The sequence below is a fragment of the Streptococcus peroris ATCC 700780 genome (assembly GCF_000187585.1).
GTDB classification, from domain to species: Bacteria; Bacillota; Bacilli; order Lactobacillales; family Streptococcaceae; genus Streptococcus; species Streptococcus peroris.
This window is the reverse complement of the sequence record NZ_GL732463.1, coordinates 383,159-440,829: the sequence shown is the minus strand read 5'-3', so window position 1 is coordinate 440,829 and position 57,671 is coordinate 383,159. Positions and strand designations below refer to the sequence as shown.

Sequence of the window (57,671 nt, the reverse complement as noted above, 5' to 3'; positions counted from 1 at the left end):
AGGTGATATTTCTTTCCTTGTTGGTGTAAAAGCCGTATTACTTCAACAACTCGATCAGAGCCTTTATTTTCTTCAATGCGACCAATTGTGCAGATACTTTGAGGTTCTATTTCAATATCAATCTTCTCTCTTGATTTTTTCAAAATACTTTCAAAATTATAGCCATTATAGACTGTTATCAATTTCTTTGAGTACTCTGGAAAAACTTCTTTGATAGAATAGCTAGTTTTCTTTGAAATTCCTACTATCCTATCAGCAGCATCTAACTGACGTTTATGAGATTCGCGTTTCGAACTATCTGTTAAAAATTCTTCAATACTTCCATGAATCCAAGAAATTTTCTTCACTTCTTTTCGTTTAGAAAATAAAAGAGGAGGATTCATAATGGTAAAAGACACCTCTACATCATATTGATCTTTTACAAGTAGGCGTCTTGTTAATCTCGGGAAATAAATTCTCAATCTCCACAATAGCGCTCTTAACCATCTTGGTTGGCGATAATCTTGAAGGGCTTTTAAAATTCTCACATTGTCAGGTACTGGTTCGTATCCTTTGTCAAAATGTTCTATTTCAAGGATATCTATATCATACTTCTTCGGATCCAAGTTTGAAACAATCGTTGAAAGGATTTTTTCTGCACCTCCACCTAGAGAGAAGGACCACATAAAAAATAGAATTTTTTTCTTATCCACCATATTCTCCCTTATATTCTACATAGCTTTTATCCATATCTGATATAACGGCATCATGATGTGGCACTTGCTTTTCTGCCGGCGGTGGTGTCATATAATCTCCAAAAGCTGTGCTAAGATAGGCATCATATCCAACTGGAATTGGCATTTCTGTTCCTTCGAATGGTAAGAGAATTTTATCTTCAAAGGCTTGGATTGGATATTTATTTTTCATATAGCCAGGTCCTGAGCATAATTCTGTAATGCCATCACTTTCAGCTAGTCCATACTTGGTCATTTCTTTCTCAGCCTTTTTCCAAATACGATAACGAAGGGCTTTAGGAGTTAATCCTAATAAAATGGTACTTCCCCATTTCATGAGAGCTCCATGCTTTTCTGGAATGGTTTGTGCACAAAAGAGGGAATAAATCAAAGCCCAACGGACCTGTTTCTTGCGATCTGCTGGATTTTTAGGGTAGTAGTCCAAAGGAAGAACGTCAAGAGCCAATCCGTGTGGAAGGTCCAAATCTTGTTGATATGGCTTGATGCATGTTGTTTCCTTATCTCTAATAGTGATAAAGAGATTACGGTCGACAAAGTCTATAGAACTTTTTGAGAGGAAGTAACGCTCGTCCGCATAACGAGGCCATAGCTCTGCTAATTTTTCATAATCCTTGCGTGGCATAAAGAAGTCTAAATCATCATCCCAAGGGATAAAACCCTTATGTCGTAAAGCCCCAATAGCTCCGCCACCACACAAATAACAGAGTAAATCATGTTCTTTACAAAAGGCGACAAAGTATTCAGCCATCTCTAGGCTACGAGCTTGAATTGCCTTTAAATCACTCATCTCAGTTTCTTCCTCTTCAATAGAATTACATCGTTTTATTATACCAAAAAATGGTCAAAAAATCCATCTGATAATGTTAAAAATCAAAGCTCGAGGCACCCATTTTTTGATGCTTCAAGCTTTGACTGATTTGCTACTTATTATCTAAATCCCATTTGAGCTAACTTGTTCTGGTAGGCTTTTTGATTCACTCGAAGAGCTTGGCCTCCATAGACATCGTAATCGTCTACCCAGTCTCCAAGCTCTGGTATTGTTAGTTTTTCAATACCATTCTGACCTCCTTCAAGGACGGATAATCCATTGGTCAATAAGAAGGTATATGGAAGGTTTGTAGAGGTCATACCAAATACTTTCCCTAGCGCTTCTGAACCTGTAAAAAGTTTTGTAGGATCCTTAATCTGCTGTAAAACAGCTGTCATGACTTGTTGCTGTCTACGTGTACGCCCATAATCTCCTTCGTCATCATCACGAAAACGAGCATAATTTAGAAGAGTTGAGCCGTTCATCTGCTGTGTACCACTACGAATGATTTGGGTAGGTGATTCACCATCTTTTTCATGCAAATCATCTCCAACTTCTGCAGCTGTCACTGGAGCTCCGTTTAACGTTGAAAATTGAGCATCAATCGTAACACCATCTGGGAAAAGCGTATCGATTGCAGTCGCAAAGGCTTGGAAATCTACAAGGGCATAATATTTGATATCTAAATCAAAATTATCTTTAAGGACTTTACGTACCATCTCAGCCCCTTTTTTTCCTTCTTGTTCACCCAATTCGTAGGCCAAGTTTAATTTATGGTCAGCTTGTTTTTGGCCGTTAATGACTTGGCTATAACCATCAATATAAACGAGGTTATCCCGCATAAAGCTAACTAGTTTAAGCTTTTTATCTTTACCACTAACATTAAGAACCATGATGGAATCTGTCCGAGTTTCGGCACTATTCTGTCCAATACGGCCATCCGTTCCCAAAATAAGAATATTCACTCCGTCTCGTGTATCCTGTCCATTGAAGACTTCAACCTGAGCGGCTTTAGCATCTTTTACCCCATTTGAGCTGTTCGGATTGGCTGATTGGAACCCTTTCAAGAACATGAAAAGCATTCCTAATGCTGCGACAAGCAAAAGCATTCCTATCCAAGCAAGGATCCGTTTAAAATGAAAGACTCTTTTTTTCTTAGGTTTCTTTGGTTTCTGCTGTTTGGGAATCTTAGCTTTAGGTTGAGAGAGACTACTACGACGACTAGCTCGACTTCGATTCGTATAACTTGGAAGGCCTGTGTTAGAGTTAGTATATTCTTGAATTTCTTCTTTTTCTTCAGCAGCTGAACTCTCTTCTCGTTTACCTTCTAACTTATCTTGTAAAAAAGCAAACTCTCTCTTTTCTTTATCATTTAGATAGTAGATATTTTTTAAGAGATAGTCATAACGTAGTTTTTCGTGATGGCTGAGAGGATTTTCTTTACTCATATGCTCTCCTTCCTTGGTCTTTTATCATATAGATGGGATAGGCCCCCAATGTTTTATAGTGAATTCCAATGGCTTCTAATTCTTTTTGTGCAAAATGCACCAATTCTTTTTCTGAATAATCCACATCAATAATAAAGAAATACTCACCTAAGGCTGTTTTAAGCGGACGACTCTCAATCTTAGTCAAATCAATGCCTCTCCAGGCAAAGGTGGAAAGCGCCTTATATAATGCTCCTGGAAGATTATCTGGCAAGGTCAAGGCTAAACTCATCTTTTCAGTATCTGCATCCAAAGGGATTTGGGGTAAGTTCGGTCCCAAAACCCAGAAACGAGTGAAATTAGCTTCCATTTCCTGAATATCTTGAGCGACCAATTCTAGTCCATATTCCTCAGCAGAACTTTTTGGGGCAATGGCCGCAAATGGTTGATCTGGATGTTCAGAAACATATCGCGCAGCGTAAGCTGTACTTGCAGTGACTTCTAATTGAGCATCTGGAAAATGTTCATCGATAAATTTCTTCCCTTGAGCCAAGGCCTGCGGATGAGAAAAGATTTTCTCTATTTTAGACTGTCCTGGTACTGCCATCAGCTGTTGATGGATTGGCTGCACAATCTCCGCTATAGCTTGAATACGTGCTTGATGAAATAGGTAGTCCAAAGTCTCATGAACACTACCTTCAATGGAATTTTCAACTGGCACTACTGAATAGTCTACCAAACCTTGTTCATAGGCCTTGATAACGTCTGTAATATTTGAAAAAGGCTCTAGCTCCTCATGAGGAAAAGCCGTTTGCACCACATGGTGCGAAAAAGATCCTTTGGGACCTAGATAGGCAATTTTCATGTCAATTCCTCTATAATTTCCTCTGGGCTTAATCTTGATACATCTACAATCTGACTTGCTACTTCCTCATACCAGGCCTGTCTTTGATTAAAAATCGCAGCCAAATCTTCCTTGCTATTGTTTAGAAATAGCGGGCGTTGATTGCCTTTATCAGCTGAAATTCGCTGGTACAGGGTCTCAAAATCCGCTTTTAGGTAGATGTTGTCTGGATTTTTCTTGAGCAAGACACGATTGCGTGGCGAAATAACTATTCCTCCGCCTGTAGAAATAACTTGATCTGTCTTCAGCAGTTCAGCTAGGACTTCTTCTTCTAGCTGGCGGAAGGCTGCCTCTCCATTTTCTTCAAAGAAACGAGCAATCGACATCCCCAGACGTTCTTTCAGCAAGGCATCCATATCTACGAAGTCAGAATCCAGCTTTCTAGCAATAGTAGTTTTTCCTGAACCCATAAAACCTAGTAAAACCTTAGCCATGAATCAAAGTCTCCAAATCATCAAAGAAGCTTGGGTAGCTTGTGTTAATAGCTTCTGCACGGTCCAATTCGACCTCTCCATCTGCAACTAAGAGAGCTGCAATGGCTGTCATCATACCGATACGGTGGTCTCCAAAGGTGTTGACTCTGGCTCCATGAAGGACAGATTTCCCTTTGATAATCATGCCGTCTGCTGTAGGAGTAATAGTTGCTCCCATGCTATTTAAAGCATCTGCGACAACTTGAATGCGGTCCGTTTCTTTTACCTTGAGTTCTTCTGCATCTTTGATAACTGTTTGACCTTGAGCTTGGGTAGCAAGGAGCGCGATAATCGGCAATTCATCAATTAAACGTGGAATCAGGGCTCCACCAATTTCTATCCTGTTTAGTTCTGAAGTCTCGACAGTCAAGGTTGCAGATTTAGCAATTGGATCCATATCAGTAATCTCTAATTTCCCGCCCATAGCTCGGATAACATCAATAATCCCTGTACGAGTTTCGTTAATACCGACATTCTTAAGTACAACTCGAGAATTTGGCACAATCAAACCTGCTACTAACCAAAAGGCTGCACTAGAAATATCTCCTGGTACGACAACCGTTTGTCCACTAAGTTTCTGTGGCCCTTGAACAGTGATTTTCTTACCATCGACACTTAAGTCTCCACCAAATTGACGCAGCATATCTTCTGTGTGGTTACGAGTGCACTCTTTCTCAATGATGATAGACTGACCATGAGCCTGCAAAGCCGCAAAAATCAAGGCTGACTTGACTTGAGCAGAGGCGATTGGCAATTCATAATGAATAGGTTTTAAGTTTTTTGTACCCTTTAAGTGCAACGGTGGCAAGTCTCGCTCTGTTTGACCTGAAATGCTGACTCCCATTTTTTTCAAAGGAAGAGTCACACGGTCCATAGGGCGTTTAGAAAGACTGTCATCTCCAAACATTTCTACTTCAAAGTCTGTACCAGCAAGGACGCCTGAAATTAAACGAATAGAGGTCCCAGAATTCCCCATATCCAGAGCTTTCTGAGGGGCTTTCAATCCATCCAGCCCAACACCTTGAATGGTAACGGCACCGTCTTTGTCCTCAATCTCTACGCCGAGGTCACGAAATACCTGCATGGTTGACAAGACATCTTCACCACGCAAGATATCATAAACTTTAGTCTCACCCTCAGCCAAACTCCCAAAAATGATAGAGCGATGACTGATGGACTTATCCCCTGGTACTCGAATACTACCATTCAAATGGTCAATGTTTGTTTTTAATTTCATACAGGACCTCATACTTGCAATACTTTTTCTTATTTTATCATAAAAAGTCAGAAATTTCTTAAAAATCCCTGACTTTATGAGGTAAATTCTTATTTTAAAAGTTCTGAAATTGGCTCAAATACAATCTTTTCGATATCAGATAGGTAAATAGAAAGTTGTTGTTGTTTGGCAAAGAATGCTGACAAAAGAGAGTTCCCTTGAATCTGCTTACCAAAGCTTTCCATTTTTTCTTGGAATGAAGCATCAGGCATTTGTCCTGTCTGTGCCAGCGTTTGAAGTTCTTGCTGAAAAGCAATATAATCCGCAAAAATTTTGCTAGCTTCTGCATCTGCTTGGATGGCATCTCTAGCTTCTTTAACAGCCTTGTATTCAGGCAACTCACGTAGCCCACGACTGAGTGCATTTGCACTATCATAAATATTTGACATAATTGTCCTCCTTATTTAATAACGACTGTGTAGTCAGTATTTTCTGTAATGACTTGCTCAGCACGTTTTAAATCCTGAGCATTCTTAAAGGAAATTTGCAGAATCCCGTGAACATCCTCACGATTTTCCTCATTGATATGGATATTGACCAAAGAAGTTCCACGTAGCAATTCCAAGATGCGTAAAATCACATCTTCCTCATCGGGAACGTCTATATAGAGATCATATGAGCTATCTACTCCTCCACGTTTATGGATTTCCATAGCTTGACGTTGCTCACGTGCTTGATTAAAAAAGTTCCAGATTTGGTTTTCATCACCTTTGCTAATGGCTTGCTCAATCTCGTCCAAACGCCCCTTGAAATCCTCGATGCGTTCCATAATGGTCTCTCGATTTGATAAGAGGATAGAAGTCCACATACCAGGCTCACTTTCAGCAATCCGAGTCATATCTCGAAATCCACCGGCCGCAAAGCGCCGCGCCATTTCATGCTCTTCAGCATAACTTGCAGTTTGCCCCATCAAACCTGATGCTAAAATATGTGGAAAATGACTAATCTGAGACGTCACTCGGTCATGCTCTTCAGCATCAATTTCAATGAAACGAGCATGAAGACCTGATAGCAAATCTCTCATTTCTTCGAGCGTATCCGAAGTTGTCAGACTAGATGGCGTGAAGATATAATAGGCATTTTCAAAAAGGTTGACATCGGCAGACGCCGCTCCTGTCTTGTGGCTCCCTGCCATGGGATGCGCTCCAACAAAGCGAACAGACTTATCTGCAAAATACTTCTCAGCTGTAGATACGATTGTTGACTTGGTCGATCCAGCATCGGAAATAATGACGCCTTCCTTTAAATCTATGCTTGCCAACTTCTCGATAAAATCAAGTGTTTGTTGGATAGGAAGTGACAAAATAATAATATCCGCAAGTGGAGCAAAACTGGCAAAATCATCCGTCGCACGATCAATCATCCCTCGCTCCAAGGCAATATCTCTGGACGCTTGACTACGATTGTATCCTAAAATTTCATAATCAGGATGATCCCGCTTGATTCCGAGTGCCATGGAAGCACCAATCAAACCCAATCCTGCGATATAGATGGTTTTTGCCATAAGAACTCCTTAATATTTCTTTGTATACTCCCGATGTTTAGCAACAGCTTCTTTTAATTCCTCCAGATTATCTGAGGAGAATTTCTCTAGAATTTCTTGGGCCAAGACCGTTGCTACGACTGCTTCCATAACGACACCAGCCGCTGGAAGAGCAGTTGGATCACTTCTCTCTACTGTTGCTTTATAAGGCTCATGGGTTTCAATATCAACGCTCATCAGTGGCTTGTAGAGGGTCGGGATAGGTTTCATAACTCCGCGAACAACAATTGGTTGTCCATTGGTCATACCACCTTCAAATCCTCCAAGGTTATTAGTTCGACGAGTATAGCCATCTTCTGGTGACCAGAGGATTTCATCCATGACTTGGCTACCCTTGAGATACCCTGCTTTAAAGCCAAGACCAAACTCCACACCCTTAAAGGCATTGATTGAAACAACTGCTTGAGCTAATCGTGCATCTAGTTTGCGATCCCATTGGACATATGAACCCAGACCAACCGGAACACCTCCAACAACAGTTTCAACAACTCCACCGATAGTATCTCCATCACGTTTGATTTGATCAATATAGTCCTTGATCTCCTGCTCACGTTCTTGGTTAACGATAGAAACTTCTGACTGGGCAGCTAGTTTCTTAATCTCTGCGACTGTCAAGTTTTCTGGAACATCGATTTCCTTACCACCAAAGACAACAACATGGTTAGCAATTTCAATATCAAGCTCAGCCAATAGTCGTTTAGCTACAGCCCCGACTGCTACTCGCATAGTCGTTTCACGGGCAGATGAACGTTCCAGGGAATTTCGCAGATCATCAAAGCGGTATTTGATACCTCCTACCAAGTCAGCGTGACCAGGGCGAGGATGAGTGATTTTTCGTTTGCTTTTAAGTTTGTCTTCAATATCCTCTGCAGACATGATATCCAACCATTTTTGGTGGTCTTTGTTAATGACATCCATGGTAATGGGAGCCCCTGTCGTCTTTCCATGACGAACACCAGAAGTAAAGACAACCTGATCACTCTCAATCTTCATGCGGCCACCACGACCGTAACCTCCTTGGCGACGTTTGAGATCCTCATTGATATCCTTGGCAGTTAAAGGAAGGCCTGCTGGAATTCCTTCAATAATTGCTGTCAGACGAGGACCGTGTGATTCTCCTGCTGTTAAATATCTCATACATTCTCCTTATTTTACCAAGTAATCTTTCATTTCTTCGAGTGAGACGGGGTGAATAGTGGCTGAACCAAGTTCTGGTACCAAAACTAATTTCATGGTGTTTCCACGCGCTTTTTTATCATGAGTCAAGGCCTGATAAAGCTTATCAACATCCCAGTTTTCATAATCAACTGGAAGGCCAAATTTCTGACACATTTCTCGGATAGACTGAGTGATTCCCATTGGCATGAGGCCTTTTTGTTCTGCGACCTTAGAAACCTGAACCATTCCCATGGCTACTGCCTCACCATGCATGACGCGTCCATAACCAGCAGTCGCTTCAATAGCATGGCCAATTGTATGACCAAAGTTGAGATAGAGACGAATGCCATTGTCCAATTCATCCTCGACTACCATCTTGCGCTTGACCTGGCAAGAATGTTCATTCAAACTTTCTGAATGCTCCAAAATACTCTCTACAGAACCATCCATATCAGATAATAGGTCCCAGAGTTCTGGATCTTCAATTAAGCCATATTTAATGACTTCACCCATTCCTTCAATCAACTCTCGTTTACCTAAGGTTTCAAGAACGGTTGGATCAATCAAAACGCCGTCTGGTTGGGCAAAAGTTCCCACCATATTCTTAGCAAAAGGAGTATTCACTCCTGTCTTACCACCGATTGAAGAATCGACTTGAGCAGTCAAACTGGTTGGAATTTGAACAAAGTGAATGCCTCGCATGTAAGTTGAGGCTACAAAGCCAGCCAAATCACCAACAACTCCACCACCTAGAGCTACGATACCATCGCTACGAGTCAAGTCTTGCTTAACTAGAAATTCATAAGCCTTTTGAACCGTTGTTAGATTTTTTCGCTCTTCACCCTCTAGGAAGTCAAAAACTGCCACTTGAAAACCAGCATCCTCTAGGCTCAATTTAACTTTTTCTGCATAGAGGGAAGCCACATGGTTATCGGTAATGATAACGACTTTTTGCGGTTGCCAAAGTTCCCGCAACCATTTTCCTGCTTGAGACAGGCATCCTTTTTCAATCTGAATATCATAGGGATGGTGGGGAAGGTCTATTTTGATATTCATAGCAGTTCTCCTTTTTCTTTATTGATACTTTTGTTTTAATAATTCCCAAATTTGATCAGTTGGCATTTCCTTTCCTGTCCATAGTTCAAATGCCTCTGCAGCTTGGTAGAGCAACATACCTAAGCCATTAAAAGCGTGATTACCCTGACTTCTTGCCCACTTTAGAAATGGTGTCTCAAAGGGTTGATAAATGACATCTGCTACCAAAAGCTGCTTTGGTAAAACAATACCTGTTGGGATTGGCTGAGATGTTCCATCCATACCCACACTGGTCGCATTTACCAAGAGATCAGCTTGAGTGATGCTATCTTGAAGCTTTTGACTATCTTCTAAAGCAAATAAATCTACTTTGAATCCTGTTTCAATTTGTAATTTTTTTAGATATGGTCTTGTTTTTTCAAGAGAGGCTGAGCGTACAAAGACGGAAATCTGACTGACTCCATCCAAGATTGCCTGTGTCAAAATTGCCTTGGCTGCGCCGCCTGCTCCTAACAAAACCATTCTTTTCCCTGATATTTTAAAAGAAGGCAAGCTCTTAAAGAATCCCTTGCCATCTGTGTTATATCCGATTAAAGTTCCTTCTCGATTCACCACTGTATTGACCGCACCAATCAAACGAGCTTCTTCGCTTAACTGATCCAGATAAGGAATCACTTGCTCCTTGTAGGGCATAGAAAGATTGATTCCAAACATCTGATAGCGACGAATATTGGCAACCGTTTCTGCCAAATCAGTAGCTTCTACTTCCCAAGCTAGATAAACACCGTTGGTATTGGTTGCTTCAAAAGCGCTATTGTGAATGAAGGGAGAAATGGAATGTTTGATGGGATTTGCGACTACAGCTGCTAAACGTGTGTAGCCATCAATCTTCATTTAAAAGCTCCCGAATTTTTTGCATGCTAGATAGAGAAATCTGTCCTGGAGCACTGGCTTCGTCCAGACTTGCAAAAGACCAACTAGAACCCGTTACATCCGAAGTAATACGTGAGACCTTGCCCACTTTTCCCATAGAAACTGTTACATATTCTTGTTCAGGATTCAATGTTTTAAAGCCTCGTGTAAAATTCATCAAATCCAATACATCTTGTTCTGTATGAGCCATAACAGCTATTTTCACAACCTTAGGATTTAAACTTGTCAACTCAGACAAGATTTCCATTAGATTTTCAGGTGTTTCTTGGAAATTATGGTAGCTCAAGACAAGGTTTGGAAAATCCAACATCTCCTCAAAAACATCTTTGTAGCTAAAATACTCAAAATCAATATAATCTGGTTGATAAAGCTGGGCTACTTCCTTGATAATTTGAACATATTCTTCTGAAGAGAGCTCAATTTGACCACCCTCAGCACGAGTACGCAAGGTAAAAACAAGCTCACGACCAGCGAATTTTTCAAAAATAGCTGGCGCTACCTGCAAAATAGCTTCCTTGGGTAAAAAGTCTGCTCGCCACTCAATGATATCGGCATCATGATACCGCATAACATCAATAGCCTGAGCCTCCTCTAAACTTCTTGGCATTACAGAAACAATTAATCTCATTTACTAACCTTCATGGTAATCACTTTGAGGTAATTACTACTTTCATCTTTTTCATTGTAGACAAAGTCTGCTGGAAGTCCATATTTATGAAGAACTTGATACTTTCTACCTGCAAATCCTTTGTCGATTTGTTCTGTGAATTTTTGACGGGAAACATTAGCCGCATTGGTACTAGCGATAATGATTCCATCTGGGTTTAAAATCTCTAGGCTTTGGGAAATCAACTTGTGATAATCCTTAGCTACAGAGAATGTTTGTTTTTTATTTCGGGCAAAGCTAGGCGGATCCAGAATAATCACATCATAGCTCAAACCTTTTCTTTTAGCATATTTAAAGTATTCAAAGACATCCATGACAAGTAATCGATGATTGTCTAGACTCAAACCGTTGGCATGAAAATGAGCTTCTGATAGTTCTCTTGAACGTTTGGCTAGGTCTACAGAGGTTGTTTCACTAGCTCCCCCCATAGCTGCAGCGACTGAGAAGGCCGCTGTATAGGAAAACATATTGAGCAAGGATTTCCCCATTGCTAAACCATCAACTAAGCTCCCACGAACTTCATGCTGATCCAAGAAGATCCCTGTCATTAGGCCGTCATTCATAAAGACTCGGTACAAGACTCCATTTTCAAGAACAGTGAAATATTCAGCTGCTTCTTGACCATAGATATGGGCAGACTCATAATCCAAACCTTTAAAGCGAATCTTTTCATAGGCACCTAAGACTTCCGGGAATACCTGAGAGAAGGCTGCTATAATCTCTTGGCGAATTCCATAGATATAGGAGTTATACCAAGAGAAAACAACATAATCCCCATAGAGGTCCAGCGCCATTCCACCAAAACCATCGCCTTCTTGATTAAACAAACGAAAGGCAGTTGTCAACTCATCTTGATAGTAGGTAGAACGTTTTTGTTTAGCTTTTTCAAACAAGCTTTCAAAGAAGGTTTGATTAAAAGAAACTTTCTGGTTGGTTACAAACCAACCAATCCCCTTATTTTGTCGGGATAAATAAGCCTTCCCTAAAAACTCTTTGTTTTGGCTGAAAAGTTCAACTTCCTGATCAGTTTCAGATAAGTCTTGAAAATCAACTTCTTCCAAAAGAACCTGACCTTTGCGGAGCTTTTTTTCGACACGCCGACTGACGAATACTTTATTCATAGATACAATTATATCAAATTTGTTGAAAATTCACAAAATAGAAAGTGATTCTCCATTGATTCCATAGGAATTGAAACTATTTATCACTCTTTTCCATCAGATAGTATCTCTCTTCCGAATTTTAAAAAGGTTTTTTTAAAAAATGGACATAAAATGACTAGAGTATATTTTCTAGCGCAAACGTTTGCGTATTGTACAGCTTTGTGGTAAAATGATTGTCAAATTGTTAAGTATGAGGACTTTCTATGAAAAATCAAACCCTAATGCAATATTTTGAGTGGTATCTCCCCCATGACGGAAAACACTGGGAACGACTAACTAACGATGCTGAACACCTAGCTAACTTAGGAATTAGTCATATCTGGATGCCACCTGCTTTTAAGGCTACAAACGAAAAAGATGTTGGTTATGGAGTCTATGATCTATTCGACCTTGGTGAATTTGACCAAAAAGGAACTGTTCGTACCAAGTATGGCTTCAAAGAAGATTATCTCCAAGCCATTCAAACACTGAAATCTCACGGAATCCAACCGATGGCTGATGTCGTCTTAAACCACAAGGCAGCTGCAGATCATTTAGAATCCTTTCAAGTTATCGAAGTGGATCCAGAAGACCGCACAATCGAACTAGGAGAACCTTTCACCATCAATGGTTGGACCGGTTTTACTTTTGATGGTAGACAAAACACCTACAACGATTTTCACTGGCACTGGTACCACTTCACAGGAACTGACTACGATGCTAAACGTCGTAAGTCTGGCATCTATCTCATTCAGGGAGAGAATAAAGGTTGGGCTCATGAAGAATTAGTCGACAATGAGAACGGAAATTACGACTATCTCATGTACGCAGACCTGGATTTCAAACACCCCGAAGTCATCCAGAATATCTATGACTGGGCAAATTGGTTTATCGAAACGACTGGTGTATCAGGCTTTCGCTTAGATGCAGTTAAGCACATTGACTCTTTCTTTATGCGCAATTTCATACGCGATATCAAGGAAAAATATGGTCAAGACTTCTATGTTTTCGGAGAATTCTGGAATCCTGATAAGGAAGCTAATCTGGATTATCTTGAAAAGATTGAAGAACGCTTTGATCTTGTTGATGTTCGCCTCCATATGAATCTCTTTGAGGCAAGCCAGGCAGGAGCTGACTATGATTTAACAACTATTTTTGATGATAGTCTGGCTCAAATCAATCCGGATCGAGCTGTGACCTTTGTCGAAAACCATGATACACAACGCGGTCAAGCCCTCGAATCTACTGTTGAAGAATGGTTTAAGCCAGCAGCCTATGCTCTTATTCTTTTGCGTGAACAGGGTCTTCCCTGTGTCTTTTACGGAGACTACTACGGTATTTCTGGTCAATTTGCCCAGCAAGACTTTAAAGATGTCCTTAACCGTTTGCTAACTATCCGAAAAGAGTTAGCTTACGGTGAGCAAACGGACTACTTTGATGATCCTAATTGTATCGGTTGGGTCCGTTCTGGTACTGACGACCAATCACCTATCGCCGTTCTTATCTCAAACGCTCAAGAAAATTACAAAACCATGTATGTCGGTCAAGAGTGGGCAAATCGAACATTTGTTGATTTGCTTGGGAACCATCCAGAACAAGTAACTATTACTGCCGAAGGATACGGCGACTTCCCAGTTGCTGAGCGTTCAGTCAGTGTTTGGGGGATTACTTATTAAGAGCACAAAAAAACTTGCCTATGGCAAGTTTTTTTATTGCTAAATATTAGTCTTTCCAAAGGTCCATGGCATTTTTAAAATCAGATGAAACTTGAACATTTTGAGGGTTTGTTGCCTCTCTCTCCTGACGTTTCGCTTCTACCTGGGCTACACTCTTAATACCCTCATGTCGCCAGTTTCGTAGGATTGCTTGGATATATTTCCAGTTTGGTTTTCCATTCAAAACAGCTTCACGTAGAGCTTCTTTTATCAAATCCGCACTCGTCCCATCTTCTTTCAAACTCTTTTCCAAATCTTCGATTTCAAAGGGACTCAAGAGACGACCTAGCTCCTGTTGGAAAGTTTCCACCAAGCTCTTCAAGTCATTCTGAGCTGGTTTCACTTGATTTGGAGCTTGTTTTTCAAATAGTTGGTCTAGGCGCTCCAAGGCAAGGGTTGCGTCAAAAATAACTTCAATCTCTCCATTTAGCTCAATTGTACGATATTGGAGTAATCCTTTATCGGTTAATCGTGAAATGGCTTGATTGACTTCAGTGACCTCTTTGCCAATTTTTTCAGCGATTTGACTTGGCGACAACTCACCCAAAGCCGTTGTATTTTGTAGGTAAAAGAATTGCCAAATCAAGAAATCATCGCTTGACGAGAAGAGTTGATTGTAATTCAAAAGCAGATCACTCGGTAACACCAAGTTCCCTGATTTAAAAGCATCTAAATATGTCATAATTCCTCTTATAAATATCCAAAATGAGACACATCTTCTTCCGCACTTTTCCACTCAAAAGGCGTTTCTTGGTAAACTGCATAATTTACCCAGTTACTGAAAAAGAGGGCTGCAGATGAACTCCAGCGCATGCATGGAAGTTCGTGAATGTCATCATTTTTGAAATAATTTTCTGGTATATGTGGATCTAAACCAGCATCTAGATCTCTAAAATATTCTTTCGCGAGCGTATCACGATCATACTCCAAATGCCCAAAGCTATAGACTTCTCTCAAATCTCGACTTGCAAGGATAGAGATTCCGACCTCTTCACCTGATGCTAAAATCTCTAAATTAGTTTTATTCAAGATATCCTCTTTGAGAATTTCTGTATGACGAGAATGAGGCGATACATATAGATCATCAAATCCTCTCAGCAAAAAATGACCTTCTTTTAAAACATCCTGAGGATAAATTCCAGAAAGCTTTTGGGCCATCTGGTGTTTATCTACACCATATCGATAGTAAAGAGCTGCCTGAGCACCCCAACAAATATGGAGGGTCGAGTAGACATGAGTATTAGACCAATCAATCACTTGGGTAAATTCCTCCCAGTAGTCCACTTCTTCGAAGGGAAGATGTTCAACCGGAGCTCCTGTAATGATCAACCCGTCGAAATACTCGTCTTTGATTTCTGAGAAGGTCTTATAAAATGTCTCCATATGCTCTGAGCGAGTTGTTTTTGATTGGTGACTTTCCATATATAAAAAGTCAATATCCAACTGAAGTGGAGTATTAGCTAAATGTCGCAAAAGCTGAGCCTCTGTCACCATCTTTTGTGGCATTAAGTTTAAAATCAAAATTTTCAGTGGTCGAATATCCTGATGAGCCGCTCGCTGGTCATCCATGACGAAAATATTTTCCGTTCGTAAAATCTCAACTGCTGGTAATTTTTTATCAATCCGAATCGGCATGGAAATCTCCTTACTCTATCAATACTAGGCTCAAGTTAACATGCAGTCGTCAAATGAAAATCAGCTGACGATAGTCCTTCCTTTTATTATACTGTAAGAAGATATAGTTTTCAATTATAGTTTTTCTCTAACTAGGTATAGCCTTTTTTTATATCACTATGAAGAGAAAACAGCCCTAAGGACTGTTTTTTCTTTAATAATGCATGAGCACTTTGTAATCGTAATCTCCGATAGCTTCACGGCCTTTAAGTTCATCAAGCTCAATCAAGAAGGCACAACCAGCTACGATACCACCAAGTTTTTCAATCATTTCGATGGTTGCTTTCACAGTACCACCTGTTGCCAAGAGGTCATCTACGATCAGAACACGTTGACCTGGTTTGATAGCATCTGCGTGCATAGTCAAAGTATCAACACCATATTCTTTTTCGTAGTCAGCTGAAATCACTTCGCGTGGCAATTTTCCTGGTTTACGTACAGGAGCAAAACCAATTCCCAACTCAAAAGCGACTGGACATCCAACGATAAATCCACGCGCTTCTGGTCCTACGATCATATCAATCTTTTTGTCAGTAGCATATTGAACAATTTCACGAACAGCATAGCTGTAGGCATTTCCGTTAGCCATCAAAGGGCTGATATCACGGAACGTAATGCCTTCTTGTGGGTAATTTTCAATACTTGCAATGTAATCTTTTAAGTTCATAGCATTTCTTTCTTTTTAAGTTTTTACTCCCTATTATACCATATTTCCTAGAAAAGCAAAATAGAAAGAAGTCTTGAAAATTGGTCCAAGACTTCCCTTTGCTCTTCAATAGCAACCGGTTAATCAGGCAATGAAATCCTTACTTCTTTTTACTTTTAGAAGTTTGATTCCGTTGACGATTCTGTTCAATGCGCCACTCTCGCTCATAGTATGTCATCGTTTCAAATACTCTCTCTGGTAGTCCTACATCAAGCAAATAGATGGGAATTATCAAGTCTATAGAAGGTTTAACAGTTGTAAATTTATTTCGCAAGTGAGTCCATAAAGATTTTATTTTTACGAGGTCTTTGTCATAAAAAGACACCTCAATCCGATAAAAATCCCTCGATCTTCTTCCTCCTGAAATTCTCCGAAAAGCGAATTCTTCTACATCTTTCCAGTCGTAAAATTTACTTGCTTTATAAGGGTTTGGCTTATAGAAGAATCCCTTAACTGTGCATCTCAGATATTCTCTATCTGAACGCAAAATTTGAATGCGTTGGTAAACGATACATCCAACAGTTAAGATTAACAGAATCATTAAAAGTAGCAAGATAACCATTAAGATAGAGACTTGCACTAAATGCGTCACTATAAAAAGTAATATCCATAAGAGAAAAATGCCGTAAACGAGAACGAAAACGGTATTCCAGATGACTTTCTTACCACTCCATTTAATAATTGTTTCTTCCATTATACCAACTCACTTAAATATTCATAGCGTTCATATTTTTCAAGCAAGGTTTCATTCTTCTCATCTAGCTCTTTTTGAAGTGTAGCTAATTTACCAAAGTCAGAACCATTAGCCTGCATCTCTTCTTCAATGGCCGTGATACGATTTTCCAAGACTTCGATATCTCCTTCAATGCTTGCCCACTCCTGCTTTTCTTGGTAAGTCATCCGTTTCTTTTCTTCACGTACTTTGGCGACTTTTTCCTTGTCAGCCTTTTGGACTTGACTTGCAGCTTCTGCTTCAAAGGCCTTTTCATCTAAGTAGTCGGTATAATGGCCAAAGAAAGGACGAATAGTCTCATTCTCAAAGGCAAGAATCTTAGTCGCTACCTTATCAAGAAAATAACGGTCGTGACTAACTGTTAAAACAGGCCCAGCAAAACCTTGCAAGAAATTCTCCAAGACCGTCAAGGTCGCAATGTCTAGGTCATTGGTTGGCTCGTCCAAGAGAAGAACATTGGGCTTTTCTAGGAGTAGTTTGAGAAGGTAAAGACGTTTCTTCTCTCCACCAGACAGTTTCTCAATCAAGGTACCATGCATTGAACGTGGAAAGAGGAACTGTTCTAGTAATTCTGCAATAGATGTCGTAGTACCACCGCTAGTCTTGACTTCTTCTGCCACCTCTTGCAGGTAATTGATAACTCGCTTGCTCTCATCTAATCCCTCAATTTGCTGAGAGAAATAGGCGATGCGAACTGTTTCACCAATGATAATTTGGCCCTCAGTTGGTTTCAGTATCCCTGCAATGAGATTGAGAAGGGTTGACTTTCCAACACCATTATCCCCAACGATTCCAATACGGTCTTTAGCTTGCACCAAAAGGTTAAAATGATGCAGAATCGGTTTGTCGTCATAGGCAAAGGAAACATCCTTGAACTCAATAACTTTCTTACCGATTCGACTGGTCTCAAAGTTCATGGCCAAGTCTGTATCAGCAGTCGTGTCTGAAACTTCCTTTTTCAAATCATGGAATCGGTTGATTCGTGCCTGTTGCTTGGTTGCACGCGCTTGTGGTTGCCTACGCATCCAGTCCAACTCTTGCTTATAGAGTTGCTTTTTCTTATGAAGAAGTGCTGCATCGCGCTCATCTTGTTCTGCTTTGAGACGAACATAGTCTTGGTAATTTCCTTGATATTCTGTCAAGCCTGCCCGATCCAACTCAAAAATGCGCGTAGAAAGAGCATCTAGGAAGTAACGGTCATGGGTGATAAAGAGAACTGTTTTCTTGGAATTTTTCAAAAAGAGGGTTAGCCACTCAATAGTTGCTATATCTAAGTGGTTGGTTGGCTCATCCAATAATAAAAGATCATGGTTACCCAGAAGTACTTGTGCCAATTGAACCCGTCTACGGAGACCGCCAGACAAAGTTCCAACTGGAGCTGTTAAATCCTGAATGCCGAGCTTGCTGAGAACCGTTTTGACCTGACTCTCAATTTCCCAAGCTTGGAGGGAATCCATCTCCGCCATGACACGTTCCAAACGTGACTGCTTATCCTCATTATAGTTAAGCATAATCAGTTCGTATTCACGGATCAATTGGATTTCCTTCAAATCACTTGATAGAACAGTATCCAAAACAGTCTTGCTATCATCAAAATCTGGGTCCTGAGTCAGGTAGCCAATCTTATAATCGTTTTTTGCTGAAAAAGGGCTTACGTCACCATCAAAACCTGAAACACCAGAAAGAACATCTAAAAGGGTTGTTTTCCCGGTTCCGTTGACACCAATAAGACCGATTCTGTCTAAGTCATGGATGATAAAGGAAATATCCTTAAAGACAGTCTTATCACCAACGGATTTACTTAGTTTTTCAACAATAAAGTCACTCATTTTCTCCCCCTTAGGTAGTCATGGATGGCTTGACGGTCATTTTCCAATACTCCGTCTACAATAGCGTACTCAATTTCATCTAACACATCTCCTAATTCAGGACCTGGCTGATAGCCATATTCTTTGATGAGAATATCACCGTTGATTTGCATCTCTTTCTTATCATGAAAGGTCAAGCTCTCGTAGGTTTCTGTGATGGCTTGTGGATTGACTTCCTTTCCTTGAGCTTTGCGAAGATTTTCAGCCTGCAAGAGCGAGTCAAGATTGAATTGATAGCAATCACGTTTACTCAATGCTCCTCCCTCACGAAGAGACAAAATAGTTAGCAAATCCTGTACCTGCTTAGCAAATTGACGTGAAGTTTTCCAATGTTTCAAAAATTGTTGAGCATCTTCCACTTCTAAAGCCCACAAAAGTGCTGCCCAGGCTTGTTCAGAAGATTCAAAAGTGAAATTATCTTCTAAATCAAATAATGACTGGAGCTTGTCCTGACTACCAGCCATATCTGGAAGATAATCATAAGCTTGACTCTCAATCATAGAAGATAAACCTACTCGCCAATAAGGAGCTAGTAGAAGTTTATCAAATTCAACAAAAGTACGCTCGATCGATATTTTTTCTAAGAGCGGCGTTAAGACCTTCATCGCTTTAAAGGTTTCTGTCTCCAGTTCAAAACCAAGACTGGCCTGGAAACGAAATCCACGCATGATGCGTAGAGCGTCTTCGTTGAAACGTTCACTAGCGACACCCACTGCACGCAATATTTGATTTTCTAAATCTTTTAGACCATCAAATAAATCAACGATTTCACCTGTCTCATCTAAAGCAAAGGCATTAACTGTAAAATCGCGACGCTTGAGATCTTCTTCTAGCGAGCGAACAAAAGAAACTGCACTAGGCCTGCGATAATCTACATAAACATCTTCTGTCCGAAAGGTTGTCACTTCATACTCTTCTTCACCTTCTAAGACTAAAACTGTTCCGTGTTCGATACCAATATCAACCGTTCTTGAAAAAATCTGTTTGGTTTCTTCAGGATAGGAAGAGGTCGCAATGTCCACATCGTGGATAGGACGATTGAGGAGTGCATCTCTAACAGATCCACCAACAAAATAAGCCTCAAAACCCGCTTCTTTAATTTTTTCTAATACTGGTAAAGCCTTCTGAAATTCAGAAGGCATTTGTGTTAATCTCATAATAAGTGTTCTAATCCATAGACAAGCTCATGACGCTTGACAACTTCTTTGATTCCCAAATTCACTCCTGTCATGAAGGAGCTACGATCATAGGAGTCATGACGCAGAGTCAAACCTTCTCCTTGATTTCCAAAAATGACTTCCTGATGGGCTACCAAACCAGGTAAACGGACCGAATGGATTCGCATACCATCAAAATTAGCTCCACGTGCACCTGCAATGAGTTCTTCCTCATCGCTTGCACCTTGTTGAATAGGCTCACGAACTTCAGCCATTAACTCAGCAGTCTTGATGGCTGTTCCACTAGGAGCATCTTTTTTCTTGTCATGGTGCAGTTCAATAATTTCCACATTTGGGAAGTATTTAGCCGCCTGTGCCGCAAATTGCATGAGTAAGACAGCACCTAAAGCAAAGTTTGGGGCTATCAACCCTCCCAGATTTTTATCGCGAGAAAAGTTTGTCAACTCGGTTATTTGCTCACTAGTAAATCCTGTTGTCCCAACAACAGGAGCAAAACCTTGCTCTAAAGCAAAGTGGGTATTTTCATAGGCAACTGCAGGAGTTGTAAAATCTACCCAGACATCGGCATCAAAACCAATTAAATCTGTCTTATCTTTAAATACAGGAATCCCCTGCCATTCAGTTTCCTGAGCGAAAGGATCTAAAACAGCAACTAAATCAAGTGCTGGATCACCTAGGACCATCTGACAAGCAGCTTGTCCCATTCTTCCCTTAAAACCTGCAATAATGACTCTTATACTCATCTCTACTCCTATCTAAGATACAAAGCCTGTAAGAACAAGCTAGACGATTGGGGTATAACCCAAAGCAATACTTCCTTCTCCAAGGTGAGTCCCAATGACACTACCGAAGGTTGCAATCGAAATGTCTGTAGCTACTCCACTATCTAACAAAAGCTGACGCAAATCTGCTGCTTTTTGAGAGGCATTCCCATGAATCACTGTAATCCGGTAGTTTCCGTTACTTGTTGCTTCTTTGACAATTTCGACCAAGCGTTTGGTTGCTTTCTTTTCTGTACGAACTTTCTCATATACTTCAATCACACCTTGGTCATTGAAGTATAAGATTGGTTTAATACTAAGAAGATTCCCTAAAATAGCTGCCCCATTTGATAAGCGACCACCTTTAACAAGGTGATTGAGATCATCTACCATGATAAAGGCAGAAGTGTTCTCAATCTGTTCTGTTAATTTTGCTAAGATAGTTTCGAAGTCATTTCCCAACTCAACCCATTGAAAAACACTTTCCACCATAAACCCTAGAGGAGCACTTGTAATACGAGTATCAGGAAAAGCAATTGTTAGACCTTCAAACTCATCCGTCATATACTGGATATTCTGGTGGAATCCTGAGATTCCAGAAGAAAGGAAGAGTCCCAAAACATGGGTATATCCTTTTTCTTTTAATGACGATAAAATTTCATCCAACTTAGCAATGCTTGGTTGACTTGTTTTAGGTAGCTCAGATGAACGAGCCATTTTTTCATAAAATTCTTGAGCGGTTAGATTTACACCTTCAACATACTCCTGTCCGTCGATATTCACAGGAATGTCTAGCACAAATAAATCTTCTTTCAGCAAGGTTTCCGCTTGTAGAAAAGCAGATGAGTCTGTTATGACCGCTAATTTCATTTTTTAAAACTCCAAATTAATTCCTGGTAAATCCAGTGCAATTTCCGTCACTTCATAAGTCAAACGATTAAGCATATTCAAACATGGACGGCCAAGTTGTTCCACTTCTTCTTGTTTCAAGTCAGAAGGTTGTTCGACAATGCGCCCTTCTACATGATTCACTTGAGAAATCGTTCCACTGATAACAAATTTATCAAAAACAATCATAAAAGTTAAAACAACGACCATTGAAGTCACTTGCTTTTCTCGATCATGTTGGATTAATTGAAAATTAACGTCAATTTTCGTTTCAGGAACTCCGTTTTCATTTTCCCATTCAAAGTTACGTGCATCAAAGTGATACTGACTTACAAATTCTTGTTCACGTTTTAAATTCATCACATTCTCCATGGTTACAATTTACTTTGACATTGTAACATATTTTCCTATTTTCTGCTAACTTTCCTAGATCCCAATCTCTGCTTTCACAACTTCTGCAATGGTATCAACATAGTAGTCTACCTCTTCAGTTGTTGGAGCCTCAGCCATGACACGTAAGAGTGGTTCAGTTCCACTTGGACGAACTAAAATACGTCCGTTGCCAGCCATTTCTTCTTCCATCTTTTCAATGATTGCCTTGATAGCTGGTACTTCCATGGCTTTTTCTTTCATGTTGTTTTCCACACGGATATTGACCAATTTTTGTGGGTAAATAGTCACTTCTGAAGCCAACTGAGATAAGCTCTTACCCGTTTCTTGCATGATTTTAGTCAATTGAACTGCTGATAACTGACCATCCCCTGTTGTATTATAGTCCATCAAGATAACGTGACCTGACTGTTCTCCTCCAAGATTGTAGCCAAATTTTCTCATTTCTTCAACTACATAACGGTCTCCAACAGCAGTAACAACTTTATTAATTCCTTCACGATCCAAGGCTTTATGGAAACCAAGATTAGACATGACTGTGGTTACGATAGTGTTGTGTGCTAATTGACCTTTTTCTGATAGATATTTTCCGATGATATACATAATCTTATCACCGTCAACAATTTCGCCGTTTTCATCAACTGCAATCAGACGGTCACTGTCACCATCAAATGCCAAACCAACAGCAGACTGACTTTCTTTTACAAGTTCCTGCAGAGTTTCAGGATGAGTTGAACCAACATTCAAGTTGATGTTCAGTCCATCTGGTGTTTCTCCGATAACTGTCAATTGAGCACCTAAATCTGCAAAGATTTGGCGGGCACTTGTTGAAGCAGCACCATTTGCAGTATCCAAGATCACCTTCATTCCTTCAAGAGATGTTCCAGTCGAAACAAGGTATGCTTCGTACTTGCGTAATCCTTCTGGATAATCGACAACTGTACCTAGGCCTTCTGCGCTTGGGCGCGGAAGAGTATCCTCACTCGCATCAAGCAAAGCTTCTATTTCAGCTTCCTTATCATCGTCCAGTTTAAAACCATCTCCACCAAAGAATTTAATCCCATTATCAAGGGCTGGATTGTGGCTAGCTGAAATCATAACCCCAGCACTTGCTCCCTCAGTTTTTACCAAGTAAGCTACCGCTGGTGTGGCAAGAACACCAAGTTTATATACGTGAATCCCAACTGAAAGAAGACCAGCAATGAGAGCCGACTCTAACATTTCCCCTGAAATACGTGTGTCTCGTCCAACAAAAACCTTAGGTACTTCCGTCTCATGTTGACTAAGAACATAACCTCCGAAACGCCCTAGTTTAAAGGCCAATTCCGGCGTTAATTCTACGTTTGCTTCTCCACGGACTCCATCTGTTCCAAAATATTTACCCATTTTACTATTCCTTTTCTAGTTTAATGTTGCGTTGAAGTATCAGGCTTCGTTTCTGTCGTTGATGAGTTCTCAGTAGACGAAGCATTACTTGTTGTCGTTGTACTATTTGTTGATCTGGCTTGTTTCGTTACTACTTTCATAGTGGTTTCAAAAGGAGTAATGACTGTTGGCAAAACTGCCCCATTTTTATCCACAGCTTGTAGAGGTACTGTACCTGAATAATTTCCATTTATTTTTTCGCTGGTTGGTAAGACTGCAACAATGCGATCAATTTTAGATAGAGTATCTGTATCACTGGTTACTGAAACTCGTCCATCGGAAACAGTAATACGGTCGATTAAAATTCGCTCATCAATTTGACTAGAGTCAATTTGAGGAACAACTGGTACATTATCTTTAGTAACCTTCTTACCAATTTTTACTTTAATCTTTTGTGGTGATACTACAGCTGTCAAACCACTCGGCAGATTTTCAATCGTCAAAGGAACTTCAACCGTTCCTTCTGTAGCCTGCGTCAAATCTGCTTTGACTTTAAATTTACGAGTACTTTCCTGCATTTCACTGGCCAAGGCTACCCGATTTGAACCCGTTAAAAATACTGTTACTTCTGAACTAAAACCACTTATGAAATACTGGTTACTATCATACTGAATATCAATTGGTACATTAACTACTGTATTTGTATAGGTTTCTGTTTTAGTTTGTCTTGCGTTATTATTATTTTGATAATTGATTGATGTTGCATAGACAAATAGTAGGCATGCAAATAGGAAAGAGGAGATAATATAAAGACTATTTCTTTTCATTTTTCCATCCTCCTAATATACGTTCTCTTAACGTTGGCTCTGGTGAATCCACTGGTATCAGGATACGACGTAACTCACCCTCGAATTCTTCCAAACTCAAATCATGTTTGAAGACACCATTGTAGGTAATGGAAATGCCACCTGTCTCTTCTGATACAACGAAGGTAAAGGCATCCGAAACTTCGGATAGCCCAATGGCTGCACGGTGACGAGTCCCGAACTCTTTGGAAATACCCGTGTTTTCTGTCAGTGGCAGATAGGCGGAGGTTACGGCTATCCGATCCCCGCTGATAATGACTGCACCGTCATGAAGAGGAGTATTCGGGATGAAGATATTAATCAATAGCTCGGCAGAAATCTTGGCGTCCAAAGGAATTCCAGTTACGATGTACTCCTGCAGTGTTCTTACACGCTCGACAGACACTAACGCTCCGATTTTGCGAGGGCTCATATACTCAACCGATTTGACAAAAGCTTGTATCATTTGTTCTTCTGAACTCATTGGCGTAGTGGAGAAGAAATCAGTTGCTCGACCTAATCGTTCCAAACCTGTCCGAATTTCTGGAGAGAAAATAACAACCGCTGCAATCACTCCATATGTAATTAACTGATTGATCAGCCAGGAAATAGTTGTTAGCCCTAAAAAGTTAGCTGCTATCTGAGCTAAAATAAAAACTAAAACGCCCCGAACCAAAATCATAATCTTGGTTCCTGCAATAGATTTTGTAAATTGATATAAGATATAGGTAACGATTAGAATATCAATCAAATTTATCACAATACTCCAAGGACTGGAAAATAAACTAGACCAATATTGAAGATTCGATAATTGCTGAAAATTCATCCCGAGACTCCTCTCCATAAAACATGCTTCTTTTCATTATACCATTTTCTATGAAATTTTTCTTCCCCTACTTGATTTTAAATTGCTAGAAAATATGATAGAATAAAAAGGTAGAAATGAATTAAGGAGAAGCCATGTCTGAACTATATGATATCACCATTGTAGGTGGTGGACCTGTTGGTCTTTTCGCAGCCTTTTACGCTCACCTTCGTCAAGCAAAGGTACAAATCATTGATTCTCTCCCTCAACTAGGCGGTCAACCTGCTATCCTATATCCTGAAAAACAAATTCTCGATGTTCCAGGTTTCCCAAATCTAACAGGAGAAGAGTTGACAAACCGTTTAATCGAGCAACTCGATAGTTTTGATACCCCAATTCACCTCAACGAAACCGTTCTTGAGATTGAAAAAGAAGATGGTATCTTTAATATCACAACTACTAAAGGAAGTCATACTAGTAAAACTGTCATTATTGCTATGGGAGGTGGAGCTTTTAAACCGCGTCCACTTGAACTGGAAGGTGTTGAAGGTTATGAAAATATCCACTATCACGTTTCTAACATTCAACAATATGTAGGACAGAAAGTAACTATTCTTGGTGGTGGAGATTCTGCCGTGGACTGGGCCTTAGCTTTTGAAAAAATTGCCCCTACTACACTTGTTCACCGTAGAGATAACTTCCGTGCCCTTGAACATAGTGTACAAGCTTTACAAGAATCATCTGTAAGTATCAAAACACCATTTGTGCCAAGCCAACTTCTTGGAGATGGAAAAACTTTAAACAAGCTTGAAATTACAAAAGTCAAATCAGATGAGACCGAAACCATTGAACTGGATCATCTCTTTGTCAACTATGGTTTCAAATCTTCTGTCGGTAATCTAAAAAATTGGGGATTAGAACTGAATCGCCATAAAATTATCGTCAACAGCAAGCAAGAGTCAAGCCAGGCTGGAATTTACGCTATCGGTGACTGCTGCTACTATGAAGGTAAGATTGACTTGATTGCAACAGGTCTTGGTGAAGCACCAACTGCTGTCAACAATGCCATTAACTACATCGACCCTCAACAAAAAGTACAACCAAAACACTCAACAAGTTTATAAGAAAAAAACCACGAATCATACGATTCGTGGTTTTTACAGTTCATCTGCAATTTTGTTGATCTTTCGCAATCTATGATTGACACCACTTTTTGTGAGCGGGTTTGTCAAACTGTCTGCCAATTGCTGGATAGAATAGTCCGGATGTTGGATACGCAAATGTGCTACTTCTTGCAAATCGACTGGTAGGCTATCTAGACCTACGGTATCAATGATTTTACTGATATTGTTGATGGTTCTCATACTCGCAGAAACCGTACGAGCAATATTAGCCGTCTCTGCATTATTGGCACGATTGAGATCATTCCGAGTTTCTCGGAGAATCTTGACACCTTCAAAAGTATCCCGCGCCTGCATGGCTCCCACTAAAATCAGGAAATCCATAATATCTTCCGCTCGCTGAAGATAGGTCACCGCGCCCTTTTTTCGTTCGATAACCTTTGCATCTAGCAAGAACTGCTGCAAGAGCGAAGCAATCCCTTGGGCGTGGTCCACATAAACAGAACTAATTTCTAACTGATACTTTCCTGACTCAGGATCCCGAATACTCCCATTTGCCAAAAAGGCTCCACAAAGGTAAGCACGTCCAGCTTCCTCATCTCCTACAATATCTGGATCAATCCCTGTCTCCAGGCCAAAGAATGAATCAGCCAAACGCAAATCCGCTAAAAGTTCTTGGACTCGCTCATCCGTAAATACAGTATAGACACGATTTTTCCGAAGATTACTTCTCTGGTGATGGCGAATTTCTGACTTGATGCCATAGAAGTGCAGGAAAGATTCATAGAGGTGACGAGCTAACTTTGCATTTTCTGTAACGACGGACAAGGTCAAACCGGAACTTGATAAGCCCACACTACCAGACATCTTGATGATTGCTGATAACTCATAGCGACTCAGATGACGCTGCCTTAAAATTTCTTCTTTTACTGCAACTGTGAAACTCATTTTCTCACCTGTATAATACGCATCAACTCATCAACAATCAAATGACCATCATGGAATGCTCCCCCATTTTCCAAACGAAGGAAATTGGAGGAAATAACACGAGGTACTTGCTTGCACAATCCTTCAAAATCATGCTCTACCTGCACCAAATATTCATCAAAACGGTTGGTATCCATATAATCTCTCGGAACCTTTTCAATATTAACAAGCACGGTATCGATAAAGGGGCGACCCAAATGGCGATGCAAGACTTCTACGTGATCGCTGTCTGAAAAATGCTCTGTCTCACCACGCTGGGTCATGATATTGCAAACATAGGCAATTTCTGCCTTGGTCTCTAAAAGTGCCTGACCAATCTCTTCAATGACAATATTAGGTAAGATTGATGTAAAGAGCGAACCTGGGCCCAAGACAATCATATCGCTCTCGAGAATGGTATTGACAACTCGACGACTAGCCTGTGGCTTTGCATCATCCAGAGTATTGGTAACATAGACATGATCAATCATTCCTGGATGGTCTGCAATGTGACTTTCCCCAGCTACTTCTGATCCATCTTTGAAGACGGCATGGAGTGTCAAAGGATGGTCGCTTGATGGAAAAATCTTTCCGGTTGTATGGAAAAATTTACTCAGCAATTGCATAGCGTTATAAGTCGAACCTTGCATTTCAGATAATCCAGCTATGATAATGTTTCCTAATGGATGACCAGCAAAAGCACCTGCATCCTCTGAAAAACGGTATTGAAAGACCTTTTCATAAAATTTTGGCATATCTGACATGGCTACAAGAACATTGCGCAAATCTCCTGGTGGTGTCAACTGCTGAATGTTTTTACGAAGTTCACCTGAAGAACCGCCATCGTCAGCAACAGTTACAATGGCTGCAATTTCGACATCCTTTTCCCTTAAACTTTTTAAAATAACTGGGATCCCGGTTCCACCACCAATCACTGTAATCTTTGGTTTTCTCATGAACGGTTTACCGTTTCCTTTCTCCGGTCTTTATCACGATGACTTTCATTTACAGGCCAACTTTTAGATAGGTCAGTTTCTAAACGCTTGGCAAAAGCAACACTTCGGTGTTGGCCACCAGTACAACCAATCGCAATAGTTAAGACTGATTTGCCCTCTTTTTTATAGCCTGGTAGGATTGGTTCAACCAAGGCTAACAAATGACGGTAGAAATCTTCAGATTCCTCATGGTTCATGACATAGTCATAAACTGCCTGGTCTTCACCTGTCTGATTGCGAAGTTCTGGCAGATAGTAAGGGTTTGGCAAGAAACGGACATCAAATACCAAATCTGCATCAATCGGAATGCCGTATTTAAACCCAAAAGACATGACCTCGATACGGAAAGACTGAGTTTGTTCTTGGTCCGAAAATTGCTCTGCAATAGTCTTGCGAAGTTCACGAGGAGTTAACTCTGTTGTATCAACCACATTTTGACTCATATTTTTCAAAGGAGCCAAGAGTTCGCGTTCCAGCTTGATACCGTCCAAGATACGACCATCTGCTGCAAGAGGGTGACTTCTTCTAGTTTCCTTATAGCGTGCCACCAATTCCTTATCAGCTGCATCCAAAAAGAGAATCTTGAAGTCCAAATCATCTTGATTTTCCAATTCATCCAAGACAGCCTGAATCTCTGAGAAGAAAGAACGACTACGCATATCCACCACTAGGGCTAACTTGTGGTCGTCATCTTTGGTCTCTACCAACTGCAAAAACTTTGGCAAGAGAGCTGGTGGCATATTATCAATGGTAAAATATCCTAAATCTTCAAAGGATTGAATGGCTACAGTTTTCCCTGCACCACTCATCCCTGTTACAATCACAAGATGAAGTTGTTTCTTTGTCATCATAATCTCCTTATATCAAAAGAAGTTTGGAAAACCAAACTTCAACTCGCTTATCCAATCTCTGCGATGACTTCAATTTCGACTTTTACATCGCGAGGAAGACGAGCCACTTCCACAGCTGAACGAGCTGGAAATTCCTTGTTAAAGGCTGTTTGGTATACCTCGTTAAAAGGTACAAAGTCGTTTATATCACTCAAGAAACAAGTCGTTTTAACAACATGATCAAAATCTGTTCCTGCCTCTGCCAAGATAGCGCCAATGTTTTTTAAAACTTGCTCTGTCTGTTCTTGGATGGTCACTCCTACGATTTCTCCAGTTTCAGGAGATAGAGGTACTTGACCGCTAGCAAACAAAAGGTTCCCAACGATTTTTCCTTGAACATAAGGTCCGATTGCCTTTGGAGCTTTATCTGTATGAATTGTTTTTGCCATATGTATTCCTCACAATTTTTCTAAAATAGCATCCCAAGCTTGATCCATTCCTGCTTTTGTTACGGATGAAAAGAGGATAAAATCATCACTTGGATCAAAGTTTAATTTCTTTTTAATAGCTGATTCGTGCTTGTTCCATTTCCCACGTGGAATCTTGTCTGCTTTTGTTGCTACAATGATGACAGGAATCTCATAATACTTAAGAAATTCGTACATCTGCACATCATCTGCTGACGGATCATGACGAAAGTCAACGAGACTAACCACTGCCCGAAGATTTTCTCGAGTGGTTAAGTACTCCTCAATCATGCGTCCCCATTTTTCGCGTTCCTTTTTGGACACACGGGCATAACCGTAACCAGGTACATCTACAAAACGCATCTTATCATCAATGTTAAAAAAGTTCAGCAACTGAGTTTTACCAGGTTTTCCAGAAGTACGAGCCAGATTCTTACGATTAAGCATGGTATTGATAAAGCTCGATTTACCAACATTTGAGCGACCTGCAAGAGCAATCTCAGGAAGTTCATCCTCTGGATAGTGGGATTTGTTGGCTGCACTCAGCAAAATCTCAGCATTGTGTGTATTGATTTCCATAGTCACCTCTAGGCTGTCTCTAGGATTGGCTTAGCCGTTCCGTCAACCGCTTCTTTTGTGATACGGACAGTTTTCACATTCTCTTGACTTGGAACTTCAAACATAACGTCTAGCATAGTTTCTTCGATGATGGAGCGAAGACCACGAGCACCAGTCTTACGTTCGATAGCTTTGTTAGCAATTTCCTGTAGAGCTTCGTCGTCAAATTCAAGCTCAACATCGTCATATGAAAGCAAGGTCTGGTATTGTTTAACCAAGGCATTTCTTGGCTCTTTCAAAATGCGAACCAAATCATCTACTGTCAACTGCTCCAAGGCCGCAAAGACAGGCAAGCGTCCAATCAACTCAGGAATAATACCAAATTTCTGAATATCTTCTGCGATGATTTCTTGCATGTAAGAACTATTTTCGTCAATGGCCTTGTTGTTTTGTCCAAAACCAATCACTTTTTCACCCAAACGCTGTTTGACAATCTCTTCGATGCCATCGAAGGCTCCACCCACAATAAAGAGGATATTCTTAGTGTCCACTTGAATCATTTCTTGTTGAGGATGTTTGCGTCCGCCTTGTGGTGGTACACTAGCTACAGTTCCTTCGATAATTTTGAGGAGGGCTTGTTGCACCCCTTCACCAGATACATCACGCGTGATAGACACGTTCTCACTCTTCTTGGCAATCTTGTCGATTTCATCTACGTAGATAATACCACGTTCTGCACGTTCGATGTTAAAGTCAGCTGCTTGCAAAAGTTTGAGGAGGATATTTTCCACGTCCTCACCAACATAACCAGCTTCCGTCAATGCTGTTGCATCAGCAATGGCAAAAGGTACATTCAAACTTCTAGCAAGGGTTTGAGCAAGGAAAGTCTTCCCCGAACCAGTTGGGCCAATCATTAGAATGTTTGATTTTTGCAAATCCACATCTTCTGACTCTTCTCTCGTATCGTGAAAATTGATGCGTTTGTAGTGGTTATATACAGCCACTGCCAAGGCACGTTTTGCACGATCTTGACCAATTACATAATGGTTCAAGATGTTTAAGAGTTCAATTGGTTTTGGTACCTCAGACAAGTCTGCCAAAACTTCCTCTGCCAACTCCTCACGAATAATTTCTTGAGCCAACTCTACACATTCATTACAGATAAAGGCATTGTTCCCAGCAATTATTTTTTTGACTTCTTCTTGGCTTTTGCCACAAAATGAGCAATAAACCATCATATCATTTTTCCTATTTGTAGGCATGATTCCCTTCCGTTCTAACTATTCATTCTCTCTAAAATAAGGTCATATAAAAAGCATGAATGCTATTTACCAAGTTTGTAAAGGCATTGAGCCAAAGTAGAGTAGCAAGTCCAAAGCGCTTTTTACGAAAAGCGTGTGTCCCAGCTACAAGACAGACAGCACACAAAAGAGCTGTAAAAAATCCAAAAATACTACGCTCCATTAGGCTTCCTTTCTCTTTCTATATTCGATGGTAAAATCAAAAGCATTTTTCTCATCTTTGCTATACGATTTGCTTTCAACTGTCTCAAAGGAATTCAAATCAAAATCCTCTGGAAAATAAGTATCCCCCTCGACTTGAGCATGAATTTGCGTCACAATAATCTCATCTAAGTAAGGTTCAAAAAGCTGAAAAATTTGCTTGCCACCAATGATATAGAGATTTTTACCCTGATGATGGTACCATTCTAAAACATCTTCAACATTTTGGAAAACTAGAGCTCCTTCAATTGACTCTTCGGGATTGCGCGTCAAAATTAAAGTCTCACGTCCTGGAAGTAATCGTCGTCCCATTCCATCAAAGGTTACACGCCCCATCAAAATAGCATGATTCAAGGTTGTTTCTTTAAAATGTTTTAACTCTGCTGGCAAATGCCATGGCAAGCGATCCTCTTTTCCAATCACACCCTTTTCATCTTGAGCCCAAATGGCTACGATTTTTTTTGTCATGCTTTCATCCTTTTCATTGATAGTTCTATTTTATCAAAAATCTTCAAAAAAGACTGTTTTGGAATGCCCTCCTAAATAGAAAAAATCCGTAGAAAACTTCTACGGATTTTTAGAAAAATATTGTATCTTACAAACCAGGTGCTTGCCCTAATTCTGCCGCAAGCATCCAGACAGTTTTTTCAAGTTCTGCCTTAGCACCAACGAAGATATCATTGGTTACATCATCACCTTCTTCATCTGTTACATCCAATGCTTTTTGGAAAAGAGTGATAAGGTAACGATAAATTTCAAGGACACGTTCCAAACTTTCTTCTACGTTGCGGAATTCTCCAACTCCTTCTTCGATGTCGCTATGTTGAAGGAATTCTGTCAAAGTAGAGTATGGTTTGCCACCTAGTGTAATCAAGCGTTCACTAATTTCATCTAGATAACCATCAAGGCTATCCATGTATTCATCCATCTTAGGATGCCATACCATAAAACCACGTCCACGCATGTACCAGTGTACTTGATGAAGAGCGATATGTGCTACATACAAGTCTGCTACTGCTTGATTCAAAACTACTTTTGTATTTACTAGCGCTTCTGCCGCTGGCTTAGTCAATGTTGCCACGTCTTTTACTGCTTCTTTTTTCAATTCTACCATTTTTCTCACCTCATAATTATTTTCTGTAACCATCTTTATTGATTACTATTTCAGTATACTACTTCCAGCATACGATAGCAAGGAAAGTGTACTATCTTAGAAAAGTTGCAATAGACTGATAATTTAAGAAATTGAATTGATGTTTTTTAGTTGTTTTCAGTGCCTTTACCAGAAAACTGACTTTGATACAAGTCATAATAGAAACCTTTGGCAGCTAAGAGACTTTCATGATTTCCTTGTTCGATAATCTGTCCATCTTTCAGCACCAAAATCTTGTCTGCTTCCTGAATAGTCGAAAGTCGATGGGCAATGACAAAGCTGGTTCTCCCCTTCATCAAGCGTTTCATGGCCTTTTGAATCAAGAGCTCTAAACGCGTATCGACTGATGAAGTCGCTTCATCCAAAATTAAGATTTTTGGATCTGCCAAGAGAGCACGCGCGATAGTTAACAACTGTTTCTGACCAAGAGAAATATTACTTGACTCTTGGTTCATTTCCATGTTATAGCCACCAGGAAGGGTGCGGATAAAGTGGTCAACATTGGCCGCCTTAGCCGCTTCAACGATTTCTTCATCTGTTGCCTCAAGATTTCCAAAGCGAAGATTTTCCTTGATACTGCCTTCATAGAGCCAGGCATCCTGTAGGACCATCCCAAACTGGCAACGATAGTCCTGACGAGACAGGTCACGAATATCTTGCCCATCCACTAAAATAGCACCTGCTGTCACATCATAAAAACGCATGAGCAGGTTGATCAAGGTTGTTTTACCGGCTCCAGTAGGTCCAACGATAGCTACCATCTCTCCAGGTTCAACATCTAAGTTAAAATTGCGAATCAATGGTTTGTTTTCCACATATTGGAAATCGACATTCTTGAAACTAACTTGACCTGTCAATGGTGCCAGTTCTTTCACTTCAGCAGTTTGAACTTCTTCCTGTTCATCCAAAACTTCGAAGACACGGTCAAGCGAAGACTTGGCACTTTGCATCTGCCCAGCTAATTGAGTGATATTTTGGATTGGTTGACTGACTTGCCAAACATATTGTACAAAAGCTTGCATATTACCGATCGTTAAGCGTCCTGCAATAACCTGTAAACCACCTAAGACAGCAACAATTAAGTAAGTTAAATCCGATACGATATGAAGGGCAGGCATCATCAAACCTGAAATAAAGCTCGCCTTAAATCCGACTTGTTGCAATTCATCCGTAATCTTTTCAAATCTCTCTTGAGAGTTTTCTTCGCGTCCGAAAAGTTTTAAAACATTGAAACCTGTTAAGTTTTCCTGTACAAAGCCATTCATACGTCCCAAGATAGCTGCCTGCTGTTTAAAGTACGGCTGCGAACGATTTAGAATCGTTTTAGCTCCAAAATAAGTCACTGGAATCGACAAGATAACAATGATAGCCAACTGAAGATTTAGATAGAGAACCATTCCCATAACAAAAAGAATGGTAAAGACTGCATTAACAATCTGTAAGAAGGATTGTTGTAGAGCGTTCGAAACAGTTTCCACGTCACTGGTAAAACGCCCCAGCAAATCCCCAAACTGGTGCTTATCAAAGTAGGAAACTGGGATGCGATTGATTTTTTCGCTCATTTCATTTCTCAAATCCTGTATCATAGACTGCACAGCATTGGTCATAAAGTAATTTGAATAATATGATCCCAACTCATAGAGAAGCCCACGCAAAAGATAGATAACTAAAATCACTACGATATATGAGGTATTAATGCCCGCTCCTGCCACACCATTTGCCATGGCAAGGAGATTACTGGTTAATTCTGTGATAGCAAGCCCCAATATGAATGGTTCGATAACACTCATTATGACGCTGACTATTTTCAAGAAGATTGCAAAGAAAACAGAGAAACGGTAGGCTGTTAAATAGCTCCATAGACGAGCTAGACTAGATTGTTGTTTCATCCTTTACCTCCTATTCTTCTGTCAGAGACGCATTTTTCAACTGCGACTCAGCAATTTCTCGATAGATGTCATTAGTTTCCATCAATTCTTCATGACGTCCACGACCAACGATTTCACCCTTATCAAGGACGATAATCTGTTCCGCGTCCATAATGGTTCCAACACGTTGCGCAACAATCAATACCGTAGCATCTTGAGTCACTTCCTTGAGACGACGACGCAGGATTGCATCTGTACGGTAGTCCAAGGCTGAGAAAGAATCGTCAAAGATGTAGATATCTGGCCCCTTGATGACTGCGCGGGCAATCGATAAACGTTGTTTCTGACCACCTGATAGGTTGCTTCCCCCTTCAGCCAGATGAGTTGCAAAACCTTCTTCTCGACTTTCGATAAAGTCTTTGGCTTGGGCTACATCAGCTGCTTGGTGCAAGTCCTCATGACTAGCGTCCTCTTTTCCGTAACGGAGATTATCTGCGATAGTCCCTGTAAAGAGCAAGGCTTTTTGTGGAATAAATCCAATTATCTGACGGAGTGATTTGAGACGGTAATCTCGGACATCAACACCATCGACCTTGATTTTCCCTAGTGTAACATCATAGAAACGAGGAATCAATTGAACCAGAGTAGACTTACCTGATCCAGTTGAACCGATAAAAGCAATGGTTTCTCCCGGTTTAGCAGTAAAGGAAATATTATGCAAAACAGGGCTTTCTGTTTCCCCTGGATAGGCAAAGGTCACATTATCAAATTCTAGAAATCCATGAGTTTCTGTCTCTTGGACTCCATCCTCATTTGGATCAATGGAAATCGGCATATCCATGATTTCCTTCAAACGCTCACTAGATACAGCCGTACGTGGATACATGGTAAAGAGGTTTGACAAAAAGAGGAAGGACAAGAGAGCATGAAAACTATACTCGATAAAGGCCACCAAATCCCCAATCTGCAAACTTCCCTGTTTGAGAGGATCAAGAGCAAACCAAACGATAGCCACAATCATAGCGATAATAATTTGCACAAAAAGCGGCTCTGTTAAACCCGTCAATTTGAACAAACAATTTGAGTTATCCGCATAGATTGCATTTTTCTCTTCGAAACGTTTTTCTTGAAAGTCTTCACGAGCAAAAGCACGAATAACACGCAAGCCCATCAAATTTTCACGGACATATTGGTTTATCTTGTCCAGTGTTTTCTGTTGTTTTTCAGATAAGGGGCGCGTTTTCACTGCCACATAAAGGACTACTACAGCTAGAAAAGGAACGGAAAAAGCCACAATCCAAGCTAGTGAAGGACTAGTCAAGAAAATCATGAGAACACTAGAGAGCATCATCATGGGAGTGATAACACCCAACTTAAGCGTTTGTTCCGCAAACTGCATGAGGACAAAGGCATCACTGGTAATACGAGTGACTAGTGAAGATACACCAATCTGTTCATATTCGTGATGAGAATACTCTTGTAGCTTAGTATAGACATCATCCCGCATGTCCTTGACCATATTCGTGGTCAATTTACTAGCAGCATAAGCCAGAACAACCCGTCCAAATGTTCCCAAGACGATAATAACCAACATGATTACGGCCCAAAAATAGAGTTTATCCTGGTCACCTTGGTTGATTCCCTGGTCAATCATACGAGCCAAAATAGTTGGTAAACCTAGATTGACAATGACAAAGAAAATCGCCCCAAGGAAGTCTAACACTAACCACTTGGGATAGCGTTTGAGATAAGACCAAATATAAAGCATAATTCTCCTTTCTTTAATAAGTTTTTAAACTAGAAAAGAGCGCGTAAACACGCGCTTCTCTGCTAAAAATAAGACAGGCAATCCTATTCGATGAACGAAAGGACTGTCTGTCTCAGTTTATAATAATTTATTTTGTAAAGTCAAGCAATGCCAAGAAGCTTTCTGGATCAAGTGAAGCACCACCAACAAGGGCACCATCAACATCTGGACAAGCCATGTATGAAGCAACGTTTTCAGGTTTAACTGAACCACCGTATTGGACACGTACTTTGTCAGCTACTTCTTGACCGAAGTCAGCAGCTACGACATCACGAACAACTTTACACATTTTTTGTGCATCGTCTTGTGAAGCAGATTTACCAGTACCGATTGCCCAGATTGGTTCGTAGGCAATTACTGTTGAAGATACTTGTTCAGCAGTCAATCCAGCCAAAGCTGCAGATACTTGAGCACCTACGAACTCAGCTGCTTTACCAGCTTCGTAAGTTTCAAGGCTTTCACCACAACAGATGATTGGAAGCATACCATTTTCAAAGATTGCTTTTGCTTTCTTGTTGATATCTTCGTTTGTTTCATGGAAGTAGTCACGACGTTCTGAGTGACCGATAACAACATAGTCAGTACCGATTTGTTTCAAAACTTCTGGGCTAGTTTCACCAGTGAAAGCACCTGAATTTTTAAAGTAGCAGTTTTGTGCAGCAACTTTAAGGTTTGAACCTTTAGCAGCAGCAAGAACAGCGGTCAAATCAACTGCAGGAGCTGCGATACCTGCTTCAACAAGGTCAGATGAAGGAAGTTTTGATGCTACAGCCTCAACAAATGCTTTTGCTTCTTCTGGATTTTTGTTCATTTTCCAGTTACCAGCGATAAATGGTTTACGTGACATTTCACATACCTCTTTTTTCATTTTATTTTCTTTATTTTATCATAATTATAAGGAGCTTGCAAATCTTACTCTGTAACTAGAAGTCCTCTGTTCAAAAACTTTTCTAGCTGCCATTTCTATTTAGAAGCTGGCTTTCGTCTCGTCAATTTGACCACTGCTTCTGTTCTAGCCGTGTGTGGAAACATATCAACGGACTGGATATAGTGCAGGTCATAGACCTCTACCAAACGGACTAAATCACGCGCCAAGGTTGATACATTGCAAGATACATAGACCATCTTTTCAGGAGCATATTTGACAATAGTATCCAAGAGCTTGTCATCTAAACCTGTACGTGGCGGATCCACAATCAAAGCATCGGCGCGATAGCCTTCCTTGTACCAACGTGGGATAATTTCTTCAGCAGTCCCAACCTCATAGTGAGTATTAGTATATCCCATACGCTTGGCATTTTCTTTGGCATCCTCAATAGCTTCTGGAATAATATCCATCCCTCTCAAACTTTTGACTTTTTTAGCAAAGGCAAAACCAATGGTGCCAACACCACAATAAGCATCAATCAGATGGTCATTCTCATTTACGTCCAAGGCCTTCACAGCTTCACTATAGAGGATCTCAGTCTGTTCAGGATTGAGCTGGTAAAAAGCTCGAGGTGAAAGAGAAAACTCATAGTCTAATACACCCTCGCCTATACTATCCTGCCCCCAAATAATCTCTGTCTTGTCCCCATAAATCTCAGAAGTTTTGGCAGTATTGGTATTGACTGCGATAGTCACTACTTCAGGATAATCCTTGACTAGGTCTGTCACAAATTGAGTCAGATTCAATTGGCGATTAGTCACAATGATAATCTGAACTTGCCCAGTTTTCCGTGCGCGACGAACCATGATGGTCCGAACACCCAGAATTTTCCGTTCATCTGTAATCGGAATTTGATGATAGGTCAAGAGTTCAGCAATGCGATTAGCAATAGCTTGCGTCTCCTTGTCTTGAACCAGGCAGTCTTTTAATTCAACCAGATAATGTGAATTTTGAGCATATAATCCTGCCTTGACCTGACCTTTAAATTTCCGAGTTTGAAATTGCAGTTTAGCCCGATAATACTTTGGTTTTTGCATACCAATAGTTGGTCTGATCTCATAGTTTTCGTAGCCTGCAGGCGCAAATTTTTTCAGAGCTTGATGGAGAAGGTCCGTTTTGAACTCTAGTTGCTTATCATAATGCAGGTGCATGATTTGACAACCACCACATTCATTATAAATAGTACAGTCTGGTACCACTCGAAACTTAGATTTTTTATGGACCTCAAGCAGTTTGGCCTCAACGTAGTTACGTTTGACAGAAGTCACCTGACAATAGATATCTTCACCCTTGAGGGCACCTGGAACAAAAACAAGGGTTTTCTGGTAAAAACCGATTCCCTCTCCGTTAATCCCCATACGCTTGATTTTTAATGGAATTTTTTGTTTGACTTTAAGACTCATAAGTCTATTATACCACGTAGTTTCTCAATGTTTAAGAATATGTTACAATAAAACCATGAATACAAAGATATCTCATTTTTCCCCATTGGATTTTCCTGAGCAATTACGAACTTATATAGAGGGAGCAACTCTTTCTGACAGCTCTTCTCATTCAGGCGCAAGGGTTCTCTATCTTGATTCAGGTTACTATTTGAAAATAGATCAAAAGGGAAGATTAGAGCGAGAAGCTAGCATTGCAAGTTGGTTTGAACAAGAGGGAATAGGAACTCCAGTCATCCACTATCTATCTACAGATAAAGACTACCTCCTGACGAAAGAGGCTATTGGTCGTAATGCTCTCGCTTTTTTAGATCAGCCAGAAAAAATCTGCCGAACAATGGCAGAGGCTCTTAAAAAGCTTCACAGCTTAAACCCACAAAATTTTCCATCAGAAAATCATTTAAAATCCTATAAAGACAGAGCCTTTAAAAACTATGAAAAAGGGGAGTTCTATGCCAAGGCGCTCCTACCCCAATTCCAGATTAACAGTCGCGAAGAGGCCTTCCAACTCATCCAAGAACAAGGGCACCTTTTAGAAACAGATGCCTTTATTCACGGGGATGCCTGTCTACCAAACTTTATTCTCAAAGATGCTAGCCATTTCTCTTGCTTTATTGATCTTGGTTTGGCTGATTTCAGTGATCGGCATATCGATCTCTTTTGGGCAATTTGGTCCCTCAATTACAACTTAAAAGATCCCAAATACGCTGAACTATTTCTCGACTATTACGGGAGAGAGCTGGTTGATAGCAACAAACTTCGACTCGTTGCTGCCTTTGAAGCGTTTGGATAAAAGGAAAACCATGAAAATCACAAAACTAGAAAAGAAAAAAAGACTCTATCTGTTAGAACTTGATAGCGACCAAACCTGCTATATTACAGAGGATACCATTGTTCGCTTTATGTTGACCAAGGATAAGGAAATTAGTCCTCAAGAGTTTGCAGAAATTCAGACCTTTGCACAATTTTCCTACGGAAAAAATCTGGCACTCTATCACTTATCCTTTAAAGCTCGTACCGAAAAAGAGGTCAGAGACTATTTAGTTAAACATGAGATTGATGAGAAAATCATACCACAAGTCATCCAAGCCCTCAAGGATGACAACTGGATCAATGACCGTCAGTATGCTTATGCGATCATCAATTCCAATCAGCTATCTGGTGACAAGGGAAGCTACATGCTCATACAAAAGATTTCTCAAAAAGGAGTTGCTAAGGCCGTTATCCAAGAAGTTTTACAAGAATTTGATCTGACAGAAGTCGCAGAGCGTACAGCCGAAAAACTACTGAAAAAATATCAAGGTAAATTGCCTGCTCGCGCTCTACAAGACAAGATAATCCAAAATCTTACCAACAAAGGTTTTTCCTACTCGGAAGCTAAAACAGCCTTTGATCAACTAGATAACCAGGTCGATGAAGAAACTGTTCAGGAACTAATCTTTAAAGAGTTGGATAAGCAATATCGGAAATATTCACGTAAGTACGAAGGATACGAACTCAAGCAGCGTTTGACCCAAGTTTTAGCACGAAAAGGCTACGATTTTTCGGATATAGCCAGCGCTCTCAGAGAATATCTTTAATTTTTTCATGAAAAACTAAGAACTTTAAACAAAAATGTGATACAATAGTAAACGATAAACTTATAAATTGTAGAAAGTTGGTTAGTTATGAAACTTCCAAAAGAAGGCGACTTTATTACAATTCAAAGTTATAAGCATGATGGGAGTCTTCACCGTACTTGGCGAGACACCATGGTACTAAAAACAACAGAGAACGCTATTATCGGCGTCAACGACCACACACTTGTTACCGAAAGTGACGGTCGTCGTTGGGTGACTCGAGAGCCGGCTATTGTTTACTTTCACAAAAAATATTGGTTTAATATCATCGCCATGATTCGTGATAATGGGATTTCCTACTACTGCAATATGGCTAGCCCTTATTATCTAGACGAAGAAGCTTTAAAATACATTGACTATGATTTGGATGTTAAAGTTTTTACAGATGGTGAGAAACGCCTCTTGGACGTCGAAGAGTATGAACGTCATAAGCGTAAGATGAATTATCCTGATGATTTAGACTATATTTTGAAAGAGCATGTTAAGATTCTTGTTGACTGGATCAACAATGAACGAGGCCCCTTCTCAGAAGCCTATGTCAACATTTGGTACAAACGCTACGTAGAACTAAAGAATCGGTAAAGTTGTCAGAGGTCAGGAACGAAATCCTGACCTCGTTTTTTTATAATCAAAAAACCTGCCTTAAGGCAGGTTTTCCTTTAAATATCTAACTTTGTAACAGTAAATTTAATGTGGGAATAGTCTTTCTCAATATCCTTATCTACCATAAAAGCTGTTGCATCCTTCTTGACCTGCACCAAGTCGATATTCTGCGCTTGAGCTGCATAGACACAGCCACAGTAACATTGGCGATAAATATCGTACTCTTCACACATCTCTACAGAACGTTTGTAGCCTTGATTTTTCTTAAAGTCACTCGGAAGATAATGGGTGGTGTAGATTTTCTGCACATCAATTCCAATACTATTGATGGTTTGTGAATTTTTGTGAGGACTGATCGTCAGCGCTGAGCCAAAGTAGTCAAAGCCCAAGTCCATGGCTACCTGCGCTGTCTTATCCAAGCGATAGTCAAAACAAACCTTGCAGCGATCGCCACCTTCCGGTTCTTCTTCCAAACCTCGAACCAGTTTACGGTATTCATTGGGTTCGTATGGTGCTTCTAGGTATTGGACCTTATTGCCAGTTCGCTCATTGAAATCACTGACAAACTTTTGGGTCACATAAGCACGCTTATGATATTCTGCCTTGGGATGGATATTGGAATTAGCAAAATAGATAGTCACATCCGCATACTTGGTCAAATACTCTAGAGTGTAGGTGCTACAAGGAGCACAACAGACGTGCATGAGAATAGTTGGTCTCTCTTCATTTTTTTCCCAAACTTGGACCATCTTTTGCATGACACGGTCATAGTTGATCTTTTGATTGGGATTCATCTTACTTAGAATTTCTTCTACATCAATCATGCTCTTCTCCTTTTCCTCTTGTTATTTTATCATAAGAAGGCTCTTTGGGCAAATAGGGATTTCGTGCTTTATTCAGTTTTTAAGTCCTGATTTAATAGCTTGCCCATCCTTTTTAGACTGATTATTAATATAGGATAAATTAAAAGTAAGATAAGGCCTAAAACTAAAAAGACAGCTACAAGACCCCAACGATCAATCAACCAACCTGTCAGTGGGAAAATGACAATCATGGAAAGACTAAAGAGCATGGAATTGATACTAAGCATAGTTGCTCTTACACTGGAAGGTAAATAACCTTGTAAGTCATTGAAATAGATAGGCTGATAAACTGCATAAAGTGTATCAGTTAAAAGATATACAAGAAGAAAAGCAAAGGGAGTTCCAGAAAACACCAATAGCAAGGCTAAGCCCGTTAGTGCCACAAGAGTCGGAAAAACTCGATTGCTATTCCATTTTTTACCAATTTGACTAGCTACATAAACTGCTATAAGATTTAAGCCACTACCACTAAGCATAACCAGCGATACCTGCCATCCTGCTAAGTCACTTATTTTCTGCTGATAGTAAAAGTAAAACATACACATGAGTGTCCCTACTAGCTGATAAGTCAGCATCCAGTAAAAGAGTACTGGTTTTTCCTGCCATTCATTTCGGACTTGTAGGACAATCATTTTAAAGGTTAAGACTTCATTTTTCTCTCTCTTAGCCATTGGTTCTTTCATAAAATAAATCAAAATAATAGAAAGAAATGAAAATCCTATAGCAATCAGATAGGTCCAAGCCAATGCTCCGTGAATAAAGAGGCCTGCCACAACTGTGCCTAGGGTTCGGGTGACTTCTGCCACACCAGACAAAAAGCTAGAAATATGAAGATAACGGTCCTTTTGACCTGCTTCAACTGCTGAATCATATAAGAAAGCGGTACTGGTCCCCGAATCAAAATTGTAGGACAAAGCATTAACCATCATGGCAATCGCATAAATCCAAAAATTCCCCTGACCAAACAAAATCAAGATAGAGGATACAATACTGGCCAAGCGAGCCAAATAGAGATTAGTCTTGTAGCTAAATCGATCGGCCAACATACCAGATGGGATTTCACATAAGAGACTTGTCCCATGAAAGATACTCTCTAATAGACCGATTTGAAGCAAAGAAAGACCATTCTGAATGAAAAATAAAATCCAAAAACTGGTAATTCCAAAATAAGATGTAAATTCCAGACCTGCCAGGAGTGGAATATTGCGTTTGTAAGTTCTTTTAAACATTGTTTTCTCTCTTTCAATATGTAATATGATTGTTTCTAAAAGACTTACTGAGATTTGCCTACATTTTCTCCACCTCTTTCATTTAAAGTAATACTCAATGAAAATCAAAGAGCAAACTAGGAAGCTAGCCACAGGCTGTACTTGAGTACGGCAAGGTGAAGCTGACGTAGTTTGAAGAGATTTTCGAAGAGTATAAAAACGCCAGACGGCGTTTTTATGGCTATTAAGGTTTGATACGGTGCAACATACGTGGGAATGGAATTGCTTCACGGATGTGTTTTGTACCAGCTGCGAAGGTTACCATACGTTCGATACCGATACCAAATCCACCGTGTGGAACTGTACCGTATTTACGAAGGTCAAGGTAAAATTCATACTCTGTACGATCCATGCCAAGAGATTCCATCTTCGCAACAAGGGCATCGTAGTCTTCCTCACGCATAGAGCCACCGATGATTTCTCCGTAACCTTCTGGTGCGAGCAAGTCTGCACAAAGAACGCGGTCTGGATTACCGGGGACTGGCTTCATGTAGAAGGCCTTGATAGCTGCTGGGTAGTTCATGACAAAGGTTGGTACACCAAAGTGGTTTGAAATCCAAGTCTCGTGTGGTGAGCCGAAGTCATCTCCATGCTCGAGATGTTCATAGTCAGCGTCTTCATCATTTTCATGCTCTTGCAAGAGATCAATGGCTTCATCGTAAGTGATACGTTTGAATGGCTCTGCAATGTAGCGTTTCAAGAGCTCTGTATCACGTTCCAAGGTTTCCAAGGCTTGAGGGGCACGATCAAGAACACCTTGTAGAAGAGCTTTCACATAAGCTTCTTGCAAGTCAAGTGACTCATCATGTGTCAAGTATGAATACTCAGCATCCATCATCCAGAATTCTGTCAAGTGACGACGAGTTTTTGATTTTTCAGCACGGAATACAGGTCCAAAGTCAAAGACGCGACCAAGGGCCATAGCACCCGCTTCAAGATAAAGCTGACCTGATTGGCTCAAGTAGGCTGGTGTTCCAAAGTAGTCTGTTTCAAAAAGTTCTGTCGAATCTTCTGCCGCATTTCCTGAAAGAATTGGGCTATCAAACTTCATGAAGCCATTCTTATCAAAGAACTCATAAGTAGCATAAATGATAGCATTACGGATTTGCATAACGGCAACTTGTTTGCGTGAACGAAGCCACAAGTGACGGTTGTCCATCAAGAAGTCTGTTCCGTGCTCTTTTGGAGTGATTGGGTAATCTTGAGATTCACCAATGACTTCGATGTCTGTAATATCCAATTCGTACCCAAATTTAGAACGCTCATCTTCTTTAACAATCCCTGTCACGAAAACAGACGTTTCTTGACTCAAGTGTTTGATGGTATCAAATTTTTCGAGTCCAGTTTCTTCACCAAATTTTTCGACAAAATTGGGTTTGAAAGCCACACCTTGGAAGAAGGCAGTTCCGTCACGCAATTGCAAGAAGGCAATTTTCCCTTTTCCAGATTTGTTGGCAACCCAAGCACCGATAGTGACTTCTTGACCAACGTAATCTTTTACTTCGATAATTGTTACACGTTTTGTCATCATTTATCTTCCTTTTTTTCGTTTAACTTGTCTAAAGACATCATTACCCACTATTGTACCACAAATAGTGCCTGATAGCTAGTTGGTTTGTTAGAAATTCATAAGTTTTTAAGCACAAAAAAACCTCCGCCAAGAGGACGGAGATTAAGCTTCTTATTTTTCCATAAATTGATGCAAACGGCGAATAGCTTCTTTTAATGTATCTAGGTCTGTCGCATAGCTGAGACGAACATTTTCAGGAGCTCCAAATCCTGCTCCAGTAATTAAAGCCAGACCTACTTCCTCAAGAATAGCCGTTGTAAATGCTGTTACGTCAGTATAGCCTTTCATCTCCATAGCTTTTTTAACATTTGGGAAAAGATAGAAGGCTCCTTGAGGTTTGACAACCTCAAAGCCAGGAACTTGGCACAAGAGTGGATAGATGGTATTTAAACGTTCTTCAAATGCTTGACGCATAACCTCCACAGAATCTTGCGGTCCAGTCAAAGCTTCAATCGTCGCATATTGAGATACCGCAGTCAGGTTTGAAGTCGTTTGGCCAGTCAATTTACTCATGGCAGCAATAATTTCTGGATCACCTACTGCATAACCAACACGCCAACCTGTCATTGCATAGGCTTTTGAAACCCCATTGATAACAATGGTTTGCTTGCGAATGGCTTCTGATAGACTAGAGATTGGGACGAAATCATTTCCGTTATAGACCAAACGACCATAAATATCATCGGCTAAGATGAGAACATCATGTTCAACAGCCCAATTTCCGATGGTCAAGAGTTCCTCACGAGAATAGATCATACCGGTAGGATTAGATGGTGAGTTAAGAACCAAAACTTTGGTCTTATCTGTGCGAGCTGCTTCTAATTGTTCTACAGTTACTTTAAAGTGATTGTCTTCCTTAGCTTGGACAAAGACTGGAACACCACCAGCCATTTTAACCTGATCACCATAGCTGACCCAGTAAGGAGTAGGAATGATGACCTCATCTCCAGGATTAACCACAGCCATAAAGAAAGTGTACAATGAGAACTTGGCACCTGTAGCAAATGTGACTTCATTTGCCGCCACAGAATAACCATAATAACGTTCAAAATAAGTATTAACCGCTGCTTTCAATTCAGGCAAACCTGAAGCTACCGTATAGAAAGAAGCACGTCCATCTCGAATGGCCGCAACAGCAGCATCCTGAATATTTTCAGGAGTATGAAAATCAGGCTGACCCAAGGTTAAGAAAAGAACATCTTTTCCTTCCGCTTTTAACTTCTTTGCTCTGGCATCACTAGCTAGAGTGACACTTTCTTCCATTTCTAAGACACGTTTGGATAGTTTCATAGCTTCTCCTTTTCGATTAGGCTACCAGATTCAAAATCTACTAGATAATAGTCTCCTCCAGACTTGATTTCCCAGACGGGCTTGTCAGCGTAGCGTCCAAAAGTAATCTTGTCAATCTCAGTTGCTCCTTTTTCTCTGACAACCGCTTCAGCTTTTTCTTGAGAAGTCCCTTTTCCTAATTGATATACGTAAATATTATTGTTATTTTTCTCTATTAAAACAGCAACTGGTTTCTGATTCTTATCTTGACCAAGAACACTATAATAGCTCTCTAAGCCATTGAAGATATCAACCTGACTTACTGTTTCTAAATTGGCATACTGCTTGGCAAGTTTTTCCCCTTCGACTTTTGCAGTTTGATAAGGCTTCATACTAAGCCATACCAAATAGAGAAAGGAAGAAGTCACAACTAGAGCCAGCAGGGTCAAACCAATGCTGTACTGAAATAATAGGGAATTTTTTCTTTTTTTGTCTCTTTTTCACTCGTCTATTTTACCATCTATCCTAGGGAATTACAAGTGAATTAAGGGGTCGATTCTTGAGTTTCAACCTACTTTCAGGCCTTAAAATATAAGCTCCAACTGTTAATTAATAGGTTTTTCTGTATCTACTATTCATAGTTTAAATTTTCCAATGCATCACTTTTATTATCTGAGCAAATTTCTTGCAAATGATTTTCTGTTGTTGTAACATAGATCATAACAACAGAAAATCTTAAGGAGACTTCCTATGTCTAAAAAAGTATTATTTATCATTGGCTCACTTCGTGAAGGGTCTTTTAACCACCAAATGGCGCTAGAAGCCGAAAAATCTCTTGCAGGAAAAGCTGAGGTAAGCTACCTTGATTACTCATCAATCCCACTTTTTAACCAAGAACTTGAAGTTCCAACTCTTCCATCTGTTGCATCTGCACGTGAGGCAGTTCTGGCTGCTGATGCCATCTGGATTTTCTCTCCAGTTTACAACTTCTCAATTCCTGGAACAGTGAAAAATTTACTTGACTGGCTTTCACGCGCTCTTGATTTATCTGAAACTCGTGGTCCATCTGCACTTCAGGATAAAATTGTTACTGTATCTTCAGTTGCAAATGCAGGTCACGAACAACTATTTGCAATATACAAAGACCTCTTGCCATTCATCCGTACACAAATCGTAGGTGAATTTACTGCATCTCGTATCAATGATTCTGCTTGGGCAGATGGCCATTTAGTCCTCGAAGACAAGGTTGCTGCTTCTCTAAAACAACAAGTTGAAGATTTGGTTCAAGCTATTCAATAATCTCATGTGAAAGAAAAAGATAGTAGAAATAAGATTTTCTACTATCTTTTTGTTAATCAACAAGTTCTGAAATCATACTATGTTTGAGTGGTAGACTACACATCACTAGAAGGAAGATGAAGGCTGACTGAATCCAGAATAGGGCCAAGTCAAAAATTCCATGCACAGCGACCACTGTTATAAATGAAAGATAAAGTCCAAGGATCGGTCGTTTACTTGGTACTTGACTCATATCAATCAACATACGTATTGGATTTGAAGAGGCAATCCCCAACAATACAGTACCTACCACGCCATAACTCAATATCGTATCAATATAGATACTGTGCGCATGTTCATGATAAGGGGCAAAAATACGAGGATAAGAATGCATGTACGTTAGTGGGCCCTCTCCCCAGAAGGGATTTTGTTTGAATAAGGCCATTCCTGCATTCCAGATAGATACTCGTTCTTCCATAGATGAATCAAGCGTTCCCATTCGAACTCCCAAATCACTCGAGAAGAGAAAAGCTAAACCGACACCAAAAACTCCAATACTTAGCCAAAAAGCACGCCAGTTTTTAATGGTTGTGAAAAGATAAATAATCGCACCAAAAATAATCGCTGGAAAAGCTGTTCTATTTTGAGTAAAGTTCAGTCCAAATAAATTAGCAAAGATTGCAAGCACTGAGAAGATTCTCAACCATGTCAATCTAGTCGTACTAATTAAGTAAAACCCAATCATGATACAGAAACAACAGATAATCCCATAATAGTTAGGGTTAAAGAAAGCTACTTCTGCTCGGTTCTGATGCCAAACCTGCATCTTAGGTGATAAAAAGGTGTAATCAAATTTCTTTACAATTTGAAAATGTTCCAGAGCTGCGAAAAACGATGCTAGCACACTAAGCGATAGAATTGCTTGTAACACCAATCTAAAAAATTGAGGGGTTAGGTGAGCCTGGTAATAGTAAAAGAAAATTGCAAAGAGGAACATCCCTAAAGTAGCAACCATCCCCATCACATTTTGTGCAAGAAGAGAGATGACACCACTATAGCCAATAAATAAAAGTAACACGGCATGATTAGAGAGTCGTTTTAAAATTCCCTTCATTTCTCCAGTAAATATAAGACCTATTAAGTACGCGATAAAAATAATGACGAAAATATAAAAAGGCAAGAAAATGCTTAAAATAACACCTAACAAGATTAACTCTTGCTTAGACAAGCCTTTCAATTTTTCAATGATGCCTATTGATTTCACAACAGATCCTTTCTTTCTGAGATCTAAAACCCAGATATATAAAACTATTATATCATTTTACCATTTTTCGAAGAATTTGAAAACCACTTTATTCACATCAACTTGACTAAAACTTGGTAAAAATTTATTGGAAACCAGGATTCGCCCATTATAAGCGGTCAAACTTTTATAAAATTATGGTACAATAAAATTAATTTCCCAAGAAAGGGGCTACCATGAAATCTTATCAAGAAGTTTATAAAATATTAGCTAGTGAAACAGATTATGTAAGTGGAGAAAAAATCGGTGACCTATTAAACCTCTCTCGTACCTCTATTTGGAAGGCTATTCAGCGACTCCAGCAAGAAGGTTTAGAAATTGACAGCATCAAAAACCGTGGGTATAAACTTCTCCAAGGAGATCTCATCTTACCTCAAGAAATAGATGCCAACAGCCCAATCTCAGTTCAATTTAAACCGATCACCAAATCAACCCAGAGTGATGCTAAGGAGGCCATGGAAGTTGGTGCCAAAGGGGATACTCTCTACCTCTCAACCAGCCAAACTATGGGGCACGGCCGCTTTCAACGTCCTTACTATTCCCCTGAGCAGGGGGGGATTTATATGTCCCTTCATATCAAACCCAATCTCCCTTACGATGCATTGCCAGCTTACACACTCTTAACAGCAGGAGCAATCTACAAAGCCATTAAAAATCTATGCTTGATTGATGTGGATATCAAATGGGTCAACGACATCTATCTCCATCAGAAGAAAATAGCTGGTATCTTGACAGAGGCTATAACATCTGTCGAGACGGGTCTGGTGACAGATGTGATCATCGGTGTTGGTATCAACTTTTCCATTTCAGATTTTCCAAAAGAGTTGATAAACAAAGCAGGAAGTCTATTTACTCCTCCTGCTCCCATCACCCGAAATGAACTCATCGCAGAAATCTGGAAATGTTTTTACGAAACGGAAGCCGATGAACTTCTCTATCTCTATAAAAAACGCTCGATCGTTTTAGGAAAAGAGGTTTCCTTTGTGCAAGAACACCAAACTTTTACAGGAAAAGCTTGTGACATCTCTGACAAGGGCCAACTTCAAGTTCAACTGAGTGATGGAAATATCATCTGGCTCAATAGTGGTGAAATTTCTCTCACTAAATGGTAAAATCTTGTGAACAACATGAAAAAACGACCTCTCTTTTGCGAAGGTCGATTTTTTTATTGTTTATTTTTTCAAACGTTCAACGTCACGCGCAATGACCAATTCCTCGTCTGTTGGAATTACAAGTACTCGAACACTTGCTGCATCTGTCGAAATATCTCCAGTTGCACCAAATACATTTTTCTCTGGATCTACATCGCAACCAAACCAAGAAATCCCTGAAATGACAGCATCACGTACATGAACAGAATTTTCACCGATACCCGCTGTGAAAATAATAGCATCTGCTCCGTTCAGAACAGCCAAGTATTGTCCGATGTGTTTTTGGATACGATCAACATACATTTCATAAGCCAAGGTAGCATCATGATCCCCTGCTTCCATAGCAGCAATCACATCGCGCATATCACTAGACTTACCTGAAACACCCATCAATCCTGACTCACGGTTGAGAATACGACTGATATCCTCAGGCTTGTTAAAGTCCTCTGTATATTGCATTAAATAAGGAATGATAGCTGGGTCAATATCTCCTGTACGAGTTCCCATCATTACACCACCAAGCGGAGTGAATCCCATTGAGGTATCAACAGATTTTCCACCCTTAACAGCAGTAATAGAAGCACCGTTACCAATGTGGCAGGTAATTAACTTCAACTCTTCAAGTGGACGACCCAAAACCTTGGCTGCTTCTTGAGCAACATACTGATGGCTAGTTCCATGGGCTCCGTACTTACGAACCTTGTTTTCTGTGTAATATTTTGTAGGTAGAGGGTAGCGATAAGCTTTCTCTGGCATACTTGTATGGAAGGAAGTATCAAAAACAACGACACTCGTAATATCTGGCAATAATTCCTTGAAGGCACGAATACCCGCAGCATTTGCAGGGTTGTGCAATGGAGCAAGAAGGCCTAACTCTTCAACTTTTTCAATTACATCGCCTTCAACGACTGTAGACTCTTTGAAGTACTCTCCACCAGCAACGACACGGTGTCCAACACCAGTAATTTCATCATAAGATTTAATAATATCAAAACGAATCAAGTCATCAAGCAAAATTTTAACTGCCAAAGTATGGTTGTCAATGTCGAGGACTTGTTGTTCTGAACGACCATCAAATTTAACTGTGGAAATAGAATCCTTCAATCCAATTCGCTCAATCAACCCTTTTGCCAAAACTTTTTCTTCTGGCATTTGGTAGAGTTGCCATTTCAAACTTGAGCTTCCAGCGTTAATTGCAATGGTTTTTGTCATAATGTTTCCCCTTTTAAGCGTTTTCAACTATTATATCAAAATTTACATTAGATTTCATGTTCCTGACACCAGTTTTGAAAATTTTCCTTAAATTCCATCAAAATTTCAGGGTCACGAAGACTGGTAAGTGGATAAACAAATGGTTCAAGACCTTCTACTGCTTTCTTTTTCAGAACAAAAATAGTCTTAGAATGTGCTCCTTGTGCAAAGAGATCCTCTGGCAAAGCTATGATTGCCACTAGTTGAGCTTGCTCAGTCAGCCATGTTTTCAAAAGTTCACTCTGAGGACTTGTCAGGAGATCTGTTGGAGCTAAAAATATCGCATAAGCATCTGTTTTAAGATACTTGAGTGATTGTTCCATTAACAGATGATGGGCATAAGTATGTTCGTCCTTAGATGATACTTGATATCGTGAGGCTATCTGATCATCTGGATAGTAACCAACAGGTAAGTCACTAACTATAATATCACTTTCTTTTAATACTTGTGGTCGCACCGCATCACCTTGGACAAAGCCCATTTGTAGGTCCATAACTTCAGCCATGCTTGCTGCCAGATCAATCAAGAGGTCATCAAGTTCTATCCCGAGATAGTTTACCTTTTTGTTCATAGATGTCAAGAAGCTAGCTCCCAGAATTCCCATCCCAGATCCCAATTCCAATATGCTCAGATTTTCAGCAGGGAAAAGTTGTTCAATGATAAAAATCATCAAGTGACCAATCACATCTGGTGTGAACTGGTGATTGGCTTGTAGTGGCTCCGTTTGAGCAGCCTTCATTAACAAAAATTGATAGGCCCTTAGCCACTCTTCTTTTCGAAGTGCCAAACGTTTTAAGGCCTGGTTGTTTTTCTTAACTTGCTCCAGATTGGTTTGACCATCTAGATAAATCCCATTTTGTTCAACTAAGGCATCATAAAAGCTTGTCGCCAAATCATTTTGAATGATTTGGACATTTTCTAGTAAATAGGTGTATGCTTGTTCAATTTTTTCGAAATTCATATTCTTATCTTACCAAATTCAGAGCTGATTTTCCAGATTTTCATAATGCTGAAAATAAATTTAAAAACCTCTGAGATGGCTCTCAAAGGTTCTTTTCTTTCTATTTGCGATTTTCAACCGCTGCTGTTACAAAAGCAGTGTAGAGTTCTTCTGGGCGATTTGGTCTACTTGAAAGCTCTGGATGGTACTGACAAGCCACAAAGAATTTGTTCTCTGGAATCTCAACGATTTCTACCAAGCGATTGTCTGGTGACACTCCTGAAAAGACAAAACCTGCTCCTTCAAACTGTTCACGAAAGGCATTGTTAAATTCATAACGGTGACGGTGACGACGTTGCACCACTTCCTTGTTATGATAAGCTGCTGCTGTCTTAGAACCACGTTTTAACTTAGAAGGATAAAGTCCCAAGCGAAGGGTTCCACCCATATCCTCTACATCAATCTGATCACGCATGATATCGATGATAGGATAGTTTGTATCTGGGTCAAGCTCTGTTGAATTAGCCTCTGTAAGTCCTAAAACATTACGAGCAAACTCGATACAGGTCAACTGCATTCCCAAACAGACTCCCAGCATTGGTACATCATTTTCACGCGCATAGCGAATGGCTTCAATCTTACCTTCTGTTCCACGTTGGCCAAAACCACCTGGTACAATGATTCCATCAGCGTTTGATAGAAGTTCTGCTACATTGTCAGCTGTCACGTCGTTCGCATTGATCCAATCAATCTTCACTTCTGCATCATTGACATAACCAGAATGCTTCAAAGCCTCAACAACAGAGATATAGGCATCTTGTAACTCCACATATTTACCAACAAGAGCAATCTTGACTTGTTTTTTAAGGTTCATGACCTTGTCAACCATGGCTGACCACTCTGTCATGTCTGCTGCAGGTGCATCAATTTTCAAATGATCACAGACGATTTGATCCATGCCTTGAGCTTGCAGATTAAGCGGAATTTGGTAAAGATGGTCCACATTTAATGACTCGATAACTGCTTCTGGTGCCACATCACAGAACTGGGCTAGTTTATTTTTAATCCCTTGTCCAGCTGGCTTTTCTGTACGGATGACCAACATATTTGGCTGAATCCCAAGACCACGCAATTCTTTAACAGAGTGCTGAGTTGGTTTGGTCTTCATCTCACCGGCTGCCTTGAGGTAAGGAAGCAAGGTCGTATGGATATACATGACATTATCTGCTCCGACATCAGACTTCATTTGACGAAGAGCTTCTAAGAATGGAAGGGATTCGATATCCCCTACTGTTCCGCCAACCTCTGTAATAATAACATCAGAGTCAGTTGTTAGTGCAGCACGCTTGATTTTTTCTTTCAAGGCATCTGTAATATGAGGAATGACTTGGACAGTTGCACCAAGATACTCTCCGCGACGTTCTTTACGAAGAACTTCACTATAGATTTTACCAGTTGTCACATTTGAGTATTTATTAAGATTGATATCAATAAAACGTTCATAGTGACCCAAGTCCAAATCTGTCTCAGCCCCATCATCTGTTACAAATACTTCTCCGTGCTGGTAAGGGCTCATGGTCCCTGGGTCAATATTGATATAAGGGTCAAATTTTTGAATGGTTACTTTCAAACCACGGTTTTTCAACAGTCGTCCTAGACTTGCTGCAACAATTCCTTTCCCAATAGACGATACCACACCACCAGTTACAAAAATATATTTCGTAGACATAGATTCCTCTTTCTAAAGTACTCAAGACCCTGTTCACTTGAAGGGGAGATAGGAAACAGGACCTTCATTGCTAACTAACATCCAAGATGAAAAATTCCTGGAAAAATAAAAATAGCTCCCTAATAACTAGGGAGCTCCGACCTCTAAAAGAGGTGCCCGAACAATATATTACCTCAATTTGAACCATTTGTCAAATGTAATCAATCATAAAATTTTTAGCGTCTTATATCCTAGAATGGATTAATTCTAAAAAAATGACAAGGAAATCTTCCTTGTCATTTAGCATTATTCTTCTTCATCCTCAGAATCTTCGTCATCTTCTTCGTTAAGATCGACATCTTCTCCAAGGTCATCTGGTGCAATTTCGTTGATTTCAGCGTCGTAGGCTTCTACTTCATTCTTCTCATCGTCTGGATTTTCATCATCGTAAGAAAGAGCTGGATCTTCTTCGTAGGCATCTTCATCTTCAGGATCATCTGCACCATAATCAATGGCATCCGTATCTCCATCCATAAAGGCATTAACGCGTTTTTTCTTAGCCTTAGGTGCTACTTCCTCATCATCGCTTTCTTCAAGAGCGATAATTTCTTCGTCAATTTCATCAACTCCATACCATGAACGAAGTCCCCATTTGTTATCTCCAAGAGAGATAAAGCTACCATCAAAGTTCAACTCTGTATAGAACAAAGGTAGTGCTTCGCGAATATCGCTATTAGAGGTACCAAGATAGTTTTGGATTTCGTTGACTAAATCGCTAAAATGCATCTCGTGATCGCGACCACGTTGTTCCAAGATGGCACGAGCCACCTCAATCATAGATAGTTCACTTTTTTCTTGCCCAGCAAATACTTCTAATTCCAAAGCGTTTCTCCTCTTTTTTTACTACTAACACCAGAGCATATAAACTCTGGTCTCATTTTATCACGTACTCTTTATTGTACGATAATTTTCTTTATTAGTCAAAGGTTTAGAAGAAATAAATGTGAAATATTTCAGATAATTGAAAGACCTGTGAACATGACCAAAGGTCTATTGATTTATTTATGACTCAAGGATGCAGCTCCAATGCCAACCACAAACTGCAAGAGGATTCCTACCTAGATAAAGGACCATTTGTTGCGCCAGATTAAGTAAAAGGCCCCCCTTCAGATCCTGCCAGTAGATCCGTTTCATCATGTCTCACTTTCATTTCTATTATTCCCCTAAAATAGCGGAAAGGCCTTCTCTTGTCAATGAGTTTCACAATAAAAAGGCTGGGTAAGCCAACCTTTTCTATTTATTCAGCTAAGAGCACTTCTTTGATGGTTTGTTTTTGGAGTTTTCTGTTGGATAGATAAAAGAGACTTTCATAAACCACAGCAAAAACGATCAAAGTCCAAAAGCAAACGTTCCAGTCAAAGTTGTGCTCAATCTTTTCAGGTACCGTGTCTTTGATCACACTAATCAAGATTTCCATGATACCGTATTGATAAGCCGTCCCAAGGCAAAAGCCTAGATAGGCCCACAAACGATAGGGAGCGAGAATATGACTTTGGCATTCACGATCTGTGTAGCCAAAAGCCTTCATGAGGGCCAAGGTTTCACGACTTTCTGAGACCACAATTCCCAATGACAAAAAGAGGATCGAGAAAGAAAGGATCAAACCAATCATAATCATCATCGTTTGGATGATGTCATCTGTGTAGTCCCTTAGCCCAAAAGACAATTGAACCATGGCCGCGAAACACATGGAGCCAAAGACTACAAAAAACAGGATCGATTTTCTCCCCCAAATTAGTGACGAAGACAGCTCTTTTAGGAAGGATTTTTCTTTCTTAGGAGCACTTTTTTTCCTTTTGACCTTAATCGGTGTTGGGGATTTTTTCAATAGGCGAAGGGCCGGCGTTTGTAGTTTTCTTCTAGCATAGCCAATCGCAAGAACCATAAAGAAAGTCGTTGGCAGTATCACTAAAGCGACCAAGAGCTGCCAGTGAAAATGAATGGTAATGTCTGGCAAAATCCCCTTCTCATTGCGAAAGTCATAAAAATGACCCATCATAAGAAAAGAAGCGAAATAGCCAAAAAGCGCTCCAACTCCAAAACTGAGCCCAAAAACCCAAAATCGTTTCGCCAACTGGCCATTGCTATAGCCCAAAGCCTTTAAAATCCCTAATTGTTCCTTGTGGTCATCAACAAATTGTTTGATATAAAAACACATGAGAAGGATCGACGTCAAGGATAAGACAACCCCACTGACCATGGCCACCATCCAAGATAGCGAAACCTGAGCATCATAATAGGCCATAATCATTGGATTGGTTTTAGAAATCTCCAACTGCTCGATATCAAGATAAAAATTCAAGAAGAGATTGGCCACAAAAACCGCACAAGCCCCAATGATACTGACGACAACTAATTTTCGAATATCTTTTACTGAAAACATGGCTTACCATCCAATCTCATAGGCAGTCTGAGGCTGATCGTTGGTCACAACTTGGGTAATCTTGCCACTATTGACACGAATGATGGTTCTGGCCATATCCGCAATATTTTGGTTGTGTGTCACCATGATTAAGGTAAAGCCTAGCTTTTCCTTCAACTTCCAGATATAGTCCAGAATCTTGCGCCCTGTTTCTTCATCCAGGGCTCCCGTCGGCTCATCTAAGAAAAGAATCTCTGGCTTTTTAGCCAAGGCCCGAGCAATGGATACTCTCTGCTGTTCCCCACCAGACAATTCACTTGGATACTTGTCCAACTTATCGCCAAGTCCCAAATCCTCGATAATTTGCAAAAAATCATGATTGTTTGCCAGGTCAGCTCCCATCTTTACATTTTGTCTGACCGTCAAATTAGGCAATAAATAATACTGCTGAAAAATAAAGGCAATCTTCTCACGTCTAAAGGCTGTCAATTGAACATCCGTGAGCTGCGATAAATCCTGTCCTTGAATGAGGATATGCCCCTCGTCTACCTTTTCTAATCCGGATAATACGTTTAATAGAGTGGACTTTCCTGATCCAGAAGGACCTAGGATAACTACATCATCCTGGTCTTGAATCTGCAAATCAATCCCTTTTAAGACCTTTGTTTGGCCATAGCTTTTGTGAACATTTTCTAGTTGAATCATTTCTTTCCTACCATTTCTTTGATGAGAGATTGACAAACTTCTGTCAATAAACCAATCACTTCTTCCATGCTGAACAGATAAATACCAGAAGCAACCATAGAGGCCATACCGTGTGAGTAGATAAATAGATGCTGGTACAAGCGACTAGCCTCCTCTAGCGTCAACGGATAGTCTGCGACAATCGAATCCAGAACCAATTGGTAACTATGATCCTTCATGGGAAGAAAATCTTGAAAGCGACGAATCGGATCTTTGCTAGGATTTTGGAAAAGTAATTGAAAGAGTTGCGGCTCTTTTGAGGCGAACAGGATATAAGCAACCCCGACAGATCGAAAAGGCTTCTCATCTTCTAAAGCCTTTCGTATATACTCCACCACCACCATCTCCGCAGCAACAATAACCTCTGCTTGTAACTCAGCCATATTTGCAAATTGCCCAAAAATGACTCTTGGTGTGGCTCCCAATTTCTCTGCTAATGCTCGAGCCGTCAAACTAGCTATTCCCTCTTCTCTCACCAATTGTAAAGCTGTCCCAATCATAGCCTCTTTACTAAATTTAACTTTTGGTGGCATAAGACTCCTTTAACGCAACATTTGTTGCGCAACGTTTGTTACCTAAAAGATTACCATAACAAAGAAAACTTGTCAAGAAAAATCTGTAAAGCATAGAACAAAAAAACCAGCCCACTGATACAAGTGACGTCTGGTATACTAAATCTAGTCCCGAAGATTCGAACGGCGCTTGAAAACTTTACCCAGCAGAAGCTCACACTAGCCATAGCCATAGATATCCGTTAGATTAAGGTGTTGATGCCAATCGACAAGGCCGCCTCCACCTCATCTTCACTCATCTGGCTGATCAGCATCATCCTAAGGACAATGATTAACAAATGCTCATTTTCAGCAACATCCATATAGTTCATGTCCTTCTCCTTTTCATTCTTTTTTCATTATAAAGTAAAGAAGACCAGACAGCAATGAATTCGTAAAACAAAAACACCTCCAGTATTCACTGAAGGTGTCTCTTTTAGTGATAGCTTAGAGCACGTTTGATAG

At 40.1% G+C, this 57,671-nt stretch carries 60 protein-coding genes (2 of these 60 running past the window's edge); 7 read left to right on the top strand and 53 right to left on the bottom strand.

The features are described 5' to 3' along the window. From HMPREF9180_RS04120 to HMPREF9180_RS04060, 13 genes are all read right to left on the bottom strand, one after another. Positions 1-695: the 5' portion of a glycosyltransferase gene (locus HMPREF9180_RS04120; protein ID WP_006145186.1), read on the bottom strand. It extends 409 nt beyond the left edge of the window; the window shows 695 of its 1,104 coding nt (coding positions 1-695); it begins with the start codon at positions 693-695; the stop codon falls past the left edge of the window. Then, positions 685-1,521, bottom strand: a complete 837-nt coding sequence (locus HMPREF9180_RS04115) for a LicD family protein (RefSeq protein ID WP_006145185.1) — start codon at positions 1,519-1,521, stop codon at positions 685-687. The genes HMPREF9180_RS04120 and HMPREF9180_RS04115 overlap by 11 nt, the downstream gene beginning before the upstream one ends. A gap of 140 nt (positions 1,522-1,661) precedes the next feature. Continuing rightward, the gene (locus HMPREF9180_RS04110; RefSeq protein WP_006145184.1) at positions 1,662-2,990 is read right to left on the bottom strand and encodes an LCP family protein; all 1,329 of its coding nucleotides are present in this window, start codon (positions 2,988-2,990) and stop codon (positions 1,662-1,664) included. Next, positions 2,983-3,834, bottom strand: a complete 852-nt coding sequence (gene pheA, locus HMPREF9180_RS04105; RefSeq protein WP_006145183.1) for a prephenate dehydratase — start codon at positions 3,832-3,834, stop codon at positions 2,983-2,985. Before pheA ends, HMPREF9180_RS04110 begins: the two co-directional genes overlap by 8 nt. Then, positions 3,831-4,307 carry a shikimate kinase gene (locus tag HMPREF9180_RS04100; protein ID WP_006145182.1) on the bottom strand — a complete coding sequence of 159 codons (477 nt, stop codon included), beginning with the start codon at positions 4,305-4,307 and terminating at the stop codon, positions 3,831-3,833. Before HMPREF9180_RS04100 ends, pheA begins: the two co-directional genes overlap by 4 nt. After that, positions 4,300-5,583, bottom strand: coding sequence for a 3-phosphoshikimate 1-carboxyvinyltransferase (aroA, locus tag HMPREF9180_RS04095; RefSeq protein WP_006145181.1), 1,284 nt, complete (start codon positions 5,581-5,583; stop codon positions 4,300-4,302). Before aroA ends, HMPREF9180_RS04100 begins: the two co-directional genes overlap by 8 nt. Before the next feature lie 89 nt (positions 5,584-5,672). Next, the gene (locus HMPREF9180_RS04090; RefSeq protein ID WP_006145180.1) at positions 5,673-6,011 is read right to left on the bottom strand and encodes a YlbF/YmcA family competence regulator; all 339 of its coding nucleotides are present in this window, start codon (positions 6,009-6,011) and stop codon (positions 5,673-5,675) included. Between the two features lie 11 nt (positions 6,012-6,022). Beyond that, positions 6,023-7,126: a prephenate dehydrogenase gene (locus HMPREF9180_RS04085; protein ID WP_006145179.1), complete on the bottom strand. Its 1,104-nt coding sequence runs from the start codon at positions 7,124-7,126 to the stop codon at positions 6,023-6,025. 9 nt (positions 7,127-7,135) lie between these two features. Next, the gene (gene aroC / locus HMPREF9180_RS04080; RefSeq protein ID WP_006145178.1) at positions 7,136-8,302 is read right to left on the bottom strand and encodes a chorismate synthase; all 1,167 of its coding nucleotides are present in this window, start codon (positions 8,300-8,302) and stop codon (positions 7,136-7,138) included. A gap of 9 nt (positions 8,303-8,311) precedes the next feature. Beyond that, on the bottom strand, positions 8,312-9,379 hold the full coding sequence (aroB, locus tag HMPREF9180_RS04075) for a 3-dehydroquinate synthase (RefSeq protein ID WP_006145177.1): 1,068 nt from the start codon (positions 9,377-9,379) through the stop codon (positions 8,312-8,314). 18 nt (positions 9,380-9,397) lie between these two features. Then, the gene (locus HMPREF9180_RS04070) at positions 9,398-10,252 is read right to left on the bottom strand and encodes a shikimate dehydrogenase (RefSeq protein ID WP_006145176.1); all 855 of its coding nucleotides are present in this window, start codon (positions 10,250-10,252) and stop codon (positions 9,398-9,400) included. Continuing rightward, on the bottom strand, positions 10,242-10,919 hold the full coding sequence (gene aroD / locus HMPREF9180_RS04065) for a type I 3-dehydroquinate dehydratase (RefSeq protein ID WP_006145175.1): 678 nt from the start codon (positions 10,917-10,919) through the stop codon (positions 10,242-10,244). Before aroD ends, HMPREF9180_RS04070 begins: the two co-directional genes overlap by 11 nt. Then, on the bottom strand, positions 10,916-12,079 hold the full coding sequence (locus HMPREF9180_RS04060) for a class I SAM-dependent rRNA methyltransferase (RefSeq protein WP_006145174.1): 1,164 nt from the start codon (positions 12,077-12,079) through the stop codon (positions 10,916-10,918). Before HMPREF9180_RS04060 ends, aroD begins: the two co-directional genes overlap by 4 nt. Before the next feature lie 245 nt (positions 12,080-12,324). On the opposite strand from HMPREF9180_RS04060, the gene HMPREF9180_RS04055 reads away from it, so the two are divergent. Further along, positions 12,325-13,776, top strand: coding sequence for an alpha-amylase (locus HMPREF9180_RS04055; protein ID WP_006145173.1), 1,452 nt, complete (start codon positions 12,325-12,327; stop codon positions 13,774-13,776). 46 nt (positions 13,777-13,822) lie between these two features. Here the strand turns inward: HMPREF9180_RS04055 and HMPREF9180_RS04050 are convergent, their stop codons facing one another. The 12 genes from HMPREF9180_RS04050 to cdaA form a co-directional block, all read right to left on the bottom strand. Then, positions 13,823-14,497 (bottom strand): DnaD domain-containing protein, encoded by a 675-nt coding sequence (locus tag HMPREF9180_RS04050; RefSeq protein WP_006145172.1) that lies wholly within the window; start codon positions 14,495-14,497, stop codon positions 13,823-13,825. 8 nt (positions 14,498-14,505) lie between these two features. Further along, a complete protein-coding gene (gene metA / locus HMPREF9180_RS04045; RefSeq protein ID WP_006145171.1) occupies positions 14,506-15,450 on the bottom strand; it encodes a homoserine O-acetyltransferase MetA in 945 nt (314 codons plus the stop codon). A 193-nt stretch (positions 15,451-15,643) separates the two neighbouring features. Next, positions 15,644-16,156, bottom strand: coding sequence for an adenine phosphoribosyltransferase (locus HMPREF9180_RS04040; RefSeq protein WP_006145170.1), 513 nt, complete (start codon positions 16,154-16,156; stop codon positions 15,644-15,646). A 139-nt stretch (positions 16,157-16,295) separates the two neighbouring features. After that, positions 16,296-16,889 carry a hypothetical protein gene (locus HMPREF9180_RS04035; RefSeq protein ID WP_006145169.1) on the bottom strand — a complete coding sequence of 198 codons (594 nt, stop codon included), beginning with the start codon at positions 16,887-16,889 and terminating at the stop codon, positions 16,296-16,298. Beyond that, positions 16,889-18,757, bottom strand: a complete 1,869-nt coding sequence (locus HMPREF9180_RS04030; RefSeq protein ID WP_006145168.1) for an ABC-F family ATP-binding cassette domain-containing protein — start codon at positions 18,755-18,757, stop codon at positions 16,889-16,891. The genes HMPREF9180_RS04035 and HMPREF9180_RS04030 overlap by 1 nt, the downstream gene beginning before the upstream one ends. Beyond that, positions 18,754-19,953, bottom strand: a complete 1,200-nt coding sequence (locus tag HMPREF9180_RS04025; protein WP_006145167.1) for a CCA tRNA nucleotidyltransferase — start codon at positions 19,951-19,953, stop codon at positions 18,754-18,756. Before HMPREF9180_RS04025 ends, HMPREF9180_RS04030 begins: the two co-directional genes overlap by 4 nt. Further along, positions 19,950-20,717, bottom strand: coding sequence for a 4-hydroxy-tetrahydrodipicolinate reductase (dapB, locus tag HMPREF9180_RS04020; protein WP_006145166.1), 768 nt, complete (start codon positions 20,715-20,717; stop codon positions 19,950-19,952). The genes HMPREF9180_RS04025 and dapB overlap by 4 nt, the downstream gene beginning before the upstream one ends. A gap of 39 nt (positions 20,718-20,756) precedes the next feature. Continuing rightward, positions 20,757-21,605 carry a DegV family protein gene (locus HMPREF9180_RS04015; protein WP_006145165.1) on the bottom strand — a complete coding sequence of 283 codons (849 nt, stop codon included), beginning with the start codon at positions 21,603-21,605 and terminating at the stop codon, positions 20,757-20,759. Positions 21,606-21,608: 3 nt separating this feature from the next. After that, positions 21,609-21,983, bottom strand: a complete 375-nt coding sequence (locus HMPREF9180_RS04010; RefSeq protein ID WP_025168627.1) for a DUF1149 family protein — start codon at positions 21,981-21,983, stop codon at positions 21,609-21,611. A gap of 66 nt (positions 21,984-22,049) precedes the next feature. Beyond that, positions 22,050-23,399 carry a phosphoglucosamine mutase gene (gene glmM / locus HMPREF9180_RS04005; RefSeq protein ID WP_006145163.1) on the bottom strand — a complete coding sequence of 450 codons (1,350 nt, stop codon included), beginning with the start codon at positions 23,397-23,399 and terminating at the stop codon, positions 22,050-22,052. Between the two features lie 20 nt (positions 23,400-23,419). After that, complete coding sequence (locus tag HMPREF9180_RS04000; protein ID WP_006145162.1) at positions 23,420-24,205, bottom strand: CdaR family protein; 786 nt, start codon at positions 24,203-24,205, stop codon at positions 23,420-23,422. Continuing rightward, positions 24,192-25,049: a diadenylate cyclase CdaA gene (cdaA, locus tag HMPREF9180_RS03995; protein WP_025168626.1), complete on the bottom strand. Its 858-nt coding sequence runs from the start codon at positions 25,047-25,049 to the stop codon at positions 24,192-24,194. The genes HMPREF9180_RS04000 and cdaA overlap by 14 nt, the downstream gene beginning before the upstream one ends. Positions 25,050-25,183: 134 nt before the next feature. Between cdaA and HMPREF9180_RS03990 the strand changes: the two genes are divergently transcribed. Next, on the top strand, positions 25,184-26,152 hold the full coding sequence (locus HMPREF9180_RS03990; RefSeq protein WP_006145160.1) for an NAD(P)/FAD-dependent oxidoreductase: 969 nt from the start codon (positions 25,184-25,186) through the stop codon (positions 26,150-26,152). Between the two features lie 33 nt (positions 26,153-26,185). Here the strand turns inward: HMPREF9180_RS03990 and whiA are convergent, their stop codons facing one another. The 13 genes from whiA to rlmD all read right to left on the bottom strand — a co-directional run bounded on the left by whiA (position 26,186) and on the right by rlmD (position 38,626). Next, positions 26,186-27,097, bottom strand: coding sequence for a DNA-binding protein WhiA (gene whiA / locus HMPREF9180_RS03985; RefSeq protein ID WP_006145159.1), 912 nt, complete (start codon positions 27,095-27,097; stop codon positions 26,186-26,188). Beyond that, on the bottom strand, positions 27,094-28,071 hold the full coding sequence (locus tag HMPREF9180_RS03980) for a YvcK family protein (RefSeq protein ID WP_006145158.1): 978 nt from the start codon (positions 28,069-28,071) through the stop codon (positions 27,094-27,096). The genes whiA and HMPREF9180_RS03980 overlap by 4 nt, the downstream gene beginning before the upstream one ends. Further along, positions 28,068-28,958: an RNase adapter RapZ gene (rapZ, locus tag HMPREF9180_RS03975; RefSeq protein WP_025168625.1), complete on the bottom strand. Its 891-nt coding sequence runs from the start codon at positions 28,956-28,958 to the stop codon at positions 28,068-28,070. Before rapZ ends, HMPREF9180_RS03980 begins: the two co-directional genes overlap by 4 nt. 50 nt (positions 28,959-29,008) lie before the next feature. Beyond that, positions 29,009-29,389, bottom strand: a complete 381-nt coding sequence (locus HMPREF9180_RS03970; RefSeq protein WP_006145156.1) for a RidA family protein — start codon at positions 29,387-29,389, stop codon at positions 29,009-29,011. Between the two features lie 9 nt (positions 29,390-29,398). Further along, positions 29,399-29,986 (bottom strand): ribosome biogenesis GTP-binding protein YihA/YsxC, encoded by a 588-nt coding sequence (gene yihA / locus HMPREF9180_RS03965; RefSeq protein ID WP_006145155.1) that lies wholly within the window; start codon positions 29,984-29,986, stop codon positions 29,399-29,401. An 8-nt stretch (positions 29,987-29,994) separates the two neighbouring features. After that, positions 29,995-31,227 carry an ATP-dependent Clp protease ATP-binding subunit ClpX gene (gene clpX, locus HMPREF9180_RS03960; RefSeq protein ID WP_006145154.1) on the bottom strand — a complete coding sequence of 411 codons (1,233 nt, stop codon included), beginning with the start codon at positions 31,225-31,227 and terminating at the stop codon, positions 29,995-29,997. Between the two features lie 31 nt (positions 31,228-31,258). Beyond that, positions 31,259-31,429 carry a hypothetical protein gene (locus HMPREF9180_RS10280; RefSeq protein WP_000442255.1) on the bottom strand — a complete coding sequence of 57 codons (171 nt, stop codon included), beginning with the start codon at positions 31,427-31,429 and terminating at the stop codon, positions 31,259-31,261. Further along, on the bottom strand, positions 31,429-31,935 hold the full coding sequence (locus tag HMPREF9180_RS03950) for a dihydrofolate reductase (RefSeq protein WP_006145153.1): 507 nt from the start codon (positions 31,933-31,935) through the stop codon (positions 31,429-31,431). Before HMPREF9180_RS03950 ends, HMPREF9180_RS10280 begins: the two co-directional genes overlap by 1 nt. A 127-nt stretch (positions 31,936-32,062) precedes the next feature. Beyond that, the gene (locus HMPREF9180_RS03945; RefSeq protein ID WP_025168624.1) at positions 32,063-32,581 is read right to left on the bottom strand and encodes a Dps family protein; all 519 of its coding nucleotides are present in this window, start codon (positions 32,579-32,581) and stop codon (positions 32,063-32,065) included. 146 nt (positions 32,582-32,727) lie between these two features. Beyond that, positions 32,728-34,509: an ABC transporter ATP-binding protein gene (locus HMPREF9180_RS03940; RefSeq protein ID WP_006145151.1), complete on the bottom strand. Its 1,782-nt coding sequence runs from the start codon at positions 34,507-34,509 to the stop codon at positions 32,728-32,730. Between the two features lie 10 nt (positions 34,510-34,519). Further along, positions 34,520-36,256: an ABC transporter ATP-binding protein gene (locus HMPREF9180_RS03935; protein ID WP_006145150.1), complete on the bottom strand. Its 1,737-nt coding sequence runs from the start codon at positions 36,254-36,256 to the stop codon at positions 34,520-34,522. Positions 36,257-36,383: 127 nt separating this feature from the next. Then, positions 36,384-37,142, bottom strand: a complete 759-nt coding sequence (gene tpiA, locus HMPREF9180_RS03930) for a triose-phosphate isomerase (protein ID WP_006145149.1) — start codon at positions 37,140-37,142, stop codon at positions 36,384-36,386. 116 nt (positions 37,143-37,258) lie between these two features. After that, entirely contained in the window at positions 37,259-38,626 is a 1,368-nt protein-coding gene (rlmD, locus tag HMPREF9180_RS03925; protein WP_006145148.1) for a 23S rRNA (uracil(1939)-C(5))-methyltransferase RlmD, read from the bottom strand. Between the two features lie 55 nt (positions 38,627-38,681). On the opposite strand from rlmD, the gene HMPREF9180_RS03920 reads away from it, so the two are divergent. From HMPREF9180_RS03920 to ntdP, 3 genes are all read left to right on the top strand, one after another. Continuing rightward, positions 38,682-39,458, top strand: a complete 777-nt coding sequence (locus tag HMPREF9180_RS03920) for an aminoglycoside 3'-phosphotransferase (RefSeq protein WP_025168623.1) — start codon at positions 38,682-38,684, stop codon at positions 39,456-39,458. A gap of 10 nt (positions 39,459-39,468) precedes the next feature. Further along, the gene (recX, locus tag HMPREF9180_RS03915) at positions 39,469-40,245 is read left to right on the top strand and encodes a recombination regulator RecX (protein WP_025168622.1); all 777 of its coding nucleotides are present in this window, start codon (positions 39,469-39,471) and stop codon (positions 40,243-40,245) included. 87 nt (positions 40,246-40,332) lie between these two features. Next, a complete protein-coding gene (ntdP, locus tag HMPREF9180_RS03910) occupies positions 40,333-40,866 on the top strand; it encodes a nucleoside tri-diphosphate phosphatase (RefSeq protein ID WP_004252157.1) in 534 nt (177 codons plus the stop codon). A 77-nt stretch (positions 40,867-40,943) separates the two neighbouring features. On the opposite strand, the gene HMPREF9180_RS03905 is transcribed toward ntdP, so the two are convergent. From HMPREF9180_RS03905 to HMPREF9180_RS03885, 5 genes are all read right to left on the bottom strand, one after another. Then, positions 40,944-41,711, bottom strand: coding sequence for an epoxyqueuosine reductase QueH (locus HMPREF9180_RS03905; protein WP_006145145.1), 768 nt, complete (start codon positions 41,709-41,711; stop codon positions 40,944-40,946). 68 nt (positions 41,712-41,779) lie between these two features. Further along, complete coding sequence (locus tag HMPREF9180_RS03900) at positions 41,780-42,979, bottom strand: MFS transporter (RefSeq protein ID WP_006145144.1); 1,200 nt, start codon at positions 42,977-42,979, stop codon at positions 41,780-41,782. 223 nt (positions 42,980-43,202) lie between these two features. Next, positions 43,203-44,546 (bottom strand): asparagine--tRNA ligase, encoded by a 1,344-nt coding sequence (gene asnS, locus HMPREF9180_RS03895; protein WP_025168621.1) that lies wholly within the window; start codon positions 44,544-44,546, stop codon positions 43,203-43,205. Positions 44,547-44,699: 153 nt separating this feature from the next. After that, positions 44,700-45,878: a pyridoxal phosphate-dependent aminotransferase gene (locus tag HMPREF9180_RS03890; RefSeq protein ID WP_006145142.1), complete on the bottom strand. Its 1,179-nt coding sequence runs from the start codon at positions 45,876-45,878 to the stop codon at positions 44,700-44,702. Beyond that, entirely contained in the window at positions 45,875-46,312 is a 438-nt protein-coding gene (locus tag HMPREF9180_RS03885) for a cell wall elongation regulator TseB-like domain-containing protein (protein WP_083801011.1), read from the bottom strand. Before HMPREF9180_RS03885 ends, HMPREF9180_RS03890 begins: the two co-directional genes overlap by 4 nt. Positions 46,313-46,607: 295 nt before the next feature. On the opposite strand from HMPREF9180_RS03885, the gene HMPREF9180_RS03880 reads away from it, so the two are divergent. Then, positions 46,608-47,156 carry an NADPH-dependent FMN reductase gene (locus HMPREF9180_RS03880; RefSeq protein ID WP_006145140.1) on the top strand — a complete coding sequence of 183 codons (549 nt, stop codon included), beginning with the start codon at positions 46,608-46,610 and terminating at the stop codon, positions 47,154-47,156. A 52-nt stretch (positions 47,157-47,208) separates the two neighbouring features. Here the strand turns inward: HMPREF9180_RS03880 and HMPREF9180_RS03875 are convergent, their stop codons facing one another. Further along, the gene (locus tag HMPREF9180_RS03875; RefSeq protein ID WP_006145139.1) at positions 47,209-48,399 is read right to left on the bottom strand and encodes an O-antigen ligase family protein; all 1,191 of its coding nucleotides are present in this window, start codon (positions 48,397-48,399) and stop codon (positions 47,209-47,211) included. 215 nt (positions 48,400-48,614) lie between these two features. On the opposite strand from HMPREF9180_RS03875, the gene birA reads away from it, so the two are divergent. Beyond that, on the top strand, positions 48,615-49,550 hold the full coding sequence (gene birA / locus HMPREF9180_RS03870) for a bifunctional biotin--[acetyl-CoA-carboxylase] ligase/biotin operon repressor BirA (RefSeq protein ID WP_006145138.1): 936 nt from the start codon (positions 48,615-48,617) through the stop codon (positions 49,548-49,550). A gap of 60 nt (positions 49,551-49,610) precedes the next feature. Here the strand turns inward: birA and HMPREF9180_RS03865 are convergent, their stop codons facing one another. The 9 genes from HMPREF9180_RS03865 to HMPREF9180_RS03825 all read right to left on the bottom strand — a co-directional run. Then, positions 49,611-50,801: an acetate kinase gene (locus HMPREF9180_RS03865; protein ID WP_000167795.1), complete on the bottom strand. Its 1,191-nt coding sequence runs from the start codon at positions 50,799-50,801 to the stop codon at positions 49,611-49,613. A gap of 47 nt (positions 50,802-50,848) precedes the next feature. After that, positions 50,849-51,802, bottom strand: coding sequence for a class I SAM-dependent methyltransferase (locus HMPREF9180_RS03860; RefSeq protein ID WP_006145137.1), 954 nt, complete (start codon positions 51,800-51,802; stop codon positions 50,849-50,851). A 100-nt stretch (positions 51,803-51,902) separates the two neighbouring features. Continuing rightward, complete coding sequence (locus HMPREF9180_RS03855) at positions 51,903-53,510, bottom strand: CTP synthase (RefSeq protein WP_006145136.1); 1,608 nt, start codon at positions 53,508-53,510, stop codon at positions 51,903-51,905. A gap of 285 nt (positions 53,511-53,795) precedes the next feature. Continuing rightward, positions 53,796-54,371 (bottom strand): DNA-directed RNA polymerase subunit delta, encoded by a 576-nt coding sequence (gene rpoE / locus HMPREF9180_RS03850; protein WP_006145135.1) that lies wholly within the window; start codon positions 54,369-54,371, stop codon positions 53,796-53,798. Between the two features lie 415 nt (positions 54,372-54,786). Next, positions 54,787-55,932, bottom strand: a complete 1,146-nt coding sequence (locus HMPREF9180_RS03845) for an FtsX-like permease family protein (RefSeq protein WP_006145134.1) — start codon at positions 55,930-55,932, stop codon at positions 54,787-54,789. Positions 55,933-55,935: 3 nt separating this feature from the next. Then, a complete protein-coding gene (locus tag HMPREF9180_RS03840; protein WP_006145133.1) occupies positions 55,936-56,616 on the bottom strand; it encodes an ABC transporter ATP-binding protein in 681 nt (226 codons plus the stop codon). Beyond that, a complete protein-coding gene (locus tag HMPREF9180_RS03835; RefSeq protein ID WP_006145132.1) occupies positions 56,613-57,188 on the bottom strand; it encodes a TetR/AcrR family transcriptional regulator in 576 nt (191 codons plus the stop codon). Before HMPREF9180_RS03835 ends, HMPREF9180_RS03840 begins: the two co-directional genes overlap by 4 nt. A gap of 221 nt (positions 57,189-57,409) precedes the next feature. Further along, positions 57,410-57,538: a glutamyl-tRNA amidotransferase gene (locus HMPREF9180_RS10275; protein ID WP_225750637.1), complete on the bottom strand. Its 129-nt coding sequence runs from the start codon at positions 57,536-57,538 to the stop codon at positions 57,410-57,412. 104 nt (positions 57,539-57,642) lie between these two features. Then, a protein-coding gene (locus HMPREF9180_RS03825) for an ABC transporter permease (RefSeq protein ID WP_006145130.1) crosses the window boundary here: on the bottom strand, positions 57,643-57,671 show its 3' end. The gene runs 1,186 nt beyond the window's last position; the window shows 29 of its 1,215 coding nt (coding positions 1,187-1,215); its start codon lies off the right edge, out of view; the stop codon is at positions 57,643-57,645.

Coding starts and splice junctions, on each gene's coding strand:
- HMPREF9180_RS10280 (WP_000442255.1), bottom strand. CDS start 31,429: ATGGAGCGTAGTATTTTTGGATTTTTTACAGCTCTTTTGTGTGCTGTC.
- aroD (WP_006145175.1), bottom strand. CDS start 10,919: ATGAGATTAATTGTTTCTGTAATGCCAAGAAGTTTAGAGGAGGCTCAG.
- HMPREF9180_RS04100 (WP_006145182.1), bottom strand. CDS start 4,307: ATGGCTAAGGTTTTACTAGGTTTTATGGGTTCAGGAAAAACTACTATT.
- HMPREF9180_RS03855 (WP_006145136.1), bottom strand. CDS start 53,510: ATGTCTACGAAATATATTTTTGTAACTGGTGGTGTGGTATCGTCTATT.
- birA (WP_006145138.1), top strand. CDS start 48,615: ATGAAATCTTATCAAGAAGTTTATAAAATATTAGCTAGTGAAACAGAT.
- HMPREF9180_RS04035 (WP_006145169.1), bottom strand. CDS start 16,889: ATGGAAGAAACAATTATTAAATGGAGTGGTAAGAAAGTCATCTGGAAT.
- HMPREF9180_RS04040 (WP_006145170.1), bottom strand. CDS start 16,156: ATGAACTTAAAAGATTACATTGCAAGTATTGAAAATTACCCACAAGAA.
- HMPREF9180_RS04010 (WP_025168627.1), bottom strand. CDS start 21,983: ATGAATTTAAAACGTGAACAAGAATTTGTAAGTCAGTATCACTTTGAT.
- HMPREF9180_RS10275 (WP_225750637.1), bottom strand. CDS start 57,538: ATGAACTATATGGATGTTGCTGAAAATGAGCATTTGTTAATCATTGTC.
- HMPREF9180_RS04090 (WP_006145180.1), bottom strand. CDS start 6,011: ATGTCAAATATTTATGATAGTGCAAATGCACTCAGTCGTGGGCTACGT.
- HMPREF9180_RS04050 (WP_006145172.1), bottom strand. CDS start 14,497: ATGACATATTTAGATGCTTTTAAATCAGGGAACTTGGTGTTACCGAGT.
- aroA (WP_006145181.1), bottom strand. CDS start 5,583: ATGAAATTAAAAACAAACATTGACCATTTGAATGGTAGTATTCGAGTA.
- HMPREF9180_RS04055 (WP_006145173.1), top strand. CDS start 12,325: ATGAAAAATCAAACCCTAATGCAATATTTTGAGTGGTATCTCCCCCAT.
- HMPREF9180_RS03980 (WP_006145158.1), bottom strand. CDS start 28,071: ATGAGAAAACCAAAGATTACAGTGATTGGTGGTGGAACCGGGATCCCA.
- HMPREF9180_RS04060 (WP_006145174.1), bottom strand. CDS start 12,079: ATGAATAAAGTATTCGTCAGTCGGCGTGTCGAAAAAAAGCTCCGCAAA.
- HMPREF9180_RS03900 (WP_006145144.1), bottom strand. CDS start 42,979: ATGTTTAAAAGAACTTACAAACGCAATATTCCACTCCTGGCAGGTCTG.
- HMPREF9180_RS03880 (WP_006145140.1), top strand. CDS start 46,608: ATGTCTAAAAAAGTATTATTTATCATTGGCTCACTTCGTGAAGGGTCT.
- HMPREF9180_RS04015 (WP_006145165.1), bottom strand. CDS start 21,605: ATGAAATTAGCGGTCATAACAGACTCATCTGCTTTTCTACAAGCGGAA.
- HMPREF9180_RS03970 (WP_006145156.1), bottom strand. CDS start 29,389: ATGGCAAAAACAATTCATACAGATAAAGCTCCAAAGGCAATCGGACCT.
- HMPREF9180_RS03865 (WP_000167795.1), bottom strand. CDS start 50,801: ATGACAAAAACCATTGCAATTAACGCTGGAAGCTCAAGTTTGAAATGG.
- rlmD (WP_006145148.1), bottom strand. CDS start 38,626: ATGAGTCTTAAAGTCAAACAAAAAATTCCATTAAAAATCAAGCGTATG.
- HMPREF9180_RS03990 (WP_006145160.1), top strand. CDS start 25,184: ATGTCTGAACTATATGATATCACCATTGTAGGTGGTGGACCTGTTGGT.
- HMPREF9180_RS04000 (WP_006145162.1), bottom strand. CDS start 24,205: ATGAAAAGAAATAGTCTTTATATTATCTCCTCTTTCCTATTTGCATGC.
- cdaA (WP_025168626.1), bottom strand. CDS start 25,049: ATGAATTTTCAGCAATTATCGAATCTTCAATATTGGTCTAGTTTATTT.
- aroC (WP_006145178.1), bottom strand. CDS start 8,302: ATGAGATATTTAACAGCAGGAGAATCACACGGTCCTCGTCTGACAGCA.
- HMPREF9180_RS04110 (WP_006145184.1), bottom strand. CDS start 2,990: ATGAGTAAAGAAAATCCTCTCAGCCATCACGAAAAACTACGTTATGAC.
- HMPREF9180_RS03890 (WP_006145142.1), bottom strand. CDS start 45,878: ATGAAACTATCCAAACGTGTCTTAGAAATGGAAGAAAGTGTCACTCTA.
- HMPREF9180_RS04025 (WP_006145167.1), bottom strand. CDS start 19,953: ATGAGATTAACACAAATGCCTTCTGAATTTCAGAAGGCTTTACCAGTA.
- HMPREF9180_RS03860 (WP_006145137.1), bottom strand. CDS start 51,802: ATGAATTTCGAAAAAATTGAACAAGCATACACCTATTTACTAGAAAAT.
- yihA (WP_006145155.1), bottom strand. CDS start 29,986: ATGGAAATCAATACACACAATGCTGAGATTTTGCTGAGTGCAGCCAAC.
- asnS (WP_025168621.1), bottom strand. CDS start 44,546: ATGACAAAACGTGTAACAATTATCGAAGTAAAAGATTACGTTGGTCAA.
- HMPREF9180_RS03920 (WP_025168623.1), top strand. CDS start 38,682: ATGAATACAAAGATATCTCATTTTTCCCCATTGGATTTTCCTGAGCAA.
- HMPREF9180_RS03840 (WP_006145133.1), bottom strand. CDS start 56,616: ATGATTCAACTAGAAAATGTTCACAAAAGCTATGGCCAAACAAAGGTC.
- rapZ (WP_025168625.1), bottom strand. CDS start 28,958: ATGACAAAGAAACAACTTCATCTTGTGATTGTAACAGGGATGAGTGGT.
- HMPREF9180_RS03845 (WP_006145134.1), bottom strand. CDS start 55,932: ATGTTTTCAGTAAAAGATATTCGAAAATTAGTTGTCGTCAGTATCATT.
- pheA (WP_006145183.1), bottom strand. CDS start 3,834: ATGAAAATTGCCTATCTAGGTCCCAAAGGATCTTTTTCGCACCATGTG.
- HMPREF9180_RS04115 (WP_006145185.1), bottom strand. CDS start 1,521: ATGAGTGATTTAAAGGCAATTCAAGCTCGTAGCCTAGAGATGGCTGAA.
- HMPREF9180_RS03935 (WP_006145150.1), bottom strand. CDS start 36,256: ATGCTTTATATTTGGTCTTATCTCAAACGCTATCCCAAGTGGTTAGTG.
- whiA (WP_006145159.1), bottom strand. CDS start 27,097: ATGAGTTTCACAGTTGCAGTAAAAGAAGAAATTTTAAGGCAGCGTCAT.
- glmM (WP_006145163.1), bottom strand. CDS start 23,399: ATGGGTAAATATTTTGGAACAGATGGAGTCCGTGGAGAAGCAAACGTA.
- dapB (WP_006145166.1), bottom strand. CDS start 20,717: ATGAGTATAAGAGTCATTATTGCAGGTTTTAAGGGAAGAATGGGACAA.
- HMPREF9180_RS03835 (WP_006145132.1), bottom strand. CDS start 57,188: ATGCCACCAAAAGTTAAATTTAGTAAAGAGGCTATGATTGGGACAGCT.
- HMPREF9180_RS04070 (WP_006145176.1), bottom strand. CDS start 10,252: ATGAAGATTGATGGCTACACACGTTTAGCAGCTGTAGTCGCAAATCCC.
- clpX (WP_006145154.1), bottom strand. CDS start 31,227: ATGCCTACAAATAGGAAAAATGATATGATGGTTTATTGCTCATTTTGT.
- aroB (WP_006145177.1), bottom strand. CDS start 9,379: ATGAATATCAAAATAGACCTTCCCCACCATCCCTATGATATTCAGATT.
- HMPREF9180_RS03945 (WP_025168624.1), bottom strand. CDS start 32,581: ATGGTAGAATTGAAAAAAGAAGCAGTAAAAGACGTGGCAACATTGACT.
- recX (WP_025168622.1), top strand. CDS start 39,469: ATGAAAATCACAAAACTAGAAAAGAAAAAAAGACTCTATCTGTTAGAA.
- tpiA (WP_006145149.1), bottom strand. CDS start 37,142: ATGTCACGTAAACCATTTATCGCTGGTAACTGGAAAATGAACAAAAAT.
- HMPREF9180_RS03950 (WP_006145153.1), bottom strand. CDS start 31,935: ATGACAAAAAAAATCGTAGCCATTTGGGCTCAAGATGAAAAGGGTGTG.
- HMPREF9180_RS04030 (WP_006145168.1), bottom strand. CDS start 18,757: ATGAGTGACTTTATTGTTGAAAAACTAAGTAAATCCGTTGGTGATAAG.
- ntdP (WP_004252157.1), top strand. CDS start 40,333: ATGAAACTTCCAAAAGAAGGCGACTTTATTACAATTCAAAGTTATAAG.
- metA (WP_006145171.1), bottom strand. CDS start 15,450: ATGCCGATTCGGATTGATAAAAAATTACCAGCAGTTGAGATTTTACGA.
- HMPREF9180_RS04085 (WP_006145179.1), bottom strand. CDS start 7,126: ATGGCAAAAACCATCTATATCGCAGGATTGGGTTTGATTGGTGCTTCC.
- HMPREF9180_RS03940 (WP_006145151.1), bottom strand. CDS start 34,509: ATGAAACAACAATCTAGTCTAGCTCGTCTATGGAGCTATTTAACAGCC.
- HMPREF9180_RS03905 (WP_006145145.1), bottom strand. CDS start 41,711: ATGATTGATGTAGAAGAAATTCTAAGTAAGATGAATCCCAATCAAAAG.